General features: G+C 63.6%; 46 protein-coding genes and 6 tRNA genes (2 of these 52 only partly in view). 20 read left to right on the top strand and 32 right to left on the bottom strand.

What is annotated here, in order from left to right:
• The 8 genes from tldD to U0O11_RS03350 form a co-directional block, all read right to left on the bottom strand.
• Nucleotides 1–559 carry the 5' end (the start) of a metalloprotease TldD gene (gene tldD, locus U0O11_RS03385; protein ID WP_324691669.1) on the bottom strand. It extends 902 nt beyond the left edge of the window, so only the first 559 of its 1,461 coding nucleotides appear in the window; it begins with the start codon at nucleotides 557–559; its stop codon lies beyond the left edge, outside the window.
• The gene (locus U0O11_RS03380) at nucleotides 556–4,854 is read right to left on the bottom strand and encodes a YhdP family phospholipid transporter (protein ID WP_324691667.1); all 4,299 of its coding nucleotides are present in this window, start codon (nucleotides 4,852–4,854) and stop codon (nucleotides 556–558) included. The genes tldD and U0O11_RS03380 overlap by 4 nt, the downstream gene beginning before the upstream one ends.
• An 80-nt stretch (nucleotides 4,855–4,934) precedes the next feature.
• Entirely contained in the window at nucleotides 4,935–6,398 is a 1,464-nt protein-coding gene (rng, locus tag U0O11_RS03375) for a ribonuclease G (protein WP_043332570.1), read from the bottom strand.
• Nucleotides 6,399–6,583: 185 nt separating this feature from the next.
• Nucleotides 6,584–7,249 carry a Maf family protein gene (locus tag U0O11_RS03370; RefSeq protein WP_225347600.1) on the bottom strand — a complete coding sequence of 222 codons (666 nt, stop codon included), beginning with the start codon at nucleotides 7,247–7,249 and terminating at the stop codon, nucleotides 6,584–6,586.
• Nucleotides 7,250–7,310: 61 nt separating this feature from the next.
• A complete protein-coding gene (locus U0O11_RS03365; protein WP_225347599.1) occupies nucleotides 7,311–7,460 on the bottom strand; it encodes a hypothetical protein in 150 nt (49 codons plus the stop codon).
• A gap of 29 nt (nucleotides 7,461–7,489) precedes the next feature.
• Nucleotides 7,490–7,972, bottom strand: coding sequence for a rod shape-determining protein MreD (gene mreD / locus U0O11_RS03360; protein ID WP_043332574.1), 483 nt, complete (start codon nucleotides 7,970–7,972; stop codon nucleotides 7,490–7,492).
• The gene (mreC, locus tag U0O11_RS03355; protein ID WP_263643039.1) at nucleotides 7,972–8,949 is read right to left on the bottom strand and encodes a rod shape-determining protein MreC; all 978 of its coding nucleotides are present in this window, start codon (nucleotides 8,947–8,949) and stop codon (nucleotides 7,972–7,974) included. The genes mreD and mreC overlap by 1 nt, the downstream gene beginning before the upstream one ends.
• Before the next feature lie 64 nt (nucleotides 8,950–9,013).
• A complete protein-coding gene (locus U0O11_RS03350; RefSeq protein WP_043332576.1) occupies nucleotides 9,014–10,051 on the bottom strand; it encodes a rod shape-determining protein in 1,038 nt (345 codons plus the stop codon).
• A 329-nt stretch (nucleotides 10,052–10,380) separates the two neighbouring features.
• On the opposite strand from U0O11_RS03350, the gene gatC reads away from it, so the two are divergent.
• The 4 genes from gatC (at nucleotide 10,381) to U0O11_RS03330 (ending at nucleotide 14,448) form a co-directional block, all read left to right on the top strand.
• Nucleotides 10,381–10,668, top strand: coding sequence for an Asp-tRNA(Asn)/Glu-tRNA(Gln) amidotransferase subunit GatC (gene gatC / locus U0O11_RS03345; protein WP_054555110.1), 288 nt, complete (start codon nucleotides 10,381–10,383; stop codon nucleotides 10,666–10,668).
• 130 nt (nucleotides 10,669–10,798) lie between these two features.
• The gene (gene gatA, locus U0O11_RS03340) at nucleotides 10,799–12,277 is read left to right on the top strand and encodes an Asp-tRNA(Asn)/Glu-tRNA(Gln) amidotransferase subunit GatA (RefSeq protein ID WP_225347597.1); all 1,479 of its coding nucleotides are present in this window, start codon (nucleotides 10,799–10,801) and stop codon (nucleotides 12,275–12,277) included.
• Nucleotides 12,277–13,731, top strand: coding sequence for an Asp-tRNA(Asn)/Glu-tRNA(Gln) amidotransferase subunit GatB (gatB, locus tag U0O11_RS03335; RefSeq protein ID WP_043332582.1), 1,455 nt, complete (start codon nucleotides 12,277–12,279; stop codon nucleotides 13,729–13,731). The genes gatA and gatB overlap by 1 nt, the downstream gene beginning before the upstream one ends.
• A 165-nt stretch (nucleotides 13,732–13,896) precedes the next feature.
• Nucleotides 13,897–14,448: a cupin domain-containing protein gene (locus U0O11_RS03330; RefSeq protein ID WP_043332584.1), complete on the top strand. Its 552-nt coding sequence runs from the start codon at nucleotides 13,897–13,899 to the stop codon at nucleotides 14,446–14,448.
• A gap of 122 nt (nucleotides 14,449–14,570) precedes the next feature.
• Here U0O11_RS03330 and U0O11_RS03325 read toward each other — a convergent pair whose 3' ends face one another.
• Genes U0O11_RS03325 through U0O11_RS03315 form a run of 3 tightly spaced genes read right to left on the bottom strand, consistent with a single transcriptional unit; the run spans nucleotide 14,571 to nucleotide 18,375 of the window.
• The gene (locus U0O11_RS03325) at nucleotides 14,571–16,067 is read right to left on the bottom strand and encodes an aldehyde dehydrogenase (protein ID WP_225347596.1); all 1,497 of its coding nucleotides are present in this window, start codon (nucleotides 16,065–16,067) and stop codon (nucleotides 14,571–14,573) included.
• Between the two features lie 2 nt (nucleotides 16,068–16,069).
• Nucleotides 16,070–17,584, bottom strand: a complete 1,515-nt coding sequence (locus U0O11_RS03320) for an aspartate aminotransferase family protein (protein WP_324691659.1) — start codon at nucleotides 17,582–17,584, stop codon at nucleotides 16,070–16,072.
• A gap of 2 nt (nucleotides 17,585–17,586) precedes the next feature.
• Nucleotides 17,587–18,375 carry a gamma-glutamyl-gamma-aminobutyrate hydrolase family protein gene (locus U0O11_RS03315; protein WP_225347595.1) on the bottom strand — a complete coding sequence of 263 codons (789 nt, stop codon included), beginning with the start codon at nucleotides 18,373–18,375 and terminating at the stop codon, nucleotides 17,587–17,589.
• 260 nt (nucleotides 18,376–18,635) lie between these two features.
• On the opposite strand from U0O11_RS03315, the gene U0O11_RS03310 reads away from it, so the two are divergent.
• A complete protein-coding gene (locus U0O11_RS03310) occupies nucleotides 18,636–20,012 on the top strand; it encodes a glutamine synthetase family protein (RefSeq protein ID WP_054555114.1) in 1,377 nt (458 codons plus the stop codon).
• A gap of 214 nt (nucleotides 20,013–20,226) precedes the next feature.
• Nucleotides 20,227–21,726 (top strand): Na+/H+ antiporter NhaC family protein, encoded by a 1,500-nt coding sequence (locus U0O11_RS03305; protein WP_324691656.1) that lies wholly within the window; start codon nucleotides 20,227–20,229, stop codon nucleotides 21,724–21,726.
• A 160-nt stretch (nucleotides 21,727–21,886) separates the two neighbouring features.
• On the opposite strand, the gene U0O11_RS03300 is transcribed toward U0O11_RS03305, so the two are convergent.
• The 14 genes from U0O11_RS03300 to hemA all read right to left on the bottom strand — a co-directional run bounded on the left by U0O11_RS03300 (nucleotide 21,887) and on the right by hemA (nucleotide 36,765).
• A complete protein-coding gene (locus tag U0O11_RS03300; protein WP_225347593.1) occupies nucleotides 21,887–23,179 on the bottom strand; it encodes an NAD(P)/FAD-dependent oxidoreductase in 1,293 nt (430 codons plus the stop codon).
• 237 nt (nucleotides 23,180–23,416) lie between these two features.
• Complete coding sequence (locus tag U0O11_RS03295) at nucleotides 23,417–24,799, bottom strand: glutamine synthetase family protein (protein WP_225347592.1); 1,383 nt, start codon at nucleotides 24,797–24,799, stop codon at nucleotides 23,417–23,419.
• A 73-nt stretch (nucleotides 24,800–24,872) separates the two neighbouring features.
• Nucleotides 24,873–25,139: a hypothetical protein gene (locus tag U0O11_RS03290; RefSeq protein WP_324691653.1), complete on the bottom strand. Its 267-nt coding sequence runs from the start codon at nucleotides 25,137–25,139 to the stop codon at nucleotides 24,873–24,875.
• 27 nt (nucleotides 25,140–25,166) lie between these two features.
• Nucleotides 25,167–25,937, bottom strand: a complete 771-nt coding sequence (locus tag U0O11_RS03285) for an ABC transporter substrate-binding protein (RefSeq protein WP_324691651.1) — start codon at nucleotides 25,935–25,937, stop codon at nucleotides 25,167–25,169.
• Nucleotides 25,938–26,005: 68 nt separating this feature from the next.
• Nucleotides 26,006–27,070, bottom strand: a complete 1,065-nt coding sequence (locus U0O11_RS03280; RefSeq protein WP_225347590.1) for an ABC transporter substrate-binding protein — start codon at nucleotides 27,068–27,070, stop codon at nucleotides 26,006–26,008.
• Between the two features lie 112 nt (nucleotides 27,071–27,182).
• Nucleotides 27,183–27,983 (bottom strand): ABC transporter permease, encoded by an 801-nt coding sequence (locus tag U0O11_RS03275; RefSeq protein ID WP_225347589.1) that lies wholly within the window; start codon nucleotides 27,981–27,983, stop codon nucleotides 27,183–27,185.
• Nucleotides 27,980–28,903: an ABC transporter permease gene (locus tag U0O11_RS03270; RefSeq protein WP_225347588.1), complete on the bottom strand. Its 924-nt coding sequence runs from the start codon at nucleotides 28,901–28,903 to the stop codon at nucleotides 27,980–27,982. The genes U0O11_RS03275 and U0O11_RS03270 overlap by 4 nt, the downstream gene beginning before the upstream one ends.
• Before the next feature lie 2 nt (nucleotides 28,904–28,905).
• A complete protein-coding gene (locus U0O11_RS03265; protein ID WP_225347587.1) occupies nucleotides 28,906–30,234 on the bottom strand; it encodes an ABC transporter ATP-binding protein in 1,329 nt (442 codons plus the stop codon).
• 75 nt (nucleotides 30,235–30,309) lie between these two features.
• Nucleotides 30,310–31,647 carry an NAD(P)/FAD-dependent oxidoreductase gene (locus U0O11_RS03260; protein WP_225347586.1) on the bottom strand — a complete coding sequence of 446 codons (1,338 nt, stop codon included), beginning with the start codon at nucleotides 31,645–31,647 and terminating at the stop codon, nucleotides 30,310–30,312.
• Between the two features lie 298 nt (nucleotides 31,648–31,945).
• Complete coding sequence (locus U0O11_RS03255) at nucleotides 31,946–32,698, bottom strand: HesA/MoeB/ThiF family protein (RefSeq protein WP_324691644.1); 753 nt, start codon at nucleotides 32,696–32,698, stop codon at nucleotides 31,946–31,948.
• A gap of 75 nt (nucleotides 32,699–32,773) precedes the next feature.
• Nucleotides 32,774–33,274 (bottom strand): Lrp/AsnC ligand binding domain-containing protein, encoded by a 501-nt coding sequence (locus U0O11_RS03250; protein WP_043335877.1) that lies wholly within the window; start codon nucleotides 33,272–33,274, stop codon nucleotides 32,774–32,776.
• Between the two features lie 287 nt (nucleotides 33,275–33,561).
• Entirely contained in the window at nucleotides 33,562–34,410 is an 849-nt protein-coding gene (gene prmC, locus U0O11_RS03245) for a peptide chain release factor N(5)-glutamine methyltransferase (RefSeq protein ID WP_215823899.1), read from the bottom strand.
• Nucleotide 34,411: 1 nt separating this feature from the next.
• Entirely contained in the window at nucleotides 34,412–35,497 is a 1,086-nt protein-coding gene (gene prfA, locus U0O11_RS03240) for a peptide chain release factor 1 (RefSeq protein ID WP_215823898.1), read from the bottom strand.
• Entirely contained in the window at nucleotides 35,494–36,765 is a 1,272-nt protein-coding gene (gene hemA / locus U0O11_RS03235; protein WP_192838326.1) for a glutamyl-tRNA reductase, read from the bottom strand. Before hemA ends, prfA begins: the two co-directional genes overlap by 4 nt.
• Before the next feature lie 598 nt (nucleotides 36,766–37,363).
• Between hemA and U0O11_RS03230 the strand changes: the two genes are divergently transcribed.
• The 8 genes from U0O11_RS03230 (at nucleotide 37,364) to ychF (ending at nucleotide 44,763) form a co-directional block, all read left to right on the top strand.
• Entirely contained in the window at nucleotides 37,364–39,130 is a 1,767-nt protein-coding gene (locus tag U0O11_RS03230) for a tetratricopeptide repeat protein (RefSeq protein ID WP_215823897.1), read from the top strand.
• Between the two features lie 122 nt (nucleotides 39,131–39,252).
• Nucleotides 39,253–39,897 carry a lipoprotein insertase outer membrane protein LolB gene (lolB, locus tag U0O11_RS03225; protein WP_215823896.1) on the top strand — a complete coding sequence of 215 codons (645 nt, stop codon included), beginning with the start codon at nucleotides 39,253–39,255 and terminating at the stop codon, nucleotides 39,895–39,897.
• A 56-nt stretch (nucleotides 39,898–39,953) separates the two neighbouring features.
• On the top strand, nucleotides 39,954–40,826 hold the full coding sequence (gene ispE, locus U0O11_RS03220) for a 4-(cytidine 5'-diphospho)-2-C-methyl-D-erythritol kinase (RefSeq protein WP_131431347.1): 873 nt from the start codon (nucleotides 39,954–39,956) through the stop codon (nucleotides 40,824–40,826).
• 29 nt (nucleotides 40,827–40,855) lie between these two features.
• Nucleotides 40,856–40,930, top strand: a tRNA-Gln gene (locus U0O11_RS03215).
• A 72-nt stretch (nucleotides 40,931–41,002) separates the two neighbouring features.
• Nucleotides 41,003–41,944, top strand: a complete 942-nt coding sequence (locus U0O11_RS03210) for a ribose-phosphate pyrophosphokinase (RefSeq protein ID WP_172978614.1) — start codon at nucleotides 41,003–41,005, stop codon at nucleotides 41,942–41,944.
• Between the two features lie 179 nt (nucleotides 41,945–42,123).
• The gene (locus U0O11_RS03205; RefSeq protein ID WP_043335898.1) at nucleotides 42,124–42,759 is read left to right on the top strand and encodes a 50S ribosomal protein L25/general stress protein Ctc; all 636 of its coding nucleotides are present in this window, start codon (nucleotides 42,124–42,126) and stop codon (nucleotides 42,757–42,759) included.
• A 29-nt stretch (nucleotides 42,760–42,788) separates the two neighbouring features.
• Nucleotides 42,789–43,373 carry an aminoacyl-tRNA hydrolase gene (gene pth / locus U0O11_RS03200; protein ID WP_043335900.1) on the top strand — a complete coding sequence of 195 codons (585 nt, stop codon included), beginning with the start codon at nucleotides 42,789–42,791 and terminating at the stop codon, nucleotides 43,371–43,373.
• A 298-nt stretch (nucleotides 43,374–43,671) separates the two neighbouring features.
• The gene (gene ychF / locus U0O11_RS03195; RefSeq protein ID WP_324691637.1) at nucleotides 43,672–44,763 is read left to right on the top strand and encodes a redox-regulated ATPase YchF; all 1,092 of its coding nucleotides are present in this window, start codon (nucleotides 43,672–43,674) and stop codon (nucleotides 44,761–44,763) included.
• 185 nt (nucleotides 44,764–44,948) lie between these two features.
• Here ychF and U0O11_RS03190 read toward each other — a convergent pair whose 3' ends face one another.
• Nucleotides 44,949–45,899 (bottom strand): LysR family transcriptional regulator, encoded by a 951-nt coding sequence (locus tag U0O11_RS03190; RefSeq protein WP_215823894.1) that lies wholly within the window; start codon nucleotides 45,897–45,899, stop codon nucleotides 44,949–44,951.
• Nucleotides 45,900–46,093: 194 nt separating this feature from the next.
• Here U0O11_RS03190 and U0O11_RS03185 point away from each other — a divergent pair, with 194 nt between their 5' ends.
• Nucleotides 46,094–47,428 (top strand): FAD-dependent oxidoreductase, encoded by a 1,335-nt coding sequence (locus U0O11_RS03185; RefSeq protein WP_215823893.1) that lies wholly within the window; start codon nucleotides 46,094–46,096, stop codon nucleotides 47,426–47,428.
• Between the two features lie 81 nt (nucleotides 47,429–47,509).
• Nucleotides 47,510–47,586, top strand: a tRNA-Met gene (locus U0O11_RS03180).
• Between the two features lie 242 nt (nucleotides 47,587–47,828).
• Here the strand turns inward: U0O11_RS03180 and U0O11_RS03175 are convergent.
• Complete coding sequence (locus U0O11_RS03175; RefSeq protein ID WP_225347584.1) at nucleotides 47,829–49,157, bottom strand: M18 family aminopeptidase; 1,329 nt, start codon at nucleotides 49,155–49,157, stop codon at nucleotides 47,829–47,831.
• A 293-nt stretch (nucleotides 49,158–49,450) separates the two neighbouring features.
• On the opposite strand from U0O11_RS03175, the gene U0O11_RS03170 reads away from it, so the two are divergent.
• On the top strand, nucleotides 49,451–51,559 hold the full coding sequence (locus U0O11_RS03170) for a carboxy terminal-processing peptidase (RefSeq protein WP_225347583.1): 2,109 nt from the start codon (nucleotides 49,451–49,453) through the stop codon (nucleotides 51,557–51,559).
• A gap of 529 nt (nucleotides 51,560–52,088) precedes the next feature.
• Here U0O11_RS03170 and U0O11_RS03165 read toward each other — a convergent pair.
• From U0O11_RS03165 to U0O11_RS03145, 5 genes are all read right to left on the bottom strand, one after another.
• Nucleotides 52,089–52,164: transfer RNA gene (locus tag U0O11_RS03165), tRNA-Asn, on the bottom strand.
• Nucleotides 52,165–52,261: 97 nt separating this feature from the next.
• Nucleotides 52,262–52,337: transfer RNA gene (locus tag U0O11_RS03160), tRNA-Asn, on the bottom strand.
• A gap of 78 nt (nucleotides 52,338–52,415) precedes the next feature.
• A tRNA-Asn gene (locus tag U0O11_RS03155) sits at nucleotides 52,416–52,491 on the bottom strand.
• Nucleotides 52,492–52,665: 174 nt separating this feature from the next.
• Nucleotides 52,666–52,742, bottom strand: a tRNA-Met gene (locus U0O11_RS03150).
• A gap of 86 nt (nucleotides 52,743–52,828) precedes the next feature.
• Nucleotides 52,829–53,782, bottom strand: coding sequence for a choline ABC transporter substrate-binding protein (locus U0O11_RS03145; protein WP_404813662.1), 954 nt, complete (start codon nucleotides 53,780–53,782; stop codon nucleotides 52,829–52,831).
• A 413-nt stretch (nucleotides 53,783–54,195) separates the two neighbouring features.
• Between U0O11_RS03145 and betI the strand changes: the two genes are divergently transcribed.
• The 3 genes from betI to betA form a co-directional block, all read left to right on the top strand.
• Nucleotides 54,196–54,852 carry a transcriptional regulator BetI gene (gene betI / locus U0O11_RS03140; protein ID WP_215823890.1) on the top strand — a complete coding sequence of 219 codons (657 nt, stop codon included), beginning with the start codon at nucleotides 54,196–54,198 and terminating at the stop codon, nucleotides 54,850–54,852.
• Nucleotides 54,845–56,326, top strand: coding sequence for a betaine-aldehyde dehydrogenase (gene betB / locus U0O11_RS03135; protein ID WP_225347581.1), 1,482 nt, complete (start codon nucleotides 54,845–54,847; stop codon nucleotides 56,324–56,326). Before betI ends, betB begins: the two co-directional genes overlap by 8 nt.
• 374 nt (nucleotides 56,327–56,700) lie before the next feature.
• A protein-coding gene (betA, locus tag U0O11_RS03130; protein ID WP_043335917.1) for a choline dehydrogenase crosses the window boundary here: on the top strand, nucleotides 56,701–57,671 show its 5' portion. Its footprint extends 745 nt past the window's final position; the window shows 971 of its 1,716 coding nt (coding positions 1–971); it begins with the start codon at nucleotides 56,701–56,703; the stop codon falls past the right edge of the window.

Here is a 57,671-nt window from a genome sequence, read left to right as displayed (position 1 = left end):
GGTCCGCGGCGAGGGTGCCATCGCTGGCACGCACCATCACCACCTCGTAAAGCGCCGACAGCGAGGCCGACACCTGACTGATGGAGGGGTCAAGGCTGCGCGCGATGCGGTCCGCTTCCTTGAGCATCGCGACCTTGTCCTCGGCGCTCAGGCCATTCAGCGGGTCGATGCCCGCATAGAAGGACGGCGCCTCGGTGATGATCGAGCTTGCGACCGTGCCGCTGCTGCCGCTGCGCGAGATACCCGCCGCAGTCCGGCCAGTGTCGGCAAGCGCGGCGGCGTCAATCTGATTGGAGTACGCGAAGCCGGTCTTTTCCCCCGCCAGTGAGCGTACGCCCACGCCACCATCGATGTTGTAGCTGGCGTCCTTGACGACGCCGTCTTCCAGCACCCAGCTCTCCTGCCAGATACGCTGGAAGTAGAGGTCGGCATAGTCGGTGCCCGGGCCCATGGCATGTGCCAGGCCAGCATCCAGATCATCCAGGCTGAGCCCGCCCGGGGTCAGCAACAGGGCCGCGGCATCGTCGAGCACGCGACCGGAACTCGCATTTTGCGTCATTCGGCACTTTCCAGAGTAATGTTCGGGTCGCCCCAGGGGCCTGATACCCGATAGTGAATTTGCGTCACCTTGTCGATGAAGCGGCCGAAGATCTTGTCGGCCACGAACAGCGCCCCGCCCACGGCGGGTGCGCCTGCCAGCACGGCGGCCAGCGGGAGGTTCTGGCTGACCGGCACCGTGATGGCCATGCGTTGATCAAGGGTACCGCGAAGCAGATCGACCTGCCCGTTGAGTGTCACGGTGGTGGACGGCGCCTCGATACGCAAGGGGCCATCGCTTTCCAGCCGCCCATCGAAGAGCGTCGCTGCGCCGCGCACCTTGTCGAAGGCCGTCCCCTTGTCGGTGACGTCAGAGAAGTCCAGCGACAGCCGGCGCAGCAGGTTATCCACATTGACCAGCCCCAGCAGGCGGGCAGAGGTCGAGCCCAGATTCAGGAAGCGTCCGTCATCCAGCTTGATCTCGACGCGACCATTGGAGCGCGACAGGGCAAAGTCCTGCGGCGCACCGGGCCAGGCCAGCTTGACCTCGGCCCGGGCGCGGTCCGCCTCGATGCCGCGCGGCTGGGAGAGACGCTCGAGCAACCCGCCCAGATCACTGCCATCGGCGGACAGGCGAGCGCGCGTCAGACTGTTGGCGCCGGCATCCTCCCAGGTGATGTTGCCCACCGCGGTGATCTTGCCCAGCGTGATGGAGAGCGGCAACACCACCAGCTGCTGGCTGTCGGCGGTCCAGTCGGCACTGATCGGCCCCAGCTGCTGATCGCGCCAGATGAGGTGTGCCAGACGCAGACTGCCCGCGGGCAGGTCGGCAAGCTCAGCAGGATACGGCGTCGGCTCGATGCCGACATCGATAGCCTCGGTAAAGTTGCCTGGTGCACTGGCAGTCTGCGCCTCCTGCTCGGCATCCGCGGGCCACAGGGCATCGAGATTCAGGGTGTCCAGGTCCAGAATCAGCGGTCGCGCGGCGCCTGACTGCCACACCAGCTCGCCACTGGCGAGCTGACCATCCAGCGTCGCGGCCAGCCCCAGCCCTTGCTGATGCGAGCTCTGGCGCGGCGCGGCCTCCAGCGTCATCGGCCCCGTACACCGGGACTGGATCATCAGGCAATCGGTGGCAACGCGCAGGCGCGACAAGGCACGCAGGGGGTCGCTCTGCTCCGCGTCGCTGCCCTCACCACTCGCGCTGCCATCACCACTCGCGCCACCTTCACCGGAGAGCGCTCCCGCCCACGGCTTCCAGAGCTCGGGGGCGAGGGTCGGCGTGCGCCAGGCGATGTCCCAGCCGGTCTGGGTGGGCCACTGCGGGTCACTCGGCCAACGCTCCAGCCACAGCTGCCCCGTCATCGGCACCGTACTGCCATCGTCACGCGTATTGCCGCCTTTCCAGCGTGCACGGGCGCGATTGTCGAGGCGAACATCGCCGCCACCCTCCGCGAGCCCGATATCCACCGCCAGCGGTGCCGCCTCCTCTCGCGCCTTGCCAAAGGGTGCCGGCAGATTGATGGCGACTCCCTTGAGGTCACTCGAGAGCGCCAGACTGGCGCCGTCATCCGGCAGCATCAGGCGCGCCTGGTAGTTGAACTCGCCGCCCAGCGCACGCGGGGTCTCGCCGTCCTGCAAGGCGGCCCGGGTGTTCTCGGCGGCATCGCCGATCAGGTGCTCGGGCGCGCCCAGCCAGCCCAGCACCGGTGCCAATGGCGCCTTGCCATCGAAGGTGATCGCGCCCTTGCTGTTTGAATCTGCCTGTCCGATGTTGAGCGCCGCCTTGACCGCACCGCCGAACAGCTTGCCGGAGAGGTTGCCGGTCAACTGTTCACGGCGCCCCTCGGGGCGGGATGGGTCATGCACGAACTCGAGCGGCCCGCGAATGCCGTCAACCTCGATGCCCGGCCCCGGGAAGGCCAGCGTCGCCGCCTGGCGCTCGCCGACCTTGCCCGCCGCCGTGATCCGCGTCTGCTCGGCGTCCTCCAGCGGCACGCGGATATCCATCGTCGCATCCACCGAGCCCTTGCCCTGCCATTCGGCGATCAGCGCAGCGGTATCCTCGAGCGGCGCATGCGAGAGCAGATCGAACAGCGCTTCGACGCTGCCGGTCACATCACCCTGAATCTTCAAGGTGCTGTCCTGCATGTCGACGTCGGCCTGACGCACCGCCAGGGGCGCTGCACTGCCCAGCGTCGTGGCCGGCTGAGAGTGCGCCGCCGCGACCGTGGCACTCAGCGTATTGTCATGCAGCGCGAGGTTGCCCTTCACGCCCTCCAGCGCAGGCCAGCCCTCGGCGTAACCGAGTCGCCCGTCCTCGATGGCAAGCTCAAGGTCCATCGAATCGCCGGGGCCATAGCCATTTTCGCCATTGTCGTCATCCCACACCTGGGTGAGATGCAGGCTGCCCTCGGGGACCTGCCCCGCGACATCGCGCGTCAACCACTCGCTCAGCGCCGGGTCCAGCACCTTCATCGGCAACCAGGAGGCCAGCGGAATGCTGCGGGCATCCACATCACGCATCTCGAGATCCAGCTGGAAGCGATCATGGTCCTTTGCGGGAATCTGCAGGCCGAAGCCACCCGTCACATCGGCGCCAGCGCGCTGGATATGCAGGTCATGCCCCGAGACGCTGCTGCCACTGTCATCAACCTTGACCTCGACCACTCCGTCGGCAGCCTCGAGCTGCCAGCCGTCGCCGAAGACCTCAGGGAAGTGGAAGCGCATGCCCGGGTCACCACGAAACGCGATCCGGCTCGCGATGCCGCCTTCATCAAGGCTCTGCGCGGTGACCCAGGCCGCCAGGGGACCGAGCCCCGGAGCGCCCTGCCAGGGTTCCACCTCGGCACCGGTGAGGCCCAGCGCCAGCTTCATGGTCAGCGGGGTATCGAGGCCTATCCCGGCCAGCGACAGGGAGAGGCCGGTGGCCGTGCCACGCGGATCGAGAGACTCGAGCACATCGCCCAGCTCGCCGAGCGCCAGCACATTGCGCCAACGTGCCACCTTTTCCAGATCGAAACTGCTGGTGACCAGCGACACGCTGCCCTCGGCGAGATCCCCCGACAGCGAAATACGCTCGGGCAGGCTGGCAAGCGCCGCGGAGACTTCTGGCGATGTCGCCGCTTGCGGCGTCTGGTCGTCACTATCTGCCACCGGAACGCCTGCCACAGAAGCGTCGGCCGCCGGAGCGCCGGCCGCCGGGGCGTCATCGAGTTGCGTGGCGCCGACCGAGATCTGATTGAGCCAGGCCTGCCAGCGATCACTGCCCGCCAGGTCGCGCAGCCACTGGCCACGCGCATGAATGTCCTTGAGCGCCAGCTGGGCACCATGGTGATCCAGCGTCAGGCGATTGAGATCGAGACGCAGGCGAGCATCTTCCAGTCGCGCGTCACGCCAGCGCGCCCACAGCGTCGCGTTGCCATCGGCATCGCGCAGCATCAGGCTGTCGCGCTCGCCCATCAGGCGCCCGACACTCGCCAGCGCACCGGCGTCCAGCTCCACCTGCAGCTGGGCCGAGTAGTCGGCGAGGCCGTCGTCTCCCGGCAGCACCTCCAGCACGGCGCTGACACCGGCCTGAGGCGATTCCCCGACCCGCAACTGACCTTCCAGATGCGCGCGATCGCCTTCTCCCGACAGCAACAGCTCGGCGGCATTCAGGTTGAGGGTATCGTTGCGACCATGCAGCACCAGGCGCACGTCCTCGAGCCGCACACGCTGACGCGCCAAAAGCGCCAGCCCCTGCTCCGTCTGCGCAAGGCTCATCTGTCCTTCGGGTTCGAGCGCTTCGGGAGGACGCGGCGGCCCCGGCCAGCCCCAGCTGCCATCTTCGCGCTGGTACAGGTGCACGATGACGCCGGTGGCGGTGGCGCGATCAAAGACAGGCGCCAGATGGCGCAGGGAGGAAAGCACATCGAGACGGGTTTCCAGGTGGGACACGCTCAACAGCGGCGCCGCCTGCATCTCGTTGGGTCGAAAGAGGTTGAGACCCGACAGCTTGATGGCCGGATCAAGGTGATCCATGCGGCCTTCAAGCGATGACATCCCCACATTGGAGTGAGTCTGGGTGGCAATGAAGTCACTGATGGACTCACTGCGCGAATCCAACGTGGTCAACCACCAGCGCAGGCCCCCGATCAGGATGGCCAGCACCGCCAGCAGCACCGCGAGCGCCATCAGCAGCCCGCGCGCCCAGCGCCGCCCACGCGAGGGTGGCGCTGGCGTCGCAGCTGACGAAGACGGGGCGTCTTCGACGCCCTCCTGCACCGCCTCTTGCGAGGTAGAACGTGCCGCCTCTGGTGAGGTAGAACGGGTCACTGGTGGTTCTCCGAACAGGACAGACTCACGATGTGGATAACGCGACTCCCGGCATCATCGCAGGCGCGGCGGCTGACAGATCACATGAGCACAATATCGTACTGCTCCTGGGTGTAATGCGCCTCGACCTGGAAGCGGATGGTCTTGCCGATGAAGCTCTCGAGGTCCGCCACAGCTGCGGATTCCTCGTCCAGCAGGCGATCGACCACGTTCTGCGAGGCCAGCACCATGTAGGTATCCGGGCTGTAGGCGCGCTCTTCGCGCATGATCTCGCGGAAGATCTCGTAGCAGACCGTCTCCGGCGTCTTGAGGGTGCCGCGCCCCTGACAGGTCGGGCAGGCCTCGCACAGCACCTGCTCCAGACTCTCGCGCGTGCGCTTGCGCGTCAGCTGCACCAGGCCCAACTCGGTCACGCCGGTCATCTTGTTCTTGGCATGATCACGCTCCAGCGACTTCTCGAGCACGCGCAGCACCTGGCGCTGGTGCTCGGTCTCTTCCATGTCGATGAAGTCGATGATGATGATGCCGCCGAGATTGCGCAGCCGTAGCTGGCGCGCGATGGCGGTCGCCGCCTCGAGATTGGTCTTGAAGATGGTCTCTTCGAGGTTGCGATGACCGACGAACCCCCCGGTGTTGACGTCGATGGTGGTCATCGCCTCGGTCTGGTCGATCACCAGATAGCCGCCACTCTTGAGCTGCACCTTGCGGCCCATCGCCTTGTGCAGCTCATCCTCGACACTGAACAGATCGAAGATCGGCCGCTCGCCGGGGTAATACTCGATGCGCCCTTCCATGTCGGGCATGAACTCGCTGGCGAATTCCTTGAGCCGGATGAAGTTCTCGCGCGAGTCGATGCGCACGCGCTCGATCTCGTCACGCATCACGTCGCGCAGCGTGCGCATGAACAGTGGCAGATCATCATAGATCACGCTGGGCACGGCGGCGGTCAGGCGTCGCTCGCTGACCTTGCGCCACAGGCGCAGCAGGAAGTGCATGTCCTGCTTGAGCTCGGCCTCGCTGATGCCTTCGGCCGCCGTGCGCAGAATGAAGCCGCCGGGGGCTTCCGGATCCAGCGCCGTCAGGCACTGCTCGGTGAGCTCCTTGAGGCGGTCACGCTCGGCATCGCTCTCGATGCGCTGCGACACGCCGGTATGCGGCGAGTCCGGCATGTAGACCAGATAGCGTGACGGCACCGACAGATGCGTGGTCAGCCGGGCGCCCTTGGTGCCGATGGGGTCCTTGGTGACCTGCACCACCAGTGGCTGGCCTTCGCTGAGCAGCTCGCGGATCGAGAGCTGCTCGTCATGCGGCGTATGCGCCGGCATGACTTCCTGGGCATGGATGAAGGCGGCCCGTTCGAGACCGATGTCGATGAAGGCCGCCTGCATGCCGGGCAACACTCTCACCACCTTGCCACGGTAGATGTTGCCGACGATGCCGCGTCGCCCGCTGCGTTCGATGAAGGCTTCCTGCAGGACACCGTTCTCGACCACCGCCACGCGGGTCTCCATCGGTGTCAGGTTGATCAATACCTCGCCGCTCATAGCGCAAGTCCTTGTAAAGTCGTTGCTTGCGATTATGACATAGCAAGGGAGCCCCCGGCTGTGATCTATCGACTAAGGATTTCCTGCAACGGGTATTTTGTGCCACGCACGCAAGCCATCGTCCTTCGCGATGGCGCTGGAGTGCTGTCTCGACACCCGACTGCCGCAGTGCAGAACATCGCCCGTCAGAGTGGTTGCCACGGCTGAACGCCCGCCTTGCTCAGAAGCTCTGCGGTCTCATGCAGCGGCAGCCCGACCACGGCGCTGTAACTGCCCTCGAGATGACTGACGAAGACGGCGCCGAGCCCTTGGATGGCGTAGCCACCTGCCTTGTCAGCCGGCTCACCGGTCGCCCAGTAGCGTGCGGCCTCCTCTGGGGTGATGGTGCGGAAAGTCACGCGGCTCTCGACCAGCTCGCTCGCGCAGCGCATGTCGCGCCCGGCGTCGCCATGACACAGCGCCACGCCACTGAGCACCTGATGGCTGCGCCCCGACAGGCTGAGCAGCATCGCGCGCGCGTCAGCCTCATCGCGGGGCTTGCCGAGAATGCGTCCATCCAGTGCCAGCGCGGTATCCGCGCCGAGCACTCGCCACCCCGCCGTCTGGCCTGCCGTCCGCTGCGCCAGGGCCGCGAAACCGGCCTGCGCCTTCTCCCGCGCCAGCCGCAGCACGTAATGCTCCGGCGACTCATTGGCCTGCGGCGTCTCATCGATATCCACCGGCGCCACCTCACATTGGATGCCGATACTGGCCAGCAGATCGCGTCGACGCGGCGATCCCGAAGCGAGAATCAATTCCGCTTGAGCAGCGCCCTGTTGATCAGTGCCCTGTTGAGCAACGCCCTGAGACATCACTTTGCGCTGCGTCGCGGCGTCAGAGTTCGCAAAGAGTGAGGAAGTGGGGCTTTCAGTGTCAGATGTGGATGGCCTGGAAGTGGATGGCCTGGAAGTGGATGACCTTGAACTGGATGACCTTGAACTGGATGACATGGAAGACCTCGTGAAGAGAAACATGGCTGACAAGTACCAGAAAGCCGCCCGTAGGCGGCTTTTGGAAGCTCATAAGAAGCGCTAGCGACGTGCCAGTGGCACTCAGGCCGCGACCCGCCGACGCAGCATCTGCAGCAGGGTATAGAGCCACGGCCACAATGCGCCGCCGATGACCGCCGAGAGCAGGAACGACAGGCTGACGGGGCCGGCACCGAACAGACTGCGCAGCCATTGATCCAGCAACTGCGCGATGCCCAGCACCACGATTACCAGCAACGCCTGCTGCAACAGCGAGTAGGCGCGAATGCGCTGATAGAGCAGCACACCCATGAAGGCCGTCAGCGACAGTACCAGGGCGTTGTGCCCCAGCGGTGCGCCCTGCAGGACATCCAGCGCCAGCCCGAACAGGAAGCCGTGGAAGACACCGACACTCTGCGGCGAGACGATGCACCAGTAGACCAGCATCAGGCCCAGCCACTGGGGCCGCCAGATCAGCCATACATCCGGCAATGGCATGACCTGCAGACACAGCGCCAGCAGCAGCGAGAACCAGCACAGCAAGGTGGTCTGGGGACGAAAGGCCATCAGTTGTTCTCCCCGGCAGCATCGGTGGGTGCCTGAGCGTCTGCCGCATCCTCGGCGGAGCCTTGCGCGGCGTCGTCACCCTCGGGCCTGGGCGCCGCCAGGTTGTCACGCGGCAACTCATCGAGACTGTCATCGACATACAGGTTGTCGGTATCCACCGGTGGCGGCATCTGGATCAGGAAGTTGCGCGAGCGCTCCAGCTGCGCGATGGGCTCGGCACTCACGCGGGCAAACGGCTTGCCGGGATCATGATAGACCTCGGTAACACGTGCCACCGGCAAGCCGCGCGGAAAGCGCAGCGCCAGTCCGGAAGTCACCAGCAGATCACCGACACGAATGTCAGCGGTGTCCGGCACATGCAGCACATCGACCTGATCGATCTTGCCACTGCCCTGGGCGATGAAGCGCAGGCCATTGCGATTGATCTCCACCGGCACGGCGTGACTGGCATCACTGATCATCAGCACGCGACTGTTGTAGGCCGAGGTGGAGATGACCTGGCCGACGAGGCCATAGGCATCGAGTACCGGCAAGCCAATGCGCACGCCATCCTGCTCGCCGCGGTCCACCACCATGCGGTGGGAGAACGGGTCAGCATCGAGGGTCAGCAACTGGGAGGTGATATAGGGGATGTCGCTACGCTGCCCGGCATTGAGCAATTCGCGCAAGCGCGTATTCTCGGAGGCCAGGCTCGCCATGCGTTGCACACGGCTGGACAGATTGAGCAGCTGTTCGCGCAGCGCGCGATTTTCGTCGGCCAGCTCCTGCTGGTCGGCAAACACCAGCGCGCCCCAGCTGATGCCTTCCGTCGGCAAGCTGACGACCCACTGCACGGGCGATACCAGCGTCGCCATGCTGGCGCGCACATCGACCATCCAGCTGAAGCGATCTTCGGCAAACATCAGCGCGAGTGACAGCACCGCGCACAACAGCATGCGGTAGCCGGGCACGGGGCCACGCGTGAACAGGGGTTTGATAGCACTTCCTCCGACAGGCCGGGACCAGCCGTACAGCACACAGCATGCCCGGCCCCGGACGAGGTCAATCGCTCGACAGCAGCTCGAAGGTGTGCTGATCGATCATTTCCAGCGCCTTGCCACCGCCACGCGCCACGCAGGTCAGCGGGTCTTCGGCGATGATCACCGGCAGGCCCGTCTCTTCCGCGATCAACTTGTCGATGTCACGCAGCAGCGCACCACCACCGGTCAGCACCAGGCCGCGCTCGGCGATGTCGGAGGCCAGCTCAGGCGGAGACTGCTCGAGCGCGCTCTTGACCACCGAGACGATGGCCGCCAGCGGTTCCTGCAGCGCATCGAGAATCTCATGGGAGTTGAGCGTGAAGGAACGCGGAATGCCCTCGGCCAGGTTGCGGCCGCGCACGTCGATCTCGCGCAGCTCGCCACCCGGGTAGGCACAACCGATCTCTTCCTTGATGCGCTCGGCCGTCGCCTCACCGATCAGGCTGCCGTAATGGCGACGCACATAGGAGGTGATGGCTTCGTCGAAGCGGTCACCGCCGATACGCACGGATTCGGAATAGACCACGCCGTTGAGCGAGATGATGGCGATTTCAGTGGTACCACCACCGATATCGACCACCATGGAGCCCATCGCCTCTTCCACCGGCAGGCCCGCACCGATCGCGGCAGCCATCGGCTCCTCGATCAGGTAAACCTCACGCGCGCCGGCCCCTTCGGCCGATTCCTTGATGGCGCGACGCTCGACCTGGGTCGACATGCACGGCACACACACCAGCACACGAGGGCTGGGTGTCAGGAAGGTGCTCTGATGCACCTTGCGGATGAAATGCTGGAGCATCTGTTCGGTAACGGTGAAGTCGGCGATGACGCCGTCCTTCATCGGACGGATGGCCGTGATATTGCCGGGGGTACGCCCCAGCATGCGCTTGGCATCGGCACCGACGGCCGCCACACTGCGGGCATTCCCGGACTGGCGAATGGCCACGACTGAGGGCTCGTCGAGCACGATACCGCGACCGCGCACATAAATAAGCGTGTTGGCAGTACCCAGATCGATCGACAGATCGCTCGAGAACAGCCCACGTAAACGTTTAAACATGGAAGTTGATCACCTAGTCCAGACCGGAACCCTGTGCAGACGCGAACGGTACCATTGCCACCCCATGGCGGCAAGCTGACACGCCTGCCAGAGCGACGCAGATGTGGTACATTTCACGCCGAATCACACTGTAACGGCGCATTCGGCGACAGATTGCTCCATCGCTGCAAAGCGCGCTGTTTTACAGGGTAACGGGCATCGGGTTTGCCGGGACACCACAATTTTCGAATTCGGCTTTTCGCGCTCGTCGCGCCAATCCGATTCCGCGTGGTCGTCTCCGACTCCTGCCGTCACCTCAAGCCTCTCGAAGCCAAGACAGGGAAACTTCAATGGCCCTTGAACATTCAGATGTGCTGCGTGCCGCTCACCTCGCACGCCTGGGTCTTGCCTCGCAGGATGCCGAAGCCTACGTCGAGGATCTCGACCGGATTCTCGCCATGGTCGACCAGCTGCAACAGGTCGATACCGACGGCGTCGCACCGCTGGCACACCCGCTGGAAGCCACGCAACGCCTGCGCGCGGACGAAGTCACCGAATCGAATCAGCGCGAGCGTTTTCAGCAGGTGGCCCCGGCCACAGAGCAGGGTCTGTATCTGGTTCCGCGCGTCGTCGAGTGATCTCGCCTGGCAGGTCGCTCACGCATCGTGACCGGCTGCCATCGGATACCACGTCACGCGGCACGCCCCGTCCGCCCCGGAATTTCTGCGGACGATGCCCGGCGCATCGTCTGCACTGATGGAATCGAACATGTCATCGTCCATTGCACTACATGACAAGACGCTCAGTGAGCTGGCGCAAGGCCTGGAGGCCGGCGAATACACCAGCCGCGAGCTGACGGAAGCCTTCCTGGCCCGTATCGAACGCCTCGACGGCGAGCTCAACAGCTACATCACCTTGTGCCGCGAAGACGCGCTGCGTGATGCGGATGCCGCCGATGCGCGCCGTGCCGCTGGCAATGCCGCCGCGCTGACCGGCGTGCCGATGGCCATCAAGGACATCTTCTGCACCGAAGGTGTGCGCACCAGCTGCGGCTCGAAGATGCTCGACAACTTCGTCGCGCCCTACGACGCCACCGTGATCGAGAAGCTCAAGGCCGAAGGCGTGGTGATTCTCGGCAAGACCAACCTCGATGAGTTCGCGATGGGCTCCTCGAACGAGAACAGCCACTACGGCGCCGTCAAGAACCCGTGGGACCTGTCCGCCGTGCCGGGTGGCAGCTCCGGCGGCAGTGCCGCCGCCGTCGCCGCTGGCCTTGCGCCGGCCGCCCTGGGCACCGACACCGGCGGTTCCATCCGCCAGCCGGCCGCCTTCTGTGGCATCACCGGCCTCAAGCCGACCTACGGTCGCGTCTCGCGCTACGGCATGATCGCCTACGCCTCCAGCCTCGATCAGGGCGGCCCGATGGCCCGCTCCGCCGAAGACTGCGCGCGCCTGATGAACGTGATCGCCGGCGCCGACCCGCGCGACTCCACCAGCGTGGTGCGTGGCGTGCCGGATTACGTCGAAGGGCTGGACTACAACCTCAAGGGCCTGAAGATCGGCCTGCCGAAGGAATACTTCGGCGAAGGCCTGTCCGAGGAAGTCGAAGCCTCCGTGCGTGCCGCGATCAAGGTCTTCGAGGATGCCGGTGCCAGCGTGCAGGAAATCTCGCTGCCGCATACCCACCTGGCCATCCCGACCTACTACGTGATCGCACCGGCCGAGGCCTCCTCCAACCTGTCGCGTTATGACGGCGTGCGCTTCGGCCATCGCTGCAAGGACCCGCAGGACCTGGAAGACCTCTACAAGCGCACCCGCGAGGAAGGCTTCGGCGACGAGGTGAAGCGTCGCATCATCATCGGCACGCACACCCTGTCCGAAGGCTTCTTCGATGCCTACTACATCAAGGCCCAGAAGGTGCGTCGCCTGATCCGTCAGGACTTCCTCGATGCCTTCGACCAGGTCGATGTACTGATGGGCCCGGCGGCACCGACCCCGGCGTTCGATCTCGGCGCGCACAAGGACCCGCTGTCCATGTACCTGCAGGATCTCTACACCATCGCCATCAACCTGGCAGGCATTCCGGGCGTCAGCGTGCCGGCCGGCCTGGCAGGCAAGCGCCCGGTGGGTCTGCAGATTCTCGGCCCGCACTTCGGTGAGCAGACCCTGCTGGGCGTCGCGCACCAGTTCCAGCAAATCACCGACTGGCACCGCCAGCGCCCGGAATTCGGACAGGAGCAAGCCTGATGCAATGGGAAGTCGTAATCGGGCTTGAGGTTCACGCTCAGCTCGCCACCCAGTCAAAGATCTTCTCCGGCTCTTCCACCACCTACGGTGCCGAGCCCAACACCCAGGCCAGCGCCGTGGACCTCGGTCTGCCGGGCACCCTGCCGGTGCTCAACGAGCAGGCCGTGGCCATGGCCGTGCGCTTCGGCCTCGCCGTCGATGCCGCCGTTGCCGGCCGTTCGGTGTTCGAACGCAAGAACTACTTCTACCCGGATCTGCCCAAGGGCTACCAGACCAGCCAGATGGATCAGCCCATCGTCGGTCCTGGCGTGCTCGAGATCCTGCTGGAAGATGGCACGCGCAAGTCGATCCGCATCCACCACGCCCACCTCGAGGAAGATGCCGGCAAATCGCTGCACGAAGACTTCCAGGGCATGACCGGCATCGACCTCAACCGTGCCGGCACGCCGCTGCTGGAAATCGTCTCCGAGCCTGACATGCGTTCCGCCAAGGAAGCGGTGGCCTACGTGAAGGCGATCCACGCCATCGTCACCTACCTGGGCATCTCCGACGGCAACATGGCCGAAGGTTCCCTGCGTTGCGACGTCAACGTCTCGGTGCGCCCCAAGGGCCAGGAAGCCTTCGGCACCCGCGCGGAGATCAAGAACGTCAACTCCTTCCGCTTCATCGAGCGCGCCATCCACTTCGAGGTGGAGCGTCAGATCGAGCTGATCGAGGACGGCGGCAAGGTCGTACAGGAAACCCGCCTGTATGATCCGGACGCCGACGAGACGCGCAGCATGCGCACCAAGGAAGAAGCCAACGATTACCGCTACTTCCCGTGCCCGGACCTGCTGCCGGTGGAAGTGGACGAGGCCTACATCGAACACCTGCGCCAGACCCTGCCGGAACTGCCGGCCGAGAAACGCGCGCGCTTCGAAAGCGAACTGGGCCTGTCCGCCTATGACGCCAGCGTGCTGTCCGCCAGCCGCGAGATGGCCGACTTCTTCGAGGAAGTGAAGGATGTCTGCGGCGACGCCAAGCAGGCCGCCAACTGGGTGCAGGGCGAGCTGGCCGGTCGCCTCAACAAGGAAAACCTCGACATCACCGTCAGCCCGGTCTCCGCGGCCCAGCTGGGTGGCCTGATCAAGCGCATCGTCGATGAGACCATCAACGGCAAGGCCGCCAAGCAGGTGTTCGCCGCGCTGTGGGATGGCGAAGGCAAGAGTGCCGACGAGATCATCGAGTCGCGCGGCCTCAAGCAGGTCACCGACACCGGTGCCATCGAAGCCGTGGTCGATCAGGTGATCGCCGACAACCCGGCCCAGGTGACCCAGTATCAGGAAGCCGAGCCGGACAAGCGTGGCAAGATGATCGGCTTCTTCGTTGGTCAGGTGATGAAGGCCTCGCGCGGCACCGCCAATCCGCAACAGGTCAACAAGGTGCTGAAAGACAAGCTGGATAGCCTCAGCTGATCGCGTTGTCGATGATCAGGACAGCGCCGGCTCTGATGCCGATGCCCCTGATCTCGACCACCAGCACGTGAACGACGGCCAGTCGCGGAGCTCCGTGGCTGGCCGTCGTCGGTCTGGAAGGGCTTGCCCCTCTCCTCAACTCGTCGCGACATGAAGGATGTTCTGATGGCAGATGATGTCGGTGCCCGCCTGCGGGCATTGCGTACCTTGCGTGGCATCTCGCAACGCGAGCTGGCCAAGCGCTGCGGTGTGACACACTCGAGCCTGTCACTGATCGAACAGGGCAAGGTCAGCCCGTCGGTGAGTTCACTGTCGAAGATTCTCGCCGCCATTCCCATGAGTGTCGGCGACTTCTTCACCATGGAGCTCGAGAACACCGCCAAGGTGTTCTACAGCGAGGAGGAGCTGATCAACGTCGGCAGCGGCGATGTCATCTTCAAGCTGGTGGGCGCCAAGCGGCGTGACCGCGCCCTGTCGTTCATGATCGAGACCTACCCGCCCGTCACTGACACTGGCCGCGAGATGATCACCCATCAGGGTGAGGAAGCGGGCGTGGTCATCGAGGGCGAGATAGAGATCACCATCGGTGGCGACACGCGGGTATTGAAGGCGGGCGACGCCTACTACTTCGATACCAACGTGCCGCATCGCTTCCGCAACATCGGTGATGTCGAGTGTCGCCTGGTCAGCTGCGCGACGCCGGCGCGGATGTTCTAGCCCTTGTGGCGAAGGCAAGCAAGAAGAGGCCACGCAATCGCGTGGCCTCTTCTTTCTCCGCAAGCCCCTGAGTTCACGGGGGCCTACACAGCTCATTTCATTTCAGTTCAGCGCATTCCAATTCAGCTCAGCTCGATCCAGACACTCTTGAGCTGGGTGTACTCCGCCAGCGAGTGATGTGACTTGTCACGGCCGTTGCCGGACTGCTTCACCCCACCGAAGGGCATGGTCTGATCGCCCCCCGCCCAGTTGTTGACAAAGACCTGACCGGATTCGAGACGATGCGTCACGCGCATGATGCGATCGATGTCCTGACTCCACACCCCTGCCGCCAACCCGAAGTCACTGTCATTGGCCAACGCCAGCGCTTCGTCTTCGGTCTCGAAGCCGAACACGGACAGCACCGGGCCGAAGATTTCCTCGCAGCCGATCGCCATCTGTGGCGTGACGCCATCGAAGACCACAGGACGAATGAAGAGTCCGGACCCTTCGACCTCCTCACCGCCGGCGCGCAGTGCCGCGCCCTCCTCGACACCCTGGCGGATATAGCCCATCACGCGCTCATATTGGGTACTGTCGACCATCGCGCCCATGAAGCTTGCCGGGTCCAGCGGGTCGCCCGGCTGCATGCGCTCGGCAGCCGCGACCACCTTGGCGACGAAGGCATCACGGATCGAGTTCTCCACCAGCAGACGTGAACCCGCGATACAGACCTCGCCCTGGTTGTAGAAGATGGCGGCAGCGGCACTTTCGGCGACGCGATCCAGATTGGCGCAATCGGCGAAGACGATGTTGGGGCTCTTGCCGCCACACTCCAGGAACACCCGCTTCAGATTCGACTGCCCGGCATACTGCATCAATTGCTTGCCGACGGCGGTGGAGCCGGTGAAGGCCAGGCATTCGACGTCCATCGACAGCGCCAGTGCACGCCCGACGGTATGCCCGAAGCCCGGCAGCACCTGGAAGACGCCGCTCGGGATACCGGCCTCACGCGCCAGCTGCGCCAGACGCAGCGCCGACAGCGGTGACTTCTCCGACGGTTTGAGGATGACGCTGTTGCCCGCCGCCAACGCCGGGGCGATCTTCCACGCCGTCATCATCAGCGGGAAGTTCCACGGCACGATGGAGGCCACCACGCCCAGCGGTTCGCGCAGCACCATGCCCAGCGCCTGCTGACCGGTCGGGGCGACCTCACCGTAAAGCTTGTCGATGGACTCGGCCTGGTGGCGGATCGAGCCGATCGCCCCGGCCATGTCGTTCAGCGCGCTGGTGACCGGCTTGCCCATGTCGAGGCTATCCAGCAACGCCAGCTCATCCTGATGGGCTTCCATCAGCTCGGCGAGTCTGAGCAACACCTGCTTGCGCCGGGTCGGGGCCATGCGCGACCAGACACCGCTCTTGAAGGCGGCACGCGCATGACGAATGGCGATCTCGGCATCGGCGCTGTCACAGCTGGCGACCATCGCCAGCCGCTCACCGGTGGCCGGGTTGAGGCTCTCGAAAGTCTCGCCGCTGACCGCCGGCACGAATTCGTCATTGATGAAGGCATTGCCTTGCAACTGCGGGGTCAGGCGGGCGGCCAGCGCCTGCCATTCGGCCAATGTCTGAGGACGGCTCATGATCAGGATTCCGAGGTCAGGGAAGAGGAAGGTTCAGAGGATGGAGCAGAGGAGAGTAAAGAAGGCAGCGAGGACGAGGGCGAAGTGGCCTTCAGCGCAGCGGAAGAGCAAGCGGCGGCGTGACTCGCCAGCTGGCGCGCCGTTTCATCCAGTGCCGCGCGCGCCAGACTGACCAGCGCATCGATCTGCTCATGCGTGATCACCAGCGGCGGCGAGATGATCATGGTGTCGCCCACCGAGCGCATCACCAGTCCCGTCTCGAAACAGATATCACGACACAGGTTGCCGACGGCCTGGGAAGAATCGAAACGCTCGCCACTGGCCTTGTCGGCCACCAGCTCCAGCGCCCCCATCAGGCCAAGCGAACGCGCCTCGCCGACCAGCGGGTGGTCTGCAAGCGTGGCCCAGCGACTGGCGAGATACGGCCCCAGGTCGTCACGCACCCGGGTGACGATATCCTCGCGCTGCATGATCTCGAGGGTCTTGAGCGCCACGGCGGCACACACCGGGTGTCCGGAATAGGTGAAGCCATGGAAGAACTCGCCGCCCTCTTCGATCAGCGTATCGGCGACCCTATCGCCGACCAGCACACCACCGATCGGCAGGTAACCGGAGGACAACCCCTTGGCGATGGGCATCAGATCGGGCTTCAGGTCGTAATGCTGACTGCCGAACCATTCGCCGAGGCGACCGAAGCCGCAGATGACCTCATCCACCACCAGCAGGATGTCATATTTCGCCAGCACGGCCTTGATGGCAGGCCAGTAGCTGTCAGGCGGCATGATCGCACCGCCGGCACCCTGCACGGGCTCGGCCAGGAAGGCGGCCACGTTGTCCGGGCCCAGTTCCTGAATACGCGCATCCAGTGCTTCGGCACACAATCGCCCGAAATCGTCTCTGCTCCGTGTCACAAGTTCCGGGCTTTCACTCGCCTTTCCACGCCCTTCCGCGAACCAGTAGGGCTGGCGAATATGCGTGATGCCGGGCACACAGGGGCCACCCTGACCATGCATGGGGGCCATGCCACCCAGGCTCATGCCCGCGACGGTCGAGCCGTGATAGCCATTCTCGCGCGCGATGATCCATTGCTTTTCCGGCTGGCCCTTGAGCGCCCAGAACCGCCGTACCATGCGCAGCATGCTGTCATTGGCTTCAGAACCGGAACCGGTGAAGAAGACATGATTGATATGCTCCGGCGCGAGACGACACAGCTCGGCCGCCAGCTCGATCGCCGGCGGGTGGGCGGTCTTGAAGAAGGTGTTGTAGTACGGCAGCTGCGTCATCTGCTGGCTGGCCGCCGCGACCAGTTCCGGCTGGTCATAGCCGAGGTTCACGCACCACAGCCCCGCCATGCCATCGAGAATCCGCTGGCCATCGGCGTCATGGATATAGACGCCGCTGGCACCGGTGATGATTCGACTGCCCTGCTCGCCCAGCTGCTTGAAGTCGGTGAAGGGGTGCAGGTGGTGGCGCGCATCCAGCGCCTTCAGGCGTTCGCCAGCGTCATTCATTGCCATCTTCACGCCTCCTCGCGAGTCGGGTGACAGGTCGGCAAGGTGCCACCCTCGGCCTTGTCACGACAGGCCGCGGCAAAGCCTTCCAGAATCGCCTGATACAAGGCGTGCTCACGCGGCTTCCATTCCGGATGCCACTGCACCGCCAGCGTGAAGGACGCCGCACCACTGACCGAGACCGCCTCGATTAGCCCATCCGGGGCAACCGCTTCGATATTCAGGCCCTCACCAAGACGGGCGACCCCCTGCTGATGCAAGGAATTGACCTGCGCCTCGGGCGCGGCGTAAAGCCCTGCCAGCACTCCGCCGGGCGAGATGCTGATGGCATGCGATGGCGCGAACTGCGCCTCGAGATCGCCCTTGGGCTCACGATGATCCATCAGGCCTGCCACCTTCTGCACCGCCTGGTGCAAGCTGCCGCCGAAGGCAACGTTCAGCTCCTGAAACCCGCGGCAGATCCCCAGCAGCGGCAGTCGCAACTCAAGCGCCAGCGGCACCCAGCAGAGCACCGCAGCGTCGCGGGCCGGGTCTTCATAGGTATTCTCCGGCGCGCTGGTCTCGCCGTAGCGTGAGGGGTGCATGTTGGAATAGCTGCCAGTCAGCAGCAGACCATCCAGGCGTGCCAGCAGGGCGCTGGCGGCGTCGGGCTCGACATCCTCCCAGACCGGAATGACCACCGGATCCAGTCCGAATTCACGCAGAGCGCTGACGTACTTGTCGGTCACCATATGCGCCGGATGACCTTCTACGGTGCGACGGCAGGCAATGACGCCCACCAGGGGACGAGGTGGCATGGGATCTCCTTTGAGGCGAACAAGCAGGCCTTGGATGATTGGTATGTTTTAATCAACATAGACTGAACGCCTTTCCTTGCCAACCCGACGAAACGACGATTTCACAAAAATCCATACAACACACTGTTTAAAAAGGATTTATCGCCATAACACCAAAGCCATCCAGCCACGAAAACCGTCAAGTGTTGTAAAATATTTGACAACAATGGCCATGATGGCGATATATAAACCACAACATCCCATGCCCACAGGTGATATCCATGTACAGCCTCCCCGTCGATGAGGCCAGAGAATTTCTGGACCGTCATCCGGAAATCGAGAACATCGATCTGCTGATCAGTGACATCAGCGGCATCCAGCGCGGCAAGCGAATCCCGCGCGAGAATCTGGAAAAGGCCTATGAGAATGGCATCAACCTGCCAGGCTCCGTCTTCGCACTGGATATCGCCGGCAACACCATCGAGGAAACCGGGCTGGGGCTCAGCAGCGGTGACAGTGATCAGGTCTGCCGCCCCATCCCCGGCACCCTGATGGCAGCCCCCTGGCTGCGCAACGGCAAGCAGGGGCAGCTGCTGATGAACATGCGTGATGACAAGGATGGCCCCTTCTTTGCCGACCCGCGCAATCAGCTGCAGAAACAGGTCGATATTCTTGCCGACATGGGCCTGACGGCGGTCGTCGCGCTGGAACTGGAGTTCTATCTGGTCGATCGCGAACGCGATGACCTGGGCATGGTGCAGCCGCCGTGCTCCCCGCTGACAGGCGAGCGCGCCAGCGAAAGCCAGCTCTATTCCATCGGCGAGCTGGATGAGTACGCCGACTTCCTCGACGAGATCCAGACTGCCGCGCGCATCCAACAGCTGCCGCTGGATACCGCGCTCAAGGAATGTGCGCCGGGCCAGTTCGAGATCAACCTGATCCATCTCGACGATGTCATGAAGGCCTGTGACAGCGCTGTCCTGCTCAAGCGTCTGATCAAGGGCGTCGCCCTGCGCCACGGCTTCGATGCCACCTTCATGGCCAAGCCGTATGGCGACGAGGCCGGCAACGGCATGCATGCGCACATGAGCCTGTTGGACCAGCACGGCAACAATGTCTTCGCCGCGCAGGACGAGAATCCGCTGGGCACCGAGACCCTGCGTCACGCCATCGGCGGCCTGCTGGAACTGATGCCCGCCTCGATGGCGCTGTTTGCGCCCAACCTGAATTCCTATCGCCGCTTTCAGCAGGGCCTGTACGTGCCGATGGCGCCGACCTGGGGCTTCGACAATCGCTCGGTCGCCATCCGTATCCCCTCCGGCCCCAACGAGGCACGTCGTCTCGAGCACCGTGTCGCCGGGGCCGACGTCAATCCCTACCTGCTGCTGGCCACCTTGCTGGCCTCGGTGATCCACGGCATCACGCATCAGGTCTCGCCGGGCGAGCCGGTCACCGGCAATGCCTATGACCAGTTCGAGCCGAGCCTGACCAACAGCTGGCCCGAGGCACTGACGCTGCTGGAGGAGAGTGAAGCACTGGCCCACGCCTTCAGCGAGCGCTTCCTGAACGTCTTCATTGCTGGCCGTCGCGCGGAGCGTGAAGCGGCCATGCAGATCATCAGCCGTCTGGAATACGACTGGTACCTGCGCAACATCTGATCCACACCGACCCCTCCACCAACTCCAGGGCTCAGGACATGACAATCATAAAAACCGTCGCTGCCCGCGACTTCGTTGGTCACTCACTGCATGGCCACGGCTTTGCAGACCGGCTCCCCGCAGAGCGCTGCTGCGCTGACCAACTCAGTACCGAGCAAGTCAGTACCGACCAAGTCAGTACCGAGCACTTCCTCGCTGCATGGGAGGCCCGGGCATGAATCAGGTCTCTCCCGTCCCCCCAGCGCCCCCACACCCCTTCGCTCCCTCCGTCAGCGTCCGTGGCAAGGGGCGCAGCATTGCCATGTTCGGCGTCATCCTGGCACTGGTGCTGGGCATCACCTTTACCCATGAGGCCGGCACGCCGTTCGGCTGGATCAGCCTCGTGCCATCGCTGATCGTGCTGGTGGTCGCCATCGCGACCCATCGCACCCTGGAAGCCCTGGCCATCGGCGCGCTCGCGGGTCTGCTGATACTGCAGCCTGACGACTACATCGGAGAGCTGGCCGATATCTCGCTGGGCGTGATGATGAACGAGACCATCGCCTGGCTGATTCTGGTCTGTGGGCTGATGGGCGGCTTCATCGCCATGATGGAGAAGTCCGGTTGCACGCTGAGTTTCAGCAACATGATCGGTCGCCTGCTCAAGACCCGTCGTCAGTCGCTGATCGGCACCGTGATCCTCGGCATTCTCATCTTCATCGATGACTATCTGAATGCCCTGGCGACGCCGGCGGCGATGAAACGCCTGACGGACCGCTTCGGGGTCTCGCGTGAGAAGCTGGCCTATATCGTCGACTCGACTGCCGCGCCCATCTGCATTCTGGTGCCCCTCTCGACCTGGGCGGTGTACTTCTCCCAACTGCTCGAGGAAGGCGGTGCCACCGAAAGCGGCATGTCGCTCTATATCCAGGCGATTCCCTACATGCTGTATGGCTGGATCGCGATGGCGCTGGCCATGCTGGTCGCCATTGGCCTGATGCCGGACATCGGACCGATGAAGGCCGCCGAGCGACGCGCCAAGGCCGGCCAGCCGATTCCTGACGGCGCCCCGGAGCCCCTGCCGGAAGCAGAAGCGCCGAAATCCAGCCCATGGATCGGTCTGATGAACTTCGTGCTGCCAATGGCCGTGCTGATCGGCGCCAGCGCCTGGTTCGAGATCGACCTGCTCAAGGGCGTGATCGTCGCTACGCTGTTCACCATCCTGCTGTATCTCGCCCAGCGCCTGGTGTCGTTTTCCTCGCTGATGGACGCGGTGATGGACGGCTTTCGCACCATGATGCTGCCCCTGGCCATCGTGGCGGTCGGGTTCGTGCTGCGCGAGGTCAATGACCAGCTAGGCATGACCACCTTCATGATCGAGAGCCTGACACCCTACCTGACTCCGGCGATCCTGCCGGCCATCGTGTTCGTCAGCATGGCCGTCGTGGTCTTCGCGACCGGCTCCTCCTGGGGCGTGTTCGTGATCTCGATCCCGATCGTGATTCCCATCGCACTGCACATGGATACCTCGCTGCCGCTGATCGTCGGTGCCCTGCTGTCAGCCTCCAGCTTCGGTAGCCACGCCTGCTTCTTCTCGGACTCTTCGGTACTGTCCTCACAGGGTTGCGGGGTCCAGCCGATGCAGCATGCGCTGACGCAACTGCCCTACACCTTGATCGGTGCGCTGGTCACGACGCTGGGCTTCCTGCTGATGGGATTCTGGATCGCCGGCTGACCCAGCGCTCACGCCATGAATCGGCCAGACATGCACTGCGCCCCGCCTTCACAGGCGGGGCGCAGTGCGTTTCGGGCCAGGTCAGGCGTGCTTTCCAGCCCATGAAAAAGCCACCTCCCGATAAGGAAGGCGGCTTGGGGCATTCTGGAGAACAGGCTGATCAGATACCGAGCTTGTCGCGGGTCTGGTAGTACCAGGCCCCCACGGCAGACAGCGGCACCCGCAGCATGCGGCCACCGGGGAACGGCAGGTGCGGCAGGCCGGCGAAGGCATCGAAGCGGCCATCACGGCCGGTCATCACCTCACTGATCAAGCGCCCTGCCAGATGGCTGCAGGTCACGCCATGCCCGGAATAGCCCTGGGCGTAGTAGACGTTGTCATTGAGCACGCCGAACTGAGGCAGACGATTGAGCGTCATCAGGAAGGTACCGCTCCAGGCGTAGTCGATCTTGACCTTGGCCAGTTGCGGGAAGGCCTTGAGCATCTTGGGACGAATCAAGGCTTCGATATTGCTGGGGTCTTCGCCGCCATAATTGACGCCGCCACCGAAGATGAGTCGGTTGTCACGGGTCAGGCGGTAGTAATCGAGCAGGTAATTGCAGTCTTCCACCGCCATGTTGTTGGGCAGCAGACTACGCGCCACATCCTCCGCCAGCGGTTCGGTGGTGATGATCTGGGTACCACAGGGCATCGACTTTCCTTCAAGCTCCGGCAGCACACCATTGAGGTAGGCATTGCCCGCCATCACGACGCGGTCGGCCCGCAGGATACCGCCCGCGGTCTTGAGCACGACGGGGCTGCCATGCTCGAGACTCAGCAGCGGGCTGTGCTCGAAGATCACGCCGCCCAGCGACTCGAAGGCTGCGGCTTCGCCCAACACCAGATTGAGCGGATGAATATGGCCACCGGAGTGATCGACCAGCGCGCCCGTATAGCCTTCGGCACTCACTTCACGCTTGTAGGCATCGCCTTCCAGCAATTCAAGACTGGAGTTGCCATAGCGCTCCCACAGCGCCTTGTGCTCCTTGAGCCCCTTGAGCTGACGCGCATTGCAGGCGGCAAACAGATTGCCTTCGCGCAGGTCACAATCGATGCCATAACCGGTGATACGCTCACGAATGATGCGGTTGCCTTCAAAGGCCATGTCGCCCAGCGCACGTGCCGTCTGGGCGCCGAAACGCTCCTCGATCACATCCATGTCGCGGCTGTAGCTGTTGACGATCTGCCCGCCATTGCGACCGGATGCGCCGTAACCCACGCGGGCGGCCTCCAGCACCATCACCTTGAGGCCCTGCTCGGCCAGGTGCAGCGCCGCCGAGATGCCGGTGAAGCCAGCCCCGACGACGCAGACATCACAGCTGACATCTCCCGCTAGCGGGGGCCGTTCGGGCGCGGCATTGGCTGAGGCGGCATACCAGGAGGCAGCATGTTCCAGGGGCAGAGAGGCACTCATGACAATTTCCTTTTGGTTATTTTAATCAACATAAAAGCACGATATCACGGATCATCGAGCCAATCACGCCGACTTTGACATGCAATAATCACCACAAGCAGCAACCTGCCATCACAGAGCGCCCCACCTGAAACGCCGAGAGGCCGTGACGACTGTCACGGCCTCTCGGCTCCCTCATGGGCTTGCCCCGCAGGGTGAGATACACAGTGCTAGACACACAGGACATGTTCCGAAGGGCTAGACACGCAGCAGCAGGTGCTCCCGCTCCCACGAGCTGATGACCTGGAAGTACTCACGATGCTCGGCACGCTTGACGGCCAGATAGCTCTTCACGAAGCGCTCGCCGAGAATATCCGCCAACGGCTTGCAGGAGTGCAGCGCATTCAGTGCAGGCCCGATATCGTCCGGCAAGGAATTACCGCCCTCCCAGGCAGAGCCCACGGCCGGCGGACGCGGCTCGATCTGCGCCATCATGCCCAGATAGCCGCAGGCCAGCGAGGCAGCCATCACCAGATAGGGATTGGCGTCGGCGCCGGCCAGACGGTTCTCGACCCGCGTCCCCTCGGCATCTGACACCGGCACCCGCAAGCCGACGGTGCGGTTGTCAAAGCCCCACTCCACGTTGATCGGCGCGGAGCCACTGGTCTCGCTGCGCATCAGGCGGCGATAGGAATTGACGTTGGGCGCGAAGAACGGCATCGCGGACGGCATGTAGGTCTGCAAGCCGCCGATGAAGTTGCGAAACAGGGTGCTGGCCCGCCCTTCATCATCCGCGAACAGGTTCCTGCCGGTCGCGACATCCACCAGGCTCTGATGGATATGCATCGAGCTGCCCGGCTGATAGGCCATCGGCTTGGCCATGAAGGTACCGTACATGCCGTGGCGCAATGCCGTCTCGCGCAGCGTGCGCTTGAACATCACGACCTGATCGGCCAGCGCCAGCGGGTCACCATGCTCGAAATTGACCTCCATCTGCCCGGCGCCCTCCTCATGGATCAGGGTATCGAGATCCAGCCCCATGGCCTCGCAGTAGTCATACATCTCCTCGAAGAGCGGATCGAACTCATTGACCGCATCGATGGAATAGGACTGACGGCTGCTCTCCTGACGACCGCTGCGCCCGATGGGCGGCTCCAGCGGATAGTCGGAGTCCTTGTTGGTCTTGACGAGATAGAACTCGGCTTCGGGGGCCACCACCGGCTTCCAGCCGCGTGCGGCATACAGTGCCAGCACTCGCTTGAGCACATAGCGCGGCGACAGCTCCACCGGATCACCATTGAGGTAATAGCAGTCATGGATGATCTGCGCGGTGGGGTCTTCCGCCCATGGCACCAGATAGACGGCACTGGTATCCGGGATCAGCTGCATGTCCTGCTCGGCCGGATTCCAGAAGCGGCTGTCTTCATCATCCGGATACCCGCCGGTGACGGTCTGGATGAAGATGGAGTCCGGCAGGCGCGGTCGCCCACCATTGAGGTACTTGCGCGCCGGCATGATCTTGCCCTTGAGAATGCCGGTCAGGTCGGTGACCAGACATTCCACCTCGGTGATGCCATGTGCCGTGAACCATTCCTGCAGCACGGCTTCGTCGTCTTCGCGACCATTGGGTTCGTACTTCATGACACCTTCCTTGAACGCTACAGGGCAGGCCACGCGCTCGGCAGCCTGCTTCGATAGACCCGATTGCCAGCGCTCAGCGCGCCTTCACCTCGGACCACAGCTGCTGGAAGATCTGCAGCTGCTCGCCGGAGAGACTCGGTGAGAAACGCAGTCGCGCCATGTCCTCTTCGGAGGGCTGAATCGGTGGCTGAGTCAGCACCTCATCCAGATACGGCTCTGCCGCGGCATTGGGGCTGGCGTAGTAGTTGTAGTTGGAGAGCTGCGCGCCGACCCGAGCATCGAGAATGAAGTTGATGAAGGCATTCGCCAGCTCCGGGTGTGGCGCCCTGGCGGGAATCATCATCGAATCCACCCACTTCTCGGTGCCCTAATCGGGGATGACGAACTTGATATCAGCGAAGGACTCCGGATTTTCCTCACGATAGAACAGGTAGTCGCCATTGAAGGACAGCCCGGCATGCGTGACCTTGCGCGCCAGCTGCTGAAGTGCGGGCGTGCCGTCGGAGAAGCCACTGAAATTGCCGCGATGCTTGGTCTCGATCAGCAACCTGGCGGCCTCGCGCCAGTCATCCAGGTCCGTGCAGTCGTAGCCATGGCCGAGATAGGCGCAGGCGATGCCCATGCTGACCTGACCACCGGTCATCAAGCCGAACGGCCAGGCATCATTGATGGTCGGATCAAACACCATCGACCAGCTCTTGGGCGCTTCCTTGAAGGTGCTGGCGTTGTAGACAAGCCCGGTGACACCCCACTGATAGGGCGCGGCATAGTCGAGCCCCTCCCCCAGCACCGGATCACGGAACTGCTCGGCGAGATTGGCCAGATTCGGCACCTTGTCCTTGTCGAGCTTCTGCACCAGGCCCATCTCGATCAGGCGCGGTACGTAGTAGCTGGAGGGCACGATGATGTCGTACTGGGAGACACCCCCGGCATTCAACTTGGCGACCATTTCCGGCTGCGAGTTGTAGTAGTTCTCGACCACCTCGACGCCGAACTTCTCCTCGAAGGCGGTGATGATTTCCGGGTCCATGTACTGGGTCCAGTTGAAGAGATACAGCTTCCTGTCTTCGGCCTGGACGCCACCGGCCAGCAACAGGCTGGCGATGGCCGCAGCGAAACGCAGCGTGTCAGTTGTCATCGTGATGCTCCATGCGTGGCTTCGACTCAGACATCAATCAGAGCTCCCTCGGTTCAGAGCCCCTCGGTTCAGCGCGACTGCACCTCAGACCACAGCTGCTGAAATACCTGCAGTTGCTGGCCGGAGAGACTCGGTGAGAAACGCAGGCGCGCCATGTCATCCTCAGAGGGCTGAATCGGTGGCTGAGTCAGTACCTCATCCAGATACGGCGCAGCGGCGGCGTTGGGACTGGCGTAGTAGTTGTAGTTGGAGAGCTGCGCGCCGACCTTGGCATCCAGAATGAAGTTGATGAAGGCGTTCGCCAGCTCCGGGTGCGGTGCTTTGGCCGGAATCATCATCGAATCCACCCACTTCTCGGCACCTTCGTCAGGAATGACGAACTTGATGTCAGCGAAGGACTCCGGGTTTTCCTCCAGATAGAACAGGTAGTCGCCGTTGTAGGACAACGCGCCATGGGTGACCTTGCGCGCCAGCTGCTGAAGCGCCGGCGTGCCATCGGAGAAGCCGCTGAAGTTGTCGCGGTGCTTGGTCTCGATCAGTAGCCTGGCGGCTTCGCGCCAGTCATCCAGGTCGGTGCAGTCGTAGCCGTGCCCGAGATAGGCACAGGCAGACCCCATGCTGACCTGACCATCGCCCATCAGGCTGAAGGGGTAATAGCCATTGACGGCAGGATCAAACAGCAAGGACCAGCTCTTGGGAGCGTCCTTGAAGGTGCTGGCGTTGTAGACCAGTCCCGTCACGCCCCACTGATAGGGAGCGGTATATTCGGCGCCCGGATCGAAATTCGGGTCACTGAACTGCTCGGCGACATTGGCCAGGTTCGGGACCTTGGCCTTGTCGATCTTCTGCACCAGGCCGGTTTCGATCAGACGCGGCACGTAATAGTTGGACGGCACGATGATGTCGTACTGGGAGACGCCGCCCGCGTTGAGCTTGGCCAGCATCTCCGGCAGCGAGTTGTAGTAGTTCTCGACCACCTCGACGCCGAACTTCTCCTCGAAAGCGGTGATGATTTCCGGGTCCATGTACTGGGTCCAGTTGAAGAGATACAGCTTCTTGTCTTCGGCCTGGACGGCACCTGCCAGCAGCAGACTGCCGATGGCGACAGCGAAACGCAGCGTGTTGTTTGTCATTGTGATGCTCCGCTCAACGTGCTTGAGAAGTGATGGGACGTGCGTGATGAATGATCAGACCCGACGTCGGCAAGGACAGCAGTGTCAGACCGCCTGTGGATATTGCGTATTCTCACGACGCCGCGCGCCGGCGCGACAGCACCAGACTCGTGAGCGCCGCCAGGGCGACCGCCGCCATCATCAACGTGGCGATGGCATTGATTTCAGGAGTCACGCCCTTGCGTATCGCGCTCCAGATGTAGATGGGCAAGGTGGCGCTCTCCGGTCCGGCGGTGAAGAAACTGATCACGAAATCATCCAGCGACAGCGTGAAGGAGAGCAGGAAGCCCGAGATCAATGCCGGCTTGAGTGTCGGCAACATGAAGAACTGCACGCGCTGCCGCGGTGTCGCGTAGAGGTCCTTGGCCGCCTCGAACAGCGTCGGGTCCAGCCCGACGAAGCGCGAGTAGACGATCAACGCCACGAACGGCACCTGGAAGGTGACATGTGCGATGGTCATGGTGGCCAGTCCCGGCGACAGCAGACCGGTCAGCTCATTGATCTTGACGAAGAAGGTCATTTCCGAGATCCCGAACACGATGTCCGGCAGCACGATGGGCAGATAGATCAGCACGATCAGCCAACCCAGCTTGCGGTGACGATGGCGATACATGCCATACCCGATCAGCGTGCCGATCATCAGCGCCAGCAATGACGACACCACCGCCAGCAGCAGCGAATTGCCCAGCGCCGACAGAATCGCGTCATTGCCCAGCAGGCGCCGATACCAGCGCAGCGACACGCCAGTGAAGCTGGCGGCACTGTTGGAGGCATTGAAGGAAAACAGCATCACCACGATCAGCGGCAGATACAGAAAACCGAGCGTCAGCCACCAGAAGCCCCGCAATCCCTTGTGAAAACCACCGCGCCTCATATCACCACCTCTTCACCGCCGCCCAGCCGCTTGCCGATACGGCGCATCGCATACAGTCCAATGAAAGTGGCGATCAGCATCAGGATCGCGCCCGCCGCCCCCAGCGGCCAGTTGGCGCTGCCAGCGAACTGATTGGCGACCAGATTGCCCAGCATCATGCCCTTGCCGCCGCCCAGCAGCTCCGGAATCACGTACATGCCGAAGGCCGGAATCGCCACCAGCACGACACCCGCCAACAGCCCCGGCAGCGTCTGGGGGAAGACCGCGTGCCAGAAGGTCTTGAGCGGCGAGGCGTAGAGGTCCTGCGCCGCCTCCACCAGTGAAAGATTCAACTTCTCGAAGGCGGCGTACAGCGGCAGCACCATGAACGGCAGGAAGTTGTAGACCAGCCCCAGAGTGACCGCGAAATTGGACGGATAGAGCCCCATGTTGGGCGCGATCATGCCCATGGCTTCCGCCAGCTCCGCCAGCGGCGTGCCCGGCGCCAGCAGATTCATCCAGCCGAAGGTGCGAATGACCTGATTGGTCCAGGACGGCACCACCACCGCCAGCAGCATGATCGGCCGCCAGCGCTGGTCTGACTGCGAGATGTAATAGGCGATCGGATAGGCCACCAGCACCACCAGCACAGTGGAAAGCACGGTCTGCCACAGCGAGCGCCCCAGCGTCATCAGGTTGCCCGGGCTCCAGCCGAGAAAGCCCTGTCCGGCCAGCTGCTGAAACGAGGTCAATGACAACGGCATTTCCGGCAGCCCATAGGGGCCGTTGGTCATGAAGGCCACGCTCATCAGATAGAGACTGGGCAGCACCAGAAAGACGATGATCCACAGTGCACCGGGCGCGACCGTCAGCAACAGGTGGCGTGACTCGGCGACCACCGCGCGGCTGCGCGCGGTGGCCAGGGTTGTGTGATAGGCCATCGTCATCCCCTCAGCGTGATCAGGTCTTGCGCGGCGACCACCACATCGACCTGGTCGCCGACTTCCGGCAACTGGCCCCCCCGGTTGTTGACCACCACCTGCACGCTGACACCCGCCACCTCGACACGATATTCGGCGTGGCTGCCGCGGTAGAGTCGCTCCTGCACTCGGCCCGGCAAGTGGTTCTCCAGCACGTCGTGACGCTCGAACTCGCTGGCGGGTCGCCGGCGCAGGTCCAGCGTCTCGGGACGCAACAGCAGCAGACTGCCAGTGCCCGGCGCCTGTGCGGTCAGTACGCCCAGCGGCGTGGTCAGTCGGATGGCGTCACTGCGGCTGTCATCGCGAGCCGTGACGTCGAACAGATTGGCATGGCCCATGAAGCGCGCCACGAAGGCATTGGCCGGACGCTCGTAGATCTCACGCGGCGAGCCGACCTGCTGGAGGCTACCGCTGTCGAGCACCGCAATGCGGTCCGACATCACCATCGCTTCCTGCTGATCATGGGTAACGAAGACGAAGGTCATGCCCAGGCGCTTCTGCAGGCGCAGCAGCTCGATCTGGATCTGGCTGCGCAGGCCGGCATCCAGCGCCGACAGCGGCTCATCCAGCAGCAGCACATCCGGCTCGCAGACCAGCGCCCGCGCCAGCGCGATGCGCTGACGCTGACCACCGGAGAGCTGGTCGACCCGGCGATCGATCAGGCTGCCCAGCTTGATGAACTCCGCCATCTCGGCAACCCTGGCCTCGCGCTCCCGGGGGGCGACACCGCGCATCTTCAGGCCGAATGCCAGGTTGTCGCGCACCGACAGATGCGGAAACAGCGCATAGGACTGGAAGACCGTGTTGACGCTGCGCTGATGCGGCGGCACCTCGGTGACGTCCCGCCCGCCGATCACCACCTGACCTTCATCCAGCGCCTCGAGACCGGCCAGAATCCGCAACAGTGTCGTCTTGCCACAGCCCGAAGGCCCCAGCAGCGTGAAGAACTCGCCGGGCTGGATGCTCAGGTCCACGCCATCCAGCGCCGCCACCTCATTGCCGAAGCGCTTGTGCAGCCCCTTGAGCTGGATGGAGGATGCCGCGCGTCGCGGCAGCGCGGGCTGATCCGCATTGGTGCCGTGGCTCTCGCCGACGCTCTCATTGACGGTATCGCCAAGGTTCTCACCGGCGTTATCGTCGAAGCTCTCACCGACATGCTCACTGACGCTCTCGCTGGCGTGCGTGCCGCCAGGCGCCCGCGCGCCGGCAGGCTTTCTCGTCATGTGCTGCTCGGGCGTACCAGCGTCCTTGCCATCCACCGCGCTCATCGCGCCTCCCTTGCGATTACTCACCAGTCGTTTCCAGCTCTTGGGCTGTCGGGGTGTTCAACAGTGTCAAATGTGCAGCACCTTCATCATGGCCTCGGCCTATAGCCGATCACGCAACGTGTAGAAGCTGGTCGCCAGGACCAGCAGAGGAGTTCGCAGCCAGCGCCCGCCCACGAAGGGACGATGCGGCATGGCGGCAAAGATATCGAAACGTTCTGCCTGACCGGCGATGGTCTCGGCAACCAGCTTGCCCGCCAATCCTGCAAGCGACATGCCATGTCCCGAGTAGCCCTGAGCGTAATAGACATTCGGCGCAAGACGCCCGAAGTCCGGCGCGCGGTTCATGGTGATGGCCACGTCACCGCCCCAGCGGTAATCGATCGCCACGCCATCGAGCACCGGAAACAGGCGGCGAATCTTGCTGTCCATGCGCGCCTTGAGGCCACGCGGCTCCTGACCGGTATAGCTCACCTCACCGCCATACAGCAGGCGCCTGTCGGCAGAAAGACTGTAGTAGTCGAGCACGAAGTTGGCATCGGAAAGCGCGTCATCCTGCGGCAGGACCTGCGCGACCTGAGCCTCGCTGAGCGGTTCGGTGGCGACGATGTAATTGGCGACACGCATGATGCGCTCTTCCAGCGAGGCGACGAGGCCATTGAGGTAGGCATTGGTGGCCACGACCACGAATTCGGCGCTCACGCAGCCATGCTCGGTATGGATACGAGCACGCCGTGAGGTGCCATCGGGTGTATCGCCGCTCTGGCCGTGGTCAAGCTGACGCACCCGGCTCTGTTCGCAGAGCGTGACGCCGGCCTGCTGGGCAGCTCGCGCAAGTCCGAGGGTATAGTTGAGCGGATGCAGATGACCGCCCTCGCCATCATGCAACGCGCCCGGATAGGCGTCGGTGACGACCCGCTCGCGCAGCGCATCGCCCTGCAGCCACTGCAGCGCGTGATAGTCGTAATCGCGTGCCATGCGCGCCTGGAACTCCTGCAGTGCGCGCACATGACGCGGCTTGACCGCGGCATGCAGGTAGCCCTGGGTGAAATCGCAGGGAATCTGATGCCGGGCAACCAGCTCGGCGGTCAGGCGCACGGACTCGCGGCTCATCTCCCAGATGGCGCGTGCCTGCTCGCGCCCCAGCGCCTTCTCGACCGTCGCGATATCGGTGCCGAGCCCCGGCAGGATCTGGCCGCCACTGCGCCCGGAGGCCCCGAAACCGATAGTCTGCGCTTCCAGCAGAATGACCGAATAGCCACGCTCGGCGAGATGCAGCGCAGCGGAGCAGCCCGTGACACCGCCGCCGATCACGCAGACATCGGCACGCTGCTCACCAGCTAGAGGCGGGCATGGGTCAAGCGTCACACGCTGGCTGGCCTGGTAGTAGGAATACGAGCCAGCACACTCGCTCTGCGTGCCTGATCTGAAGCCGCCCATGCACCTCCTCATCCGCTCTTGTTGAGTTTATTCACCATCGACTGGAATATTTTCGATATTTACCACACGTTTCGCTGGAATGCTGCATGTTGATTGCGCTGCATGGGAAAAATCTTCAACACCCCACGGCATTGGCGCACCCTGGTGGTGCGCACACGCGGCATGCGCAGCGCCGGCCGCTCCACCACAACATGCGACAAAAAAGCCCCGCCAGCCAGAAAGGCTGCGGGGCTTTTTAAAGATATGCTGTCCTGAAGACATGCGACTTGGAGATATACCGTCGATTTGACCGGCTACATCATGACGCTTGATCACACACCTGGCAGCCGGGGTCGCGCTTGAGGCCCATGCGTCGCCATTCACCGCTCAGGCCATCGAAGGTGGCCAGGCCGCGATGCACGCTGCCGGCACCGCTGATCAGCTTGAGCGCCTCCAATGCCTGGAAGGCGCCGATGATGCCGACCAGCGGCGCGATGACACCACTTTCAGCGCAGGTCAGCTCTTCATCGCCCAGCTCATCCGGCGGGTACAGACAGCCATAACACGGCGCCTGTGGCTCACGGCGATCGAACACCGCCAGCTGGCCGGAGAAGCGTATCGCGGCGCCGGACACCAGCGGGGTGCCCGCTGCCACGCAGGCGGCGTTGATCGGGAAGCGTGAGCTGAAGCGATCAGTGCAATCGAGCACCACGTCTGCGGCGGCCACCTGCTCGGCCAGCGCCTCACCCTGCAGCCGCTCTGACAACGCGATCACCTCGGTATCAGGGTTGATCGCCAACAGCGAGGCGGCGAGTGATTGCGCCTTGGGCTGATCGATGTCGGCGTCACCATGGGCGATCTGGCGCTGCAGATTGGACAACTCGACGTGGTCATCATCGGCCACCACCAGGGTGCCGATGCCCGCGGCTGCCAGATAGAGCGCTGCCGGGCAGCCCAGGCCACCCGCCCCGATCACCAGAACCCGCGCCGCCAACAGGCGCTGCTGCCCGGCAATGTCGACCTGAGGGAGCAGGATCTGGCGCGAGTAGCGCAGCAATTGCGAATCTTGCATGGGAGAAAAGCCGCCTATCGGTAAATGAAGTGAGAAGCCATGAGCCCTGCCCAACAACAACAACAGGGCTTGCCATTACTTGGCATCCAGCTCCTCGATATCGGGCACATGCAGCGAGAACTGCTCCTTGACCTCTTCCATCACCACATAACTCTTGGATTCCTTGACGCCGGGCAGCGTCAGCACCACATCGCCGAGCAGCTGACGATAGGCGGACATTTCCGGAATCCGGCACTTGAGGATGTAGTCGAACTGACCGGAGACCAGATGACACTCCTGGATCTGCGGCAGCTTGGAGACGGCGCGGCGGAACTCATCGAACACCGACGGCGACTGCGTCTCGAGACTGATCTCGACGAAGACCAACAGATTGGCCTTGAGCGCCTTGGGGTCGAGCACCGCCTTGTAACCGCGGATGACGCCGGCGCGCTCGAGGCGTTTGACGCGCTCCAGGCACGGCGTGGTGGAAAGGCCGACTTCCGAGGCGAGGTCGACATAGGAGATACGGGCATTCTCTTGCAGGCAACGCAGAATCTTGAGGTCGATGCGGTCCAGAGAGCGTGATTTTGCTTTCATTGTAATAGTTTTCCCAGCAGGGTGACTTGCAGCAGGATCATCCGTGCTCCTGGCTTCCGTGCAGTCAGGCCGTCGGATAACAAGGGGGTTATCAGATGACCATGCCAATCATGCAGGTTCATTACTATCATACCCGGCCAACAGGGGATACGCCTTCACTGGCGGTACTGTGACGAGGATTCCACGCAGACTCCACTGAAAACGGTGGAATGCACTACAGGGGTGCCAAGCGCGAGGATGTCAGTGGGGACCACACACGGGCACCGCTATCCGGCGCCCGACGAGCATCAGGCCAGCTTGCCCAGCGTGATGCGTTCGCGCCCGCCCAGGTCTTCCAGGGTCTCGACGTCGACGAAGCCGCCGGCACGCAGTGCCTCGCGCACTTCATTGCCCTGGGTAAGGCCATGTTCCAGCATCAGGTGGCCGCCTGCGGCCAGGTGCTGCGGCGCAGTGGCGATCAGATGCAGGAAGTCCGCCAGCCCTGCCTCGGCCGCGACCAGCGCCGAGCGCGGCTCGAAGCGCACATCGCCCAGCGCGAGATGCGGATCATCATCGGCCAGATAAGGGGGGTTGGCGGTAATCAGCGCAAAGCCGCTCTCGGTAACGGCACTGAACCAGTCACTTTGGCGGAATTCGGCATTGGCGATCGCCAGACGCTCGGCATTGCCACGCGCAAGCTGCACGGCTTCCTCGATGAGATCGACCCCCAGCACCTGCCACTGCGGGCGATGACGCGCAAAGGCCAGCGCGATGGCACCGGTGCCGGTGCCGAGATCCAGCAGCTTGCCGCTGGTGGCCTCGGCCAGTTCCAGCGCGCACTCCACCATGACCTCGGTGTCCGGGCGCGGAATCAGTGTGGCCGGTGAACAGGCCAGCGTCAGGCCATAGAATTCACGCCGCCCGAGCAGATGCGCCACGGGATGGCCCTCGGCGCGACGCGCCAGCAGCGCCTCGAAACGTGCCACACCCTCGGCGCCGGCCTCACTCCCGAGATCACGATCGCCCCAGGTGTAGAACCAGGTGCGCTCTCGTCCCATTACCTCGCCCAGCAGCAGCTCGGCATCCAGACGCGGAGAATCGCTGCCCGCCTCGCTCAGACGGGCAGTCGCGGCTGCCAGGGTGACATCGATTCTCACCTTATTGCTCCTGCAGTGCGGTCAGCTGATCGGCCTGGTATTCCACCACCAGCGGCTCGATCACTTCGTCCAGCTGGCCGGCGATCACTTCATTGAGCTTGTAGAGCGTCAGGTTGATGCGGTGATCGGTCAGACGCCCCTGCGGGAAGTTGTAGGTACGGATACGCTCGGAGCGATCACCCGAGCCGACCAGCTTGCGACGGGCATCGGAGGTGGCCTGTGCCTGGGTATCCACCGCGGCCTGCTTGAGGCGCGCCGCCAGCAGTGACATGGCGCGCGCACGGTTCTTGTGCTGGCTGCGCTCGTCCTGACACTCCACCACCACGCCGGTGGGCAGGTGGGTGATGCGAATCGCGGAATCGGTAGTGTTGACGTGCTGACCACCGGCGCCGGAGCTGCGATAGGTGTCCACGCGCAGGTCGGCCGGATTGATGTCGACGTCACCGACTTCATCGGCCTCGGGCATCACCGCCACGGTGCAGGCCGAGGTATGGATTCGCCCCTGGGATTCGGTGGCGGGCACGCGCTGCACGCGGTGCGCGCCGGACTCGAACTTGAGGCGCGAGTAGACGCCCTCGCCCTTCACGCGGGCGATGACTTCCTTGAAGCCGCCGTGCTCGCCGTGGCTGGCGCTGACGGTCTCGACCTTCCAGCCCTTGAGCTCGGCGTAGCGCGAGTACATCTTGAACAGGTCGCCGGCGAACAGCGCCGCCTCATCACCGCCCGTGCCGGCGCGCACTTCGAGGAAGACGTTGGCACCATCATCCGGGTCGCGCGGAATCAGCAACTGGGTGATCTCGGCTTCCAGCGTCTCGAGCGCCGCCTCGGTCTCGCGGACTTCCTCTCGCGCCATGTCGCGCATCTCTGGATCACTGTCCTCCGCCATCGCCAGCGCGGCGTCACGGTCTTCGTTCAGGCCACGATGGCGGCGCCATGCCTCGATCAATGGCTCAAGCTCGGCATACTCCCGCGACAGGTCGCGGAACCTGGCCTGGTTCCCGATCACTTCGGGCTCCGACAACAGTGCGGAGATCTCCTCGAAGCGGTCATGGAAGGTGTCGAGCTTGGTGATGAGGCTGTCTTTCATGAAGGGTCCTGTGATGAATCAGCCGGCGCGAGCAGAAGCGTCTGGGCCGTCTGAAGAATATCCTGGCGATCGTCTCCCGAGGCCTGGCGCAGTGCCAGCGTCGGGTGATGCATGAAGCGATTGGCCAGCTGGCGTGCCAGCTGCGCGACCACTTCCTGGGGGTCGCGTCCCTGATCGAGCTCCGCCAGCGCCTGCGCCTCGCATTCGGCGCGCAGTTGCTCGCCATGGCTGCGGTAGCGCTTGATGACTTCGCCGCCACTGCGCACTCGCTTGAGGTGCAACCAGGCGTTGACGCCCTGGCGAATCAGCTCTTCTGCCTGGGCAGCGGCCAGCTCGCGATGGCGACGATTCTCATCGATCACTTCCTGCAGGTCATCGACCGTATAGAGGAAGACGTCGTCGAGGTCACCGACCTGCGGCTCGATATCGCGCGGCACGGCGATGTCGACCATGAACACCGGCTTGTAGCGGCGCTTCTTGAGCGCGCGTTCCACCATGCCCTTGCCGAGAATCGGCAGCTGGGAAGCGGTGGAGGCTATCACGATATCGGCATTCTCGAGGGCATGCGGAATGCCTTCCAGGCCGATGGCGCTCCCGCCCAGCTCATCGGCCAGACGCTCGGCGCGCGACACGGTGCGGTTGGCGATGCACAGGTTGGCGATGCCCGCTTCCTTGAGATGACGCGCGACGAGTTCGATGGTCTCGCCGGCACCGATCAACAAGGCATTGGCCCGCGAGAAATCATCGAAGATGTGGCTGGCCATGCTGACGGCGGCGTAGGCCACCGAGACGGGGTTCTCGCCGATACCGGTCTCGGTACGTACCTGCTTGGCGACCTGGAAGATATGCTGGAAGAGCTGCTCGAGCTCACCGCCCAGCCCCACCGAGTTGCGCGCAAATTGATAGGCGTCCTTGAGCTGGCCCAGAATCTGCGGCTCGCCCAGTACCATCGAGTCCAGCCCCACCGCGACACGGATCAGATGGCGTACCGCCTCTTCTCCCAGGTGCTGATAGCTGCAACGCGACAGCTCCTCCACCGGCAGGCGGTGAAAACGCCCCAGCCACTCGAGCACCGACTTGGCGCCATCACTGGTCACGCAGTAGAGCTCGGTACGGTTGCAGGTCGACAGCACCGCCGCTTCGGAGACCGCCGGCAGGCGCTTCAATTCGCCCAGCGCGGCATCGAGCTGCGCAGGCGTGAAAGCAACGCGCTCGCGCACGTCAACGGCGGCGGTGCGGTGATTGATGCCAAGGGCAAGAAGGGTCATGGAGTCAGTCGTCAGGGTCTGGCCGGCAGGAATCGGCGTCAATGTCAGGCGGCTCTCGGTGCTGGCCTGCCGCGAGGCCAAGGCCAGGACAGCAGGTAATCCGCGCAGGCTCGGTGCCTTTACACCTGTCGACTCAATGGGGACAAAGGCGGCTGACATAAAGGCACACAGGACTGCCGAAGCGGCTGAGATCGTAATATTAGCGCGCTCATTCTACCACAGCGTCTGGACCACGCGACCCCGCAGCATGTCGCAGCCGATGAGGATTTTCCATGATGCTGGCAGGCTATCGCTATCAGCCCGCGCGGCGTATCTGTCGGCATACGAGGCATCCGGTGGGTCATGCCACTTGCTTGCATCGGCAACGCTATCCCCGCTCGCCACCAGCCGTTATGCTGCAAGACACGACGCCTTCGTCAGCGCCACGCTGCGCGCATGACCCGGCCTGCGGCTCGACCGCCCCGTTCTCTCATCCTGCCCCCACTGACAAACGCGAGGTTGCATGCACGCTTCGACTGCCGCTGAACATAGCCCCCCGCACGCGCACGCCTGCCTTGATGCCCCCCGTCGCCCGCGCGCCGGGTGGAAGTCCTGCGTCGTGGGCGGATTGCTGCTGGGCTTGACCGGCTGTCAGTCGATGAGCGACTCCGCGCCCCTGATGGCGCAGCCCGACCCGCTGGCCACGGCGCCGCCCATCCAGCAGGGCCTGGATGCCGACAGCCTCAATCAGCTGCTGAGCGCCGAACTCGCCGGACAGCGCGGTGACTATCCCCGCGCCGCCAATGGCTATCTGGCCGCCAGCCGTCACTTCGATGACCCGGAACTGGCGCGACGCGCCGTGCTCGCGGCCCGTTTCGCCGACAACCCGGCCCTGCTGGAGCGCGCCGCCGAACGCTGGCAGCAACTCGATGAGTCCGCCAGCGAGCCCGGCATCATCCGCGCCCGCCTGGCGGTCGAGCGAGGCGACTGGCAGGCCGCGCTCGAGCAGCGCCTGATGCTCACCGCCAGTGGCGGCAATGGCAATCTGGCGACCCTGGCCGAGCAGGCGATCGATGCCGGTGCCGAGCTCGAACCCCTGCTGGCGATGCTGGAGACGCATATCGCCCAGTATCCCGAGCAGCCGATGCCCGAGATTGCCGCGGCACTGTTCGAGGCAGCGCTGGGCGATGAGACAGCGGCGCGTGCACGCCTGGTGCGCCTGGAAAGCGCTCACGCCACATTGGCGGAGCTCTGGCTGGCGCGCAGCGAGATCGAACGCAGTGCGGGGCGTCTCGAGGCGGCGCGGCGCGCGGTGGCCCGAGGCCTTGAGATCGCTCCCGATGACAGCCGCCTGATCCTGAGCGCCGCGCAGACCGAACTGGCCAGCGGCGATCTGGACGCGGCACGCGAACGCATCGACAGCCTCGTCACCCGCCACCCCAACGCGCCACGCCTGCGCCTGGCGCTGGCCAGCCTCTATCTTGATGCCGATTCCCCCGAGGACGCCCATCGCCTGCTGCTGCCGCTGCTCGACGAAGACCCGGTGCCGGATGCCGCCTACGCCCTGCTGGGGCTGGCCGCCGAGTCCAGCGGCGACGTCGACAACGCCATCCTTTACTACCGTCAGGTGCCGGACGGCGAGCGCTACATTTCCAGCCGCGCCCGCGCCGCCCAGTTGCTGGTCGAACATGAGCGCACGGACGAGGCCCGTCAGTTCCTGGCCGTGGAACGCCTGCGCCATCCGCGTCATGCCATGACGCTGCTCAGCTTCGAGATCGACCTGCTCGACTCCCAGGAGGCGCATGCCGAGGCCGAGGCCCTGCTGAGCAGCAGCATCACCACGCGCCGCAAGGCGCTTGCGCAAGCCATCGCCACCCAGGAGACCGACACGCGCAACACGCTGGAAAGCGAGCTGGGCAGCCTGTTGTTCCTGCGCGGCATCCGCCGCCTGGAAGATGATCAGCTGGGCGGCATGGAAGAAGACCTGCGAGAAGTCATCGCGCTGGAACCCGACAACGCCAGAGCCTACAACGCGCTCGGCTACACCCTGCTGGTGGAGACGGACCGCCTCGAGGAAGCACTGGCCTTGATCGAGCGCGCCCATGCGCTGTCGCCCGACGACGCGGCCATTCTGGATAGCCTCGGCTGGGGCCGCTATCTGACCGACGACCTCGACAATGCGCTGGCACCGCTGGAAGCCGCCTGGGCCCAGCAGCAGGATGCCGAGATCGGCGCCCATCTCATCGAGGTGCTGTGGGCGCTGGGCCGCGAGGATGAAGCCCGTGGCCTGGCGGTAGAGCTGAGCGAGCGCTTTGAAGAAGCCAGCGAGCTCGAAGCCCTGTTCCAGCACATCCCCGAGCTGCGCCCGGTCGTCGACGCGCCCTGAAGGGCACTGCCACGCTACCCGGCACTTTCTGCCCACTGGCGAGTCCATTATCCTGACCCGTCAGTGAGTGGAGTCTCACTCACCGTCACTCATCTTCTCGCCATCCGGAAGGCCTTCGCGTCATGATCACTTCTCCCCTGCCACTCCCCCTGCTGAGCCAGGCACGCCGCCTGCTCGGGCCAGCCCTGCTGGCCATGACACTGGTACTCAGCGGCTGCGCCAGCCAGATGGCCAGCGACAATGCCGGTGATCTGACGCGCAGCGACGGCGACTGGCAGCAACAGGACGCGCAACTTGCCGCCCTGACCCACTGGCAGCTGGCAGGCAAGGTCGGCATTCGCACCCCCGAGGAAGGCCATAGCGCCAACCTCGACTGGCAGCAGGACGGCGATGACTACCACATGCTGATCACCGGGCCGCTGGGCGCGGGGCGCACGACTCTGGTGCGTGACGCCGATGGTGTGCGCCTCTCCTCCTCCGAGGGGGACTTCGAGGCCCCGGATGCCGAGAGCCTGATGCTGGCGCAACTGGGCTGGTCATTGCCGCTGGGCGCCCTCGACAACTGGGTGCGCGGCGTACCGGCCGCTGGCGAGCATGACATCGAGACAGATCAACTTGGCTTCCCGACCACCCTCTACCAGGACGGCTGGGAAGTGGACTATCAGGATTGGACCCGCGCCGAAGGCCTGTGGCTGCCGCGCAAGATGAAGCTCTACTACGGCGACCTCACCGCCACGCTCATCGTCAACCAGTGGCAGGCGCTGTGATCGTGACACCTTCTCCTTCTTCCATGACGACCCCGACAGCCGCATCCGCATCGACCATGACTCTCACCCTGCCGGCACCGGCCAAGCTCAATCGCATGCTGCATATCACGGGCCAGCGCGCCGATGGCTATCACGAGCTGCAGACGCTGTTCCAGTTTCTCGAGCACGGCGACAGCCTCAGCTTCACGCTGCGCGACGATGAGGCCATCCGCCTCTCACCGCCTATTGAAGGCGTGCCCGAAGAGGCCAACCTGATCGTGCGCGCCGCGCGCCTGCTGCGAGAAGCCGCACACGCGCAGGGCAAGGTCGCGTCACCCACCGCATTGCCCGGTGTCGATATCACGCTGGAGAAAGTGCTGCCGATGGGTGGCGGCCTGGGGGGCGGCAGCAGCGACGCCGCCACGACCCTGCTGGCACTGGACAGACTCTGGGGGCTCGAGCTTGGCGAAGACGCCCTTGCCGAGCTCGGGCTGTCGCTCGGCGCGGATGTGCCGGTGTTCGTGCGTGGCTTCGCCGCCTGGGCCGAAGGCATCGGCGAACGCCTGGTGCCAGCCCCGCTGGACACCCCATGGTTCGTGGTGATCCACCCCGGTGTCGAGGTCGCGACACCCGCCGTGTTCGGCCACCCGCAATTGACACGTTCCAGCCTCGCGATTAGTATGGCGCGCGCACTGCAGGGGGGCCGCAACGACTGTGAAGTCGTGGTGCGCACTTTGTACCCGGCAGTCGCCGACGCCCTGGACTGGCTGGACCAGTTCGGCACCGCCAGACTGACGGGCACCGGCGCCTGTGTGTTCTGTGCGTTTGACGACGCACGACAGGCCAGCGAGGTGCTGGGTCGACTCGAACTCGAGCGCCCGATGTGGCACGCCTTCTCGGCACGCGGTTGCAATATCTCCCCTCTACATGCCGCTCTGGCTTCGGCCTGAGCACAGCAACTGGTTGAAGTGAACGTTGCTGGGGTATCGCCAAGTGGTAAGGCACCGGTTTCTGGTACCGACATTCCCAGGTTCGAATCCTGGTACCCCAGCCAATCCTGGCCGTTCCCGGTCAACCCGGAATTCTCCACTCCCGAGATCCCACAAGACTCCAAAGGTGGCTGCGCGTGTCAAAACTGATGGTATTCGCGGGGAATGCCAATCCCGCTCTCGCCCGCAAGGTAGCTGAAGCCCTCGATACCCGCCTGGGCCATGCAACCGTCGGTCAGTTCAGCGATGGCGAGATTGCGGTAGAAATCAACGAAAACGTTCGCGGCAAGGACGTCTTCATCATGCAGTCCACCTGCGCACCGACCAACGACAACCTGATGGAGCTGATCCTGATGGTGGACGCGTTGCGTCGTGCGTCTGCGGCGCGTATCACTGCGGTCGTTCCCTACTTCGGTTACGCCCGTCAGGACCGCCGCGTGCGCTCTGCTCGCGTGCCGATCTCGGCGAAGGTGGTCGCGGACATGATGGTCAAGGCTGGCGTCAATCGCGTCATGACCATGGACCTGCATGCCGATCAGATCCAGGGCTTCTTCGATGTGCCGGTGGACAACGTCTACGGCTCACCGATCCTGCTCGACGACATCGAACGTCAGAACTATGACAACCTGATCGTCGTCTCCCCGGATGTGGGCGGCGTGGTACGTGCCCGTGCCATCGCCAAGCAGCTCAACTGCGAGCTGGCCATCATCGACAAGCGTCGTCCCCAGGCCAACCAGGCCCAGGTGATGAACATCATCGGTGATATCAAGGACCGCACCTGCGTGCTGGTCGATGACATGATCGATACCGCCGGCACCCTGTGCAAGGCGGGCGAGGCACTCAAGGATCATGGCGCCAACCGCGTCGTGGCCTATGCGTCCCACGCGATCCTGTCTGGCCCGGCGGTCGACAACATCACCAACTCCGTCCTCGACGAAGTGGTGGTTGCCGACACCATCCCGCTGTCCGACGCCGCGCGTCGTTCCGGCAAGATCCGCCAGCTGACAGTCGCTGGCCTGATCGCCGAGGCGATCCGTCGCGTCAGCAATGAAGAATCCGTCAGCGCCATGTTCCACTGAGTCCTGTCGGCGGGCCCTGCTCGCCGCTGCTCGGGGAAGAGGCACTGACAACGGCAGATGATCCGTCATCTGCCGACAAGCGGCCGGCCCGGAAATCTCCGGGCCGGCCTCATGGATCCGGTAGCGCTCTGGTCGCGGGGGCTACCGGATTCTCATTAGACCCTTGAGGTATCTGCAAAATGAAACTGTTCAAACTGAATGCTGAAGTTCGTGAAGACCTGGGGAAAGGTGCGAGCCGCCGCCTGCGTCGTACGAACGACTTCGTGCCGGCCATCATCTACGGTGCCGACCAGGCCCCGACTCCGGTCATGATCGACAAGCCGAGCCTGTACAAGGCGGTTGACGATGAGGCGTTCTACTCCTCCATCATCACCCTGAATGTTGCGGGCAAGACCGAGAAAGTCGTCATCCGTGACCTGCAGCGTCACCCGTTCAAGCCGCTGCTGACTCACGTCGACTTCCTGCGCATCGATCCGACCCACAAACTGACCATGAACGTGCCGCTGCACATCACTGGTCAGGAAGCCTGTGTCGGTGTCAAGGACCAGGACGGCGTCCTGCACGTCCTGGCGACTGACGTCGAAATCAGCTGCCTGCCGGAAGCCCTGCCGGAATACCTGGAGCTGGACGTGTCCAAGCTGGAAGTTGGCCACACCCTGCACCTGTCCGACATCGCTCTGCCGGAAGGCGCCGAGTCCGTTGCCCTGTCCCACGGTGCCGATCACGACACCGCTGTGGTCAACGTCACTCGTCCGAACATCTCTGCTGACGCAGAAGATGCTGCTGAAGGCGAAGAAGCACCTGCTGCAGAATAACGCAGCCTGATCAAGGAGCCAGACAGCGCATGTCACGAGTGAAAGCGATCATCGGCCTCGGTAACCCGGGGAACGAATACGAAGACACCCGTCACAATGCCGGCGTCTGGCTCCTTGACGCTCTTGCGCGCCACGGTCACACCACGTTGCGTCCGGAACGCAAGTTCCATGGCCAATACGCGAAGGTCCACTTCGCCGGTCAGGATCTGCATTTGCTGTTCCCATCGACGTTCATGAATCGCAGCGGTCAGGCCGTGGCCGCATTGTGCAACTTCTACAAGCTCGCCCCGGATGAACTGCTCGTCGCCCACGATGAGCTGGACATCGACCCCGGCACCGCCCGCTACAAGCAGGGTGGCGGCCATGGCGGTCACAACGGGTTGCGCGACATCATCAGTGCACTGGGCAACGACAAGTCGTTCCATCGTGCCCGCATCGGCATCGGCCACCCCGGCAATGCCAAGCTGGTGACCAACTTCGTGCTCGGGCGTCCCGGCAAGGCTGAACGCCAGGCCATCGACGACGCCATCGACGAAGTGGTGATGACCCTCCCCGACGCCATCAGTGGCGAATGGGCACGGGCCATGAATCGCCTGCATTCCTTCAAGAGCTGAACCTCTGCATCACCCGGCATCACCCCTCTCCGAATTTCGGTGATTCGCTCAGCGCATCACCTCGCTTGCGTGCGCGCGTCTCGCCACGCGATCAGCAGCAAAAGGCATCATTTGCCGCGCGACATGCGCCCAATGGATGACCTCGGCGGCATGAGGCCTTACACTTCCCGCCTGTCTTCATTCCGTGCCTGCCCACTCGTTTCCCCGCATGCCCAGTGCCTGTGCACTCAGAGCCTGCTGGTCGAGACGACTGCCAGTGCCACGCCCCATTCGATACGTCACACCAGGATCTAGCGCCATGGGTTTCAATTGCGGCATCGTCGGCCTGCCGAACGTCGGCAAGTCCACTCTCTTCAATGCACTGACCAAGTCTGGCATTGACGCCGAGAACTTCCCCTTCTGCACCATCGAGCCGAACACCGGTATCGTGCCGATGCCTGACCCTCGCCTGAACGCGCTGGCCGAGATCGTCAAGCCGGAGAAGGTGATCCCGACCACCATGGAATTCGTCGACATCGCGGGTCTGGTCGCGGGCGCTTCCAAGGGCGAAGGTCTGGGCAACAAGTTCCTGGCCAACATCCGTGAGACCGACGCCATCGCGCACGTGGTGCGCTGCTTCGAGGATGACAACGTCATCCACGTCGCCAACCACGTCGACCCGGCCGCCGACATCGAGACCATCAACATCGAGCTGGCCCTGGCCGATCTCGACAGCGTCGAGCGCAGCATCCAGCGTCTGGCCCGCGTCGCCAAGGGCGGCGACAAGGAAGCCATCGCCACCAAGGCCGTGCTGGAACGCATCCAGCCGCACCTGGCCGAAGGCCAGCCGCTGCGCAGCTTCGGTCTCAGCGATGACGACCTGAAGATCGTGCGCGGCTTCGGCTTCCTGACCCTCAAGCCGACCATGTACATCGCCAACGTCAGCGAGGAAGGCTTCGAGAACAATCCCTACCTCGATATCGTGCGCGACATTGCCGCCAACGAAGGCGCCAGCGTCGTGCCGGTGTGCAACAAGATCGAAGCCGAGATCGCCGAGCTGGACGAGGAAGAGCGCGAGATGTTCCTCGACGAACTGGGCATGGAAGAGCCGGGCCTGGACCGCGTCATCCGCGCCGGTTACGAGCTGCTGGGTCTGCAGACCTACTTCACCGCTGGCGTGAAGGAAGTGCGTGCCTGGACCGTCAAGATCGGCGCTACCGCACCGGAAGGCGCTGGTGTCATCCACACCGACTTCCAGAAAGGCTTCATCCGTGCCGAAGTCATCTCCTATGCCGACTTCATCGCCTACAAGGGCGAGCAAGGCGCCAAGGATGCCGGCAAATGGCGCCTGGAAGGCAAGGACTACATCCTCAAGGATGGCGACGTGGTGCACTACCGCTTCAATGTCTGATGGCTCACCGGTGCCCGGCGACGCCCGGGCCCAGCTGACGCCCTGACAGCCCGTCCTGACAGAACGGCCCTGATCTCTCACGAGGTCAGGGCCGTTCTGCGTTGTGGCGCGGGAAACTGCTCAAGCAGGGACACCGATCAAGCCATGGAGGTCTCAACCAGTGGAGACCTCAACCAGCGATGGACTCAGACCGTAGAGTGCTCTGCCAGCGGCACCTGCAGCCACTGCGCGGCCTGCCTGGCGAGCTGGTCCGCCAGCGACTGGGCCAGCCGCGAACGCCCCGCCTCGCGTCGCCACACGGCGCTCAGCACCAGCTCACCCGCCTGGGGCATCTGACGCGCGCTCAAGCCGCGCTCCGTAGTGGCGGCATGCGCCGTGAGCGCATCGACCACCGCCAGCCCCTCCCCCGCCTGAACCAGCGCCGCCGCCAGTGGATAGGTCTGCACACGCGTCACGATGCGCGGTGAAGATGGCAAAGCGCTTGAAGCTTCCTGCGCCACGCTCGCCAGCAGACCATCGAGTCGCCGCGCCAGCGGGTCGTGCGCTCCCAGCGCGATCAGGCGCTGACCGGCTAACTCCGCCACCGTCATCGGCGTCTGCTGACAGTCCTGTGCCCAATACCCTGCGGGCGCGAGCACCAGTAGCGGCATGCGCACCAACGGTCGCGTCATCAGCGCAGGATGCGTCGGCGCACTCAGCGTGAAGGCGATATCGACCTCATGCAGCAACAGGGCATCGACGATCTCGCGGGTATGCTGGGTCGCCAGCTCACAGCTGACCCGCGGCTGACGCCGGCGCCACTGACCCAGCGCCTGCGGCAGCAATTGCTGGGCGATGGCAGGCGTCGCCACCACCTTGAGCGTGCGCGCCTCGCCCTCACGCAAGCCATCGACCAGCCGTCTCACATCGTCCAGCTGACCGAGCATTCCCTGACTGGCCGCTTCCAGCTTGCGCGCCTCCTCGGTGGGATGAAGCTGCCCTGCACTGCGCGTGAACAGCGTGATGCCCCACTGGCGCTCGACCTGCTGCAGCGCCTTGCTCGCCGCTGGCTGGGAGATATGCAGCAACCGCGCCGCACCGGTCACGCTGCCGGCCTGCAGGACGGCGTGAAAGATCTCCAGGTCCCTGAGCCGCATGCGCTATCTCCCTGTCCGGTTGTCTAGAGGGCTTAATTGAGGGCGTACTTGAGGGCGCAATTGAGCGCCTGCGCATCAGATTACCCCATAACCTCGGGTTATGGCGCAGCACATCCTTTTCATTCGCCACTCACGCCAGCGACCGGCAAGCTCGAACACAACGCAACACGACCTTCACGACCCGGGAGCCCAGCATGCAACGCCACGTGACTCTCATCGGAGGCGGCGTGATCGGCCTCGCCAGTGCCCACGCCCTGGTACGCGCCGGCCACTGCGTGACCCTGATCGACGCCCATGCCGAGGTCGCCAGCGAGACCAGCCACGCCAATGGCGGCCAGCTGAGCTATCGCTATGTGGCGCCACTGGCCGATAGCGGCGTGCCCCGCCAGGCCATCAAGTGGCTTTTGGCAGGCAATGAGGCACCGCTGAAACTGCGCCCGAATCTGGACCCCGCACAATGGCGCTGGATGGCCCGCTTTGTGGCCGCCTGCAATCACCGCACCCATCAGGCCAGCGCAGCGCAAATGCTCTCGCTGGCCCTGCACAGCCAGGCGATCATGAGCGAGTGGCGCACTCGAGATGCGCTCGGCGACTTCGCCTGGCAGCAGCGCGGCAAGCTGGTGATCCATCGTGACCCGGTGGCGCTCGACAAGGCGGCCGCCGCGCGCGTCGCCCCGCAGGACCAGCAGGTGCTCGATGCGCGCCAATGCATCGCGCTGGAGCCCTCACTGGCCCATCAGCAAGCCCATCTGTCGGGCGGCATCTTCAGCGCCTCGGACGAGACGGCGGATTGCCATGCCTTCTGTCAGGCGCTGGAGCGCAAGCTGCAGGCCTCCAGGCGCTACACGCGCATCGCCAACACGCGCGTCGCCCCGCTGAGCGCACGCAACGGTCGCATCGCGCAGCTCGAGCTCAGACACCTTGATGGCCGCCGAGAATGCCATGCCGTCGAAGAGGTCGTCATCGCGGCCGGCAATCATGCCGCCGAGCTGGTGCGCCCACTGGGCATCCACCTGCCCCTGCAGCCGCTCAAGGGCTATAGCCTCACCCTGCCACTGGCAGCTGACACCCCGGAGACGGCCGCGCCGCGCATCAGCGTCACCGACTCGGCACGCAAGGTGGTCTACGCCGACCTGGAGTCGTCGGCATCGCGCCAGCTGCGCGTCGCGGCGATGGTGGATATCGGCCAGCGGGAACGCGACAGCTTCCACCCCGAACTGGATGAGCAGCGCATTGCCGCCCTGCGCAAGCTGGCCAGCGATACCTTCCCCGAAGCCGGCGATTTCGCGCAGGCCACTCCCTGGGCCGGACTGCGCCCCAGTACGCCCAAGGGGCCGCCGATCCTCGGCCGTCCCCGGCAAGCGAACAGCCCGGACAATCTGTGGCTGAACGTCGGCCATGGCAGCCTGGGCTTCACGCTGGCCTGCGCCAGTGGCGACCTCATCGCACGCGCCATCTCGCGAGAGGCTCTCCCCAGCTCTCTCTCCGACAGCCTACCTGATGCCCTCGCTGCGCGGCCGGGACGCTAGTCTGATGAATTCCCTGCCACTTTTTCGCGCTGATGCGTTGACAACATCACGGACAATCCGTAATATTCGCCTCCGTTGGACGGCTACATAGCTCAGCTGGTTAGAGCACATCACTCATAATGATGGGGTCCCCTGTTCAAATCAGGGTGTAGCCACCAACCAAGATTCGAAAGGCCTGACTGCTTGCAGTCAGGCCTTTTTCGTTGTGCGCGTTCTGCGCCGAGACCTTGATCGGACCTTGACCGCGCTTCGCTCGCGCACCTAGCGCCCCGCTCCGCAGCCCTCGAGCCAGGTCACAGGCATCAAAAAGGGCGACCCGCAGGCCGCCCTTTTTCCAGGCTCGTCTTTTTACGATATTACGCTACGCGCCCGCTATCTCAGCACAATCCGGCTCGACCACTCAGTCCAGCTGCTCGCGATTGCAGAAGGCTACCAGCACCTTGATCAGCATAGCGACATCGGCACTGCCGGATGTCTCACGAATCGAGTGCATGCCCCACTGCGGCAGCCCTACATCCAGAGTCGGCACCCCCACCTCACTGGCGGTGATCGGCCCGATGGTGCTGCCACAGCCCATGTCGGCACGACTGACGAAGGTCTGCACCGGCACATCCTGCTCGCGACACATCTCGCGGAACAGCCCGGCCGTGGTGCTGTTGGTGGCGTAACGCTGATTGGCATTGACCTTGATGACCGGCCCGGCATTCAACTTCGGCCCATGCCCCGCATCATGCTTGTCCGCGAAATTGGGGTGCACGGCGTGGGCATTATCGCAAGAAATCATCAAGGAGCGCTGCACGAGGCACTGATAGCCTTCTTCGCTGTCCAAGCCGACGTAGTGATTGATGCGCTTGAGCACATCAGCCAGGAAGGGCCCCTGGGCACCACAGGCGCTGGCACTGCCGACTTCCTCATGATCGGTGGTGACGAACAGCGCCCCCTGACTGCCATCGGCCTCCAGCAGAGCCTCGAGACCGACGAAGCAGGACAGCAGATTGTCGAGGCGCGCACTGGTGATCAACTCACCTTTCAGCCCCGACTGCGCCGCCGGCTGCAGATCGTGCAGGCCCAGCTCGAAGTCGACGACATCCGCGACCCGCACGCCGTGCTGCTCCTCGATCAGCTCGATCAACAGCGCATTGAAGGCCTCCGCGGGCGTCCCGACCTCTTCCCCAAGCTGCATGACCACGGCTGACATCTGGGTCTGGGCATTGATGGCACGCCCGCTGTTGACGTCACGATCCAGATGGATCGCCAGGCTCGGCACGCAGGCAAACGGACGCATGACCGTCAGCAGCAGCGTCTCGCGACGACCGTCCGCATGCCGCACCTGGACGCGGCCCGCAAGGCCCAGATCGCGATCGAACCAGGTGCTCAGCAACACGCCGCCATAGGTCTCGACGCCCAGCGTCAACCAGCCCTGACTGGCCTGCGCCGGATTGGGCTTCAGGCGCAGACAGGGCGAATCGGTGTGCGCACCGATCATCCGAAGTGAGCTCAGTGACGTATCACCCTTCGGGAGCTGAAAGGCGATCAACGAGGAATCATTGCGCGTGACATAGGCGCGCTCACCGGGCACCAGCTGCCAGGAAGACGTCTCGCTGAGGCGACGATAGCCCGCCTGTTCAAGACGCTGCGCCATGGAAGCCGTCGCGTGCCACGGCGTGGGAGAAGAAGACAGGAAGTCGAGCAGTGCGGGAACGCGGGAATCCGCAATCGCATGAGTCATGATGGCGTCTGGTCCTCGAAGATATATGCAAGGCACTGTATAAGAAGAAACATGATGGGGAAAACCTGTGACGACCCTTCGATGACATGACTGCCATCCAGTCACCATTCAGCGGGGCGTCGAGAAGCGCGGCATGCCAGCCAAAGCCCTGCGCTGACAGAGTTTTCACAACCCCAACGCATCAACGCCAGACAACTGTGTATGGTGCGTGAGACTGCTACAATGCCCGCTCGACCCCCTGCGGGGAGGTCGTTCAGGGAGCAGAGTGTACATGAATCGGGAGTGCTTCATTGATGAGCCTGTTCGCAAACGTCCGGCGCACGGCATTCGTTGCCCTGTGTCTTGCCATGGCCGGCCCTGCCAGTGCCGCGGTCACCCCTACTGACGCCGATGCACAGGCTGCTCGCGAAGTTGCCGAGTCTTTGCGCTATGGGCATTACGAAGATGTGACCCTGGATGACCACTGGGCCAACCGCGCCTTTACGCAATACCTCAAGACTCTCGACCCCCAGAAAGCCTATCTGCTGGATGCGGACATCAGCGAGTTCAGCGACCTGCGTCACGATTTCGACGACGCCATGGTCGATGGTGATCTCGAGCGTATCTATGGCCTCTACGAGCGCTATCAGCAACGCCTCACCGCACGCCTCACCTGGCTGGTGAAGACGCTGGACGCCAAGCCGAGCTTCGATTTCGACAAGGATGATCGCCTGGCGCTGGACCGCAAGGATAGCCCGTGGGCCGATAGCGAGCAGGAGCTCGACGAGCTGTGGCGCAAGCGCCTCAAGAACGCCTGGCTATCGATGTCACTGTCCGACAAGAGCGATGACGAGATCGCCAAGACGCTCAGCGAGCGTTATTCCAACCAACTCAAGCGCATCAAGCAGACCAACGATGAAGATATCCTGACGCTGGTGATGCATGCCGTAACCGGCAGCATCGATCCGCACAGCGAATACTTCTCGCCGCGCCAGGGCGAATCCTTCGATATCCAGATGAAGCTGTCGCTGGATGGCATCGGCGCCCTGCTGCAATCCGAAGGTGAATACGTCAAGGTCTCGAGCCTCGTGCCCGGCGGCCCTGCCGAGAAGGATGGCGAGCTCAAGCCGGCCGATCGCATCGTGGCCGTCGGCCAGGGTCAGGGCGACAGCGAGTGGACCAACGTGGTCGGCATGCGCCTGGATGACGTCGTGGACCTGATCCGCGGCCCGAAGGGCTCCGTCGTGCGCCTGGAAGTGATTCCGGCCCAGTCGCTGGATGTCACCAAAACGCGTGAACTGGACATCACCCGCGACACCGTCAAGCTCGAGGACCAGGCCGCCAATGCCAAGGTCATCGACGTCAAGCGCGATGACGGCGTCCACAGGATCGGCGTCATTCATGTGCCCGCCTTCTATGTCGATTTCGATGCCTGGCAGGCCGGTGAAGACGACTACCGCAGCACCACCCGCGACGTGGCGCGCCTGATCGACGAACTGAAGGCCAAGCAGGTGGAAGGCATCATTCTCGATCTGCGCAACAACGGCGGTGGTGCCCTGCAGGAAGCCAATTCGATGATCGGCCTGTTCATCGATCGCGGCCCCACCGTGCAGGTGCGTGACGCACGCGGCCGTATCAGCCTCTACGGCGATACCGACGCCGGCACCCACTATGACGGCCCGCTGACCGTGCTGGTCAATCGCCTCTCGGCCTCGGCGTCCGAAATCTTCGCCGGTGCGATCCAGGACTACGGCCGCGGCCCGATACTCGGCAGCCAGACCTTCGGCAAGGGCACGGTGCAGACCATCTCCTCGCTGAGCGAAGGCGAGATCAAGCTGACCCGCGCCAAGTTCTATCGCATCTCCGGCGACTCGACCCAGAACAAGGGCGTCAAACCGGACATCGCCTTCCCCAGCGTCATCGACCCGCAGGAGATCGGCGAATCCAGCCTCGACTACGCGCTGCCCTGGGACCAGGTACGCCCGGTGAAGTATCGCCGCTACGGTGATCCGGCACGCTACCTGGCCGCATTGCGCGCCCGCCACCAGAGCCGCGCCGAACAGGACCCCAACTTCAACTACCTGAAGAGCGAAGTCGCGCTGTCAAAGGCACTGCGCGCGCAGCAGACCAGCATCAGCCTCAATCGTGAGCAGCGCAAACGCGAGATGGATGCCCAGGAAGCCGAGCAGCTGGCACTGGAAAACAAGCGCCGTCGTGCCCTCAACCTCGAGCCACTGACAAGCTTTGCCGAACTCGATGCCGCCAGCGACCACATCTCTTCCCCCGAGAGTGATCCCGAGCAGGAAGCCGATATCGAAGAAGCCAGCAGCGACAAGGAAGCCAAGGACCCGATCGATCAGGCCCAGCTTCAGGAAAGTGCCGAGATCCTGCTCGACTACGCCCACCTCACCGGTGATCGCTAGACTCTCGTGACTCGCACCATGACCCGAGTCTGACGAAGCTGGTCGACCGCCAAGGCCCCTGCTCTCATGCAACACCGAGCGCAGGGGCTTTTTTCATGCCACAAAGAAAGCCTGTGGTACGCAGCATCACGGCCGCGCGAGGCAGCAACGCGCGCACAACAATGCACAGGCAGCAACACATACGAAGCAACGACAAGACAGAAAACGTAGCAGCAGAAACGGAATGGCATGCATCGCAACGCCAGGCAGCTGCCGCGCAGAGGATGACAGCAGAATGCTGGCGACACGGGAACACGCTCTCGAGGCAGAAAGCACGAAATGCCGAAGCAGCACGAAATACCAAAGCAAGATGCGGAGCAGGAGCGGACTGGCGAGCAGAACTGAGGAAGCAGGGTTTGCGAACAGCGCTCAGACGCAAAAATGATGAACAGGGCTTGCGAATAGGGCTCAGGCACAGAGCCAACAAGCAAGGCTCAGGCAGCGATGGTGCGACCAGCAGAAAACACGAGGGGAAGCAGGGAAGTGATATTGGCTCCTCGAACAGGACTCGAACCTGTGACCCAATGATTAACAGTCATTTGCTCTACCAACTGAGCTATCGAGGAACAACAAAATATCGATCGATATCAGGGCGATATCGAAACTGACGACGAGAAACTCATCTATCAGCGTCATTTCCGGCATTGGCAGGAAGCCTTGGATTGGCTCCTCGAACAGGACTCGAACCTGTGACCCAATGATTAACAGTCATTTGCTCTACCAACTGAGCTATCGAGGAACGACCGGAAATCCATCTGTCAGTGACATCATCATGGATGCTATCAGGCTGACATTTCAAGCATGCTGCATGTGCTATTGGCTCCTCGAACAGGACTCGAACCTGTGACCCAATGATTAACAGTCATTTGCTCTACCAACTGAGCTATCGAGGAACAACCTTGAACACGCGACGAATTATACGGAAATACTCAATGGCGTCAACCACCTTCGGCCATTCAGGCCACCGCAGAACTCGTTCGATTCCTCCTGCCGGATCCACCTCCGAAAGCGCACGAAGCGACATCCAGATGTGACAAGGCCCGCACGGATGCAGGCCTTGGAATCACTGGTGGCTACACCCTGATTTGAACAGGGGACCCCATCATTATGAGTGATGTGCTCTAACCAGCTGAGCTATGTAGCCACACGACGAGGCGTATATTGCAGGTCAGGCTGCTGAATTGCAAGCACTTTTTATCAAAAGCTCAACAGACGAGCCCGACGGGCCGATCAGATCCCCAGCGATGTCTTCACCGCGGCAAGGCCAGGCTGACCCTCCACGGTCTCGACTCCCTTGAGCCAGGCCTCCAGCACCTGCGGGTTCTGCTTGAGCCAACTGGCCGCCGCGTCATCCGGGTCTTCGCCGCCATCCATGATGTCGCCCATCAGCTGGTTTTCCATCTCCAGGGTGAACTCGAGATTGGAAAGCAGGGCCCCGACGTTGGTGCATGCCTCGCTGTAGCCCGCACGGGTATTGGTATACACCGTCGCACCACCCAGATTCGGCCCGAAGTAATCATCGGCCCCTTCCAGATAGCCCATCTCGAAGCGGGTATTCATCGGGTGCGGTTCCCAGCCGAGGAACACGACCCACTCCTCGGCGGCAATCTTCGACTTCACTTCCGCCAGCATGCCGGCTTCCGAGGAGTCGATCATCTCGAACTCACCCATGCCGAAGGCGTCGTCATCGATCATGTCGGCAATGATCATGTTGCCGTCGTTGCCCGCCTCTATCCCGTAGATGCGGCCATCGAACTTCTCGAGATTGTCGGCAAGGTCCGCCACCGAGGTCACGCCGGCATCCAGCACATACTGCGGCACCGCCAGGGTGTATTTCGCGCCCTCCAGATTGGCGCGCGGGCGATCGACCTGCCCCTTGTCGATGTAAGGGTCACTGATGGAGGCCATCGACGGCATCCAGTTGCCCAGGAAGACATCGAAGTCATCATTCTTCATGCCGGCATAGGCGATCGGCACCGAGATGGTGTCAGAGGTCGTCTCATAGCCCAGCCCCTCCAGCACGGCACGCGTCAGGGCGGTGGTTGCCGTGATGTCCGTCCAGCCGACTTCGGCGAAACGCACTGTGCGACATTCCTCCGACACGGCGGCCTGGGCCTGATTCGCCATGACCGGCACGGCGATGACGCCCAGTGCCAACAGCACCTTACCAGGTGATCGTTTCATGCTAACCCCTTGTTTTATTGTTCGTTGTCATTCAACTCTCGAGCGTCGGCGCAACGTTCAACCTACGTTGAGATCGACATGCTGCCCCTCCATGTTCTACCGCACTGTAGCGCTTTTACCAACCGGCCTCGCCAACCCACAGTCTTGAACGCCCGCCTATCGCTGGCCGCCACCGGCCCTCGATGCCTCGCCCGCCTCCCCCTCCTGACCATCCCTGACCGCCCCCTGACCGCCCCACCTTGCCTCAACTTGACGCATCGGGAACCAGCCTCTACACTTTTTGTTAATTGAACGTTCAATAAAAACTTTGCGCACGACAGCATGGTGCAGCGCTCGCGGCAAACCGGTGATGATCCAGTACCATGGCCACACCAAGTGTCACACCGACCCGATATACGAAAAGGACTCCGTTGATGCCCAAAGTGGGAATGGAACCTATCCGCCGCCGCCAGTTGATCCAGGCCACCATGCAGGCCATCGATGAGGCAGGACTCGCCGACGCGACCGTGGCCCGCATCGCCCGTCACGCAGGTGTGTCCACCGGCATCATCAGCCACTATTTCGGCGGCAAGGATGGCTTGATGGAAGCCACCATGCGCCAGATTCTCACTGACCTGCGCAGCGCCGTCAGTGAGCGTCGCGCCGCATTGGCCGACGATGACGTCCGCAGCCATCTGCGCGCGGTGATCGACGGCAACTTTGATCGCAGCCAAGTCAGCCAGAGCGTCTCCAAGACCTGGCTGGCCTTCTGGGCCTCCAGCATGCATCGCATTCCGCTGGAACGCCTGCAGCGAGTCAACGACAGACGGCTGATCTCCAATCTGTGTGCCCTGTTCCGCCGCTGCATGCCGCTGAACGAGGCACGTGATGCCGCGGCCGGACTGGCCGCCTTGATCGACGGCCTGTGGTTGCGCGGTACGCTGGACCCGACCGGCCTCGATGTCGAGCGCGCACGCCGCCTCGCCTACGAATACGCTGACTACCAGCTGACACGTCACATGGCAGCATCCCTGAACGCGACAGACTCCCCCACTTCCCCTGAACCCAGTAAGGAGCGCACGCATGGCTAACGGCAACGCAAGCTTCCCGACCCAGACCCTCTACATCAGTGGCCGTCGGGTCGAAGCCACCTCCGGCGAGACCTTCGAGACCGTCAATCCGGCCACCGGCGAAGTCATCGCCGAGATCCAGCAGGCCAGCGGTGCCGACGTCGATACCGCCGTCGAAAGCGCCCTGCAGGGTCAGAAGGTGTGGGCCGCAATGACCGGCATGGAGCGTTCACGCATCCTGCGTCGCGCCGTGGACCTGCTGCGCGAGCGCAACGACGAACTGGCGCTGCTCGAGACACTCGACACCGGCAAGCCGCTGTCTGAGACCGAAGCGGTCGACATCGTCACCGGTGCCGATGCACTCGAGTACTACGCGGGCCTCGCGCCGGCCATCGAAGGCAGCCAGATGCCGCTGCGTCAGGAAGCCTTCGTCTATACCCGCAAGGAGCCGCTGGGCGTCATCGGCGCCATCGGTGCCTGGAACTACCCGATCCAGATCGCCTGCTGGAAGTCTGCCCCGGCCCTCGCCGCCGGCAACGCCATGGTCTTCAAGCCCAGCGAAGTCACGCCGCTGAGCGCACTGAAGCTGGCCGAGATCTTCACCGAAGCCGGCCTGCCGGATGGCGTGTTCAACGTCGTACAGGGCGATGCCCGTGTCGGCGTGATGCTCACCGAGCACCCGGATATCGCCAAGATCTCCTTCACCGGGGAAGCCGGCACCGGCAAGAAGGTCATGTCCGCGTCCGCCTCTTCCAGCCTCAAGGAAGTCACCATGGAGCTGGGCGGCAAATCCCCGCTGCTGGTGTTCGCCGATTCCGATCTCGACCGTGCCGCCGACGGTGCCATGATGGCCAACTTCTACAGCTCCGGTCAGGTGTGCACCAACGGCACCCGCGTGTTCGTCGAAGCCAGCGTCAAGGACGCCTTCGAAGCCAAGATCGTCGAGCGCGTCGCGCGCATCAAGGCCGGCGACCCGCAGGACCGCGCCACCACCTTCGGTCCGCTGGTCAGCTTCGAGCACCTGGACAAGGTCGTCTCCTATCTGGAGATCGCCAAACAGGACGGCGCACGTCTGCTGGTCGGCGGCGAGCGCATGAGCGAAGGCGACTTCGCCAAGGGCGCCTGGGTCGCACCGACCGTCTACACCGACTGCAGCGATGACATGCGTATCGTGCAGGAAGAGATCTTCGGTCCGGTGATGTCCATCCTGTCCTTCGACAGTGAAGAGGAAGTCATCCGTCGCGCCAACGACACCACCTATGGTCTGGCGGCTGGCCTGTTCACCGAGAGCCTGAACCGCGCGCATCGCGTGATTCACCAGCTCGAAGCCGGTATCTGCTGGGTCAACACCTGGGGCGAGTCGCCGTCCGAAATGCCGGTCGGCGGCTACAAGCAGTCCGGTATCGGTCGCGAGAACGGTGTCGAGACGCTGTCTCATTACACCCAGACCAAGTCCGTGCTGATCGAGATGGGCCCGTTCGAGTCCGCCTTCTGAGCCATCACTGGCCGCAAGGCCTGATGACAGCAGCACCCTCTGGCGCCAGAGGCTGAAGTACCGGCTCTCAAAACCGGACCTCAAGACCGGGCCTAAGCACCGGACCTCAAGTACGACAACGCGCCAGATGCCCCACCTGCCGGCATGTCGAACACTCGCCATGCCGGCTGCACGCTGCGTCGCTCGCCAGTGCCGCGCGCAGTGCCCGAATCCCGATGAGTCGTTGAGCCCCCGATGGCAGCTTGCTGTCATGCGGTGCCCCGACGGCTCACCACAGACAAGCAAACGTATCCAGCAGCCCGGCAGTGGCCACTCCCCGTCGTGAACGGGGCGTCATGTGCCCGCATGTGGCACCCGATACGAGAGGACCTTCCATGAGCCAATTCGAGCGTGAATACGACTACGTCATCATCGGCGCCGGCAGCGCCGGCAACGTGCTGGCCACCCGCCTGAGCGAAGACGCCGATGTCAGTGTACTGTTGCTGGAAGCCGGTGGCCGCGACCACCGCTTCGACTTCCGCACCCAGATGCCCGCCGCGCTGGCGTACCCGCTGCAGGGTCAGCGCTACAACTGGGACTTCAAGACCGATCCCGAGCCGCACATGAACAACCGTCGCATGGAATGTGGCCGCGGCAAGGGCCTGGGCGGCTCCTCGTTGATCAACGGCATGTGCTACATCCGCGGCAATGCGCTGGATTACGACAACTGGGCCAAGGACCCCATCCTGGCCGACTGGAACTATCGTGAGTGCCTGCCCTACTTCCGCAAGTGCGAGACGCGCGATATCGGCCCGAATGACTACCATGGCGGCGACGGCCCGGTGTCGGTCACCACGCCCAAGCAGGGCAACAACGAGCTCTATCATGCCTTCATCGCGGCAGGCATCGAGGCGGGCTACCCGGCCACCGAAGACGTCAACGGCTACCAGCAGGAAGGCTTCGGCCCGATGGACCGCTTCGTGACCAGAGAAGGCCGTCGCGCCTCCACCGCACGCGGCTATCTGGATACCGCCAAGAAGCGCTCCAACGTGACCATCGAGACGCGTGCCACCACCGACGTCATCCTGTTCGAAGGCAAGACGGCGGTCGGTGTGAAGTACGAGCGCAAGGGCCAGGACCACCGCGTGCGTGCGCGCAAGGAAGTGCTGCTGTGCGCCGGCGCCATCGCCTCGCCGCAGATCCTGCAGCGCTCCGGCGTCGGCAACCGTGAACATCTCGAGCCGCTGGGCGTGAAGATGGTCCATCACCTGCCGGGCGTGGGCGAGAACCTGCAGGACCACCTGGAGCTCTACATCCAGTACGAGTGCACCCAGCCGATCTCGCTGTATCCGTCCCTCAAGTGGTA

Source organism: Cobetia sp. D5 (assembly GCF_035666195.1).
GTDB lineage: Bacteria > Pseudomonadota > Gammaproteobacteria > Pseudomonadales > Halomonadaceae > Cobetia > Cobetia amphilecti.
This window is presented reverse-complemented; position numbering and strand designations above follow the sequence as displayed.

Bases quoted from the DNA above. Each gene is read 5' to 3' on its own strand.
- rng (WP_043332570.1), bottom strand. From the start codon at position 6,398: ATGAGCGGCGAGGTATTGATCAACCTGACACCGATGGAGACCCGCGTG.
- U0O11_RS03370 (WP_225347600.1), bottom strand. From the start codon at position 7,249: ATGTCTCAGGGCGTTGCTCAACAGGGCACTGATCAACAGGGCGCTGCT.
- U0O11_RS03365 (WP_225347599.1), bottom strand. From the start codon at position 7,460: ATGAGCTTCCAAAAGCCGCCTACGGGCGGCTTTCTGGTACTTGTCAGC.
- mreD (WP_043332574.1), bottom strand. From the start codon at position 7,972: ATGGCCTTTCGTCCCCAGACCACCTTGCTGTGCTGGTTCTCGCTGCTG.
- U0O11_RS03350 (WP_043332576.1), bottom strand. From the start codon at position 10,051: ATGTTTAAACGTTTACGTGGGCTGTTCTCGAGCGATCTGTCGATCGAT.
- gatC (WP_054555110.1), top strand. From the start codon at position 10,381: ATGGCCCTTGAACATTCAGATGTGCTGCGTGCCGCTCACCTCGCACGC.
- gatA (WP_225347597.1), top strand. From the start codon at position 10,799: ATGTCATCGTCCATTGCACTACATGACAAGACGCTCAGTGAGCTGGCG.
- gatB (WP_043332582.1), top strand. From the start codon at position 12,277: ATGCAATGGGAAGTCGTAATCGGGCTTGAGGTTCACGCTCAGCTCGCC.
- U0O11_RS03330 (WP_043332584.1), top strand. From the start codon at position 13,897: ATGGCAGATGATGTCGGTGCCCGCCTGCGGGCATTGCGTACCTTGCGT.
- U0O11_RS03325 (WP_225347596.1), bottom strand. From the start codon at position 16,067: ATGAGCCGTCCTCAGACATTGGCCGAATGGCAGGCGCTGGCCGCCCGC.
- U0O11_RS03320 (WP_324691659.1), bottom strand. From the start codon at position 17,584: ATGGCAATGAATGACGCTGGCGAACGCCTGAAGGCGCTGGATGCGCGC.
- U0O11_RS03315 (WP_225347595.1), bottom strand. From the start codon at position 18,375: ATGCCACCTCGTCCCCTGGTGGGCGTCATTGCCTGCCGTCGCACCGTA.
- U0O11_RS03310 (WP_054555114.1), top strand. From the start codon at position 18,636: ATGTACAGCCTCCCCGTCGATGAGGCCAGAGAATTTCTGGACCGTCAT.
- U0O11_RS03305 (WP_324691656.1), top strand. From the start codon at position 20,227: ATGAATCAGGTCTCTCCCGTCCCCCCAGCGCCCCCACACCCCTTCGCT.
- U0O11_RS03300 (WP_225347593.1), bottom strand. From the start codon at position 23,179: ATGAGTGCCTCTCTGCCCCTGGAACATGCTGCCTCCTGGTATGCCGCC.
- U0O11_RS03295 (WP_225347592.1), bottom strand. From the start codon at position 24,799: ATGAAGTACGAACCCAATGGTCGCGAAGACGACGAAGCCGTGCTGCAG.
- U0O11_RS03290 (WP_324691653.1), bottom strand. From the start codon at position 25,139: ATGATTCCCGCCAGGGCGCCACACCCGGAGCTGGCGAATGCCTTCATC.
- U0O11_RS03285 (WP_324691651.1), bottom strand. From the start codon at position 25,937: ATGACAACTGACACGCTGCGTTTCGCTGCGGCCATCGCCAGCCTGTTG.
- U0O11_RS03280 (WP_225347590.1), bottom strand. From the start codon at position 27,070: ATGACAAACAACACGCTGCGTTTCGCTGTCGCCATCGGCAGTCTGCTG.
- U0O11_RS03275 (WP_225347589.1), bottom strand. From the start codon at position 27,983: ATGAGGCGCGGTGGTTTTCACAAGGGATTGCGGGGCTTCTGGTGGCTG.
- U0O11_RS03270 (WP_225347588.1), bottom strand. From the start codon at position 28,903: ATGGCCTATCACACAACCCTGGCCACCGCGCGCAGCCGCGCGGTGGTC.
- U0O11_RS03260 (WP_225347586.1), bottom strand. From the start codon at position 31,647: ATGGGCGGCTTCAGATCAGGCACGCAGAGCGAGTGTGCTGGCTCGTAT.
- U0O11_RS03255 (WP_324691644.1), bottom strand. From the start codon at position 32,698: ATGCAAGATTCGCAATTGCTGCGCTACTCGCGCCAGATCCTGCTCCCT.
- U0O11_RS03250 (WP_043335877.1), bottom strand. From the start codon at position 33,274: ATGAAAGCAAAATCACGCTCTCTGGACCGCATCGACCTCAAGATTCTG.
- prfA (WP_215823898.1), bottom strand. From the start codon at position 35,497: ATGAAAGACAGCCTCATCACCAAGCTCGACACCTTCCATGACCGCTTC.
- hemA (WP_192838326.1), bottom strand. From the start codon at position 36,765: ATGACCCTTCTTGCCCTTGGCATCAATCACCGCACCGCCGCCGTTGAC.
- lolB (WP_215823896.1), top strand. From the start codon at position 39,253: ATGATCACTTCTCCCCTGCCACTCCCCCTGCTGAGCCAGGCACGCCGC.
- ispE (WP_131431347.1), top strand. From the start codon at position 39,954: ATGACTCTCACCCTGCCGGCACCGGCCAAGCTCAATCGCATGCTGCAT.
- U0O11_RS03205 (WP_043335898.1), top strand. From the start codon at position 42,124: ATGAAACTGTTCAAACTGAATGCTGAAGTTCGTGAAGACCTGGGGAAA.
- pth (WP_043335900.1), top strand. From the start codon at position 42,789: ATGTCACGAGTGAAAGCGATCATCGGCCTCGGTAACCCGGGGAACGAA.
- ychF (WP_324691637.1), top strand. From the start codon at position 43,672: ATGGGTTTCAATTGCGGCATCGTCGGCCTGCCGAACGTCGGCAAGTCC.
- U0O11_RS03190 (WP_215823894.1), bottom strand. From the start codon at position 45,899: ATGCGGCTCAGGGACCTGGAGATCTTTCACGCCGTCCTGCAGGCCGGC.
- U0O11_RS03185 (WP_215823893.1), top strand. From the start codon at position 46,094: ATGCAACGCCACGTGACTCTCATCGGAGGCGGCGTGATCGGCCTCGCC.
- U0O11_RS03175 (WP_225347584.1), bottom strand. From the start codon at position 49,157: ATGACTCATGCGATTGCGGATTCCCGCGTTCCCGCACTGCTCGACTTC.
- U0O11_RS03170 (WP_225347583.1), top strand. From the start codon at position 49,451: ATGAGCCTGTTCGCAAACGTCCGGCGCACGGCATTCGTTGCCCTGTGT.
- U0O11_RS03145 (WP_404813662.1), bottom strand. From the start codon at position 53,782: ATGAAACGATCACCTGGTAAGGTGCTGTTGGCACTGGGCGTCATCGCC.
- betI (WP_215823890.1), top strand. From the start codon at position 54,196: ATGCCCAAAGTGGGAATGGAACCTATCCGCCGCCGCCAGTTGATCCAG.
- betB (WP_225347581.1), top strand. From the start codon at position 54,845: ATGGCTAACGGCAACGCAAGCTTCCCGACCCAGACCCTCTACATCAGT.